The sequence below is a fragment of the Vibrio sp. 10N.222.52.B12 genome (assembly GCF_002875385.1).
GTDB lineage: Bacteria > Pseudomonadota > Gammaproteobacteria > Enterobacterales > Vibrionaceae > Vibrio > Vibrio jasicida.
Genome location: NZ_MDAW01000114.1, coordinates 1 through 57,012, shown reverse-complemented (window position 1 = coordinate 57,012; position 57,012 = coordinate 1). Strand labels below are relative to the sequence as shown.

The window sequence follows — 57,012 nt, the reverse complement described above, 5'->3', positions numbered from 1 at the left end:
CCGGAGAAAAGCTTCTGGTTCCTAGTACCGATTATGTTGTTCGGTATTGTTCTAGCGGGTGGTGTTCTAGAAGGCGGTCCATCCGAAGGTCCAAGCACCATGTGGGGCTATCCAATTGCGCTAGTGGGTACGATTCTGGGTATTAAATCGGGTATTTGTTACGCGCTATACCTCTACACTAGCCGTAAGTCGGGCACACTGAACGCAGGTCGCTACTTCCAGCCACTGATGTGGGTATTCCTTGCTCAGCTTATCCCTGCTGCGATTGTTATGGCGACGACGCACGGTTTCAACATTACCACGGGTGTTCTTGTCGACGGCAAACTGCCACTATCAGCGGCTGATGGTTCGATTGCGGGTGATGCGATTAATATGAGCAACTGGATCTGGATTGTGATCTTAGGTGTTGTTGGTCATGCGGTTGCTTGGGTATTTGTACAAATTGGTTCGGTAAACTTGGACCCAACCGTTGTTGCAGGTCTATTGCTATTAAGCCCAATAACTACCGTTCTTGTTGCACCATTTACAAGTGGTGAGTCGGTGACGCTATTGCAGTCAATCGGTGTGGTGATTGTACTCGTTGCGGTGGCGTATCAGAATGGTCTGCATACTGCCGTGCTAAACAAGTTCAAAGGCGAGCCAGCGAAAGTGGAAGGCTAAGCTTCAGTTCTTATAAACATAATAGAAAGCCCAATATTAACGCCAATATTGGGCTTTTTTAGGTTTTGTGGATTATGAGCTTCGATTGTGTTTGTTTGGCTATGAGGGAGTGATTAGTACTTGAGTGTCAGCAGTGATGAACCGTTGTTTTCTCTAGAATATTGTCTGAACTTTGAGGGCGTAAGATTGTACTTTCGTTTGAATGCATCACAGAAGTAAGCCGAACTACCAAAGCCACAACGATGGCTGATCTCACTGACATTGTAGGAAGTGAACGTCAGCATATTGAGTGCAATGCCCATTCTTACGTCTAACAGCAATTGGCTGAAAGAGACGTCTTCTTTATTCAAGTGTCTTCTTAGCGTGGAAGAGGAGATGAACAGCTTGCTGGCGACTTCCTCAATTTGCCACTTATGAGTCGGATCTTGGCTTATCATCCGAGTGATGACTTCTCGCTTTGATTGGTAATGATCGGATTTGAACATTCGAACAATATCCATTTCATAGTAACTCATTGTTAAGAATATAAAAAATAGAGTCTCCTCAACCAGTAACGTCTTTAAAACGTGGTTACTTAAGGTGTCATGCCCCTCTTTTAATATTTTGAATCTGTCCTTTATCTCGAAGTTGTCACTGATAGCGTAAGAGATATTATTGGCACCAAATGCCCGCTGTGGAACTTTAGCAATCAGAGAGTCGATCGTATGGTTGGAGACAGTCAGTATTTGAACCTCAATGCACTGTGATGGGCTCTCGCTGCGTAAGTCACACCAAACTCGGCTGTATTGAGGAATCATCAAGATAGTTGGAGAGGTAATGGCGATCTTACTGTCATTGATGGACACCAGTCCTTTGGCTTCAGAGAGATATATTATGTAATGATGTTCCACATAAAACTCTCTGAGCGTTATCGTTTTACAGTCAATTACTTTTCTATACTTCATATCTATTATCACGATTGTAAATTTAGCTATTTGATATAGTAGTTTTTCAATTAACTTTGCTATTCGTTTCACATGAATAAAGGATAGGGCTCTATTTCTAAGTAAAATGAATATATTTCTAAATCATAATTAAAAACATATTTTTTATTTTCTGTTTTTATTGACTACGGATTTTTTTATTTGATAATAGCTAAATATTAACTAGCAAGGCTTATTAATGTGAAAGAAGTGTTAACCATTAAGGGATTGTCACTGGGCATTAAAACGGAGTTAGTTAGGGATATTAGCTTTAGTCTAAAAGAGAAAGAGTTCTTAGCGGTTGTTGGTCCTAATGGGTGCGGAAAATCGACCTTTATTCGCACCATTATGGGAACGGTGAATATACTCTCTGGTGAATTGAATTTTCTGGGTAAACCACTTTCGAGTTATAACCATAAAATGCGTTCAAGATATATTGCATTTATGGGGCAGAATAATACCGTCGACCCACAAATGAGAGTGCTTGATTATATTTCACTGGGGCGATTTCCTCATTTTCACTATTCCACACGCCAATACGACAACGAATGCATTACCCGCGTGATCGCCGAGCTTGGACTGGAGACGTTAAGAGAGCAAAAAGTTGGGCAGCTTTCTGGCGGAGAGTTTCAGCGCGTCAACTTAGCACGAGTGTTGGTGCAAGAGCCCAAGTTGCTGCTTTTAGATGAGCCGACGAATCACTTAGACCCTAAAGCGAGAATAGAGCTCCTCAAAATCGTTAAGGATAAGCAGATTACAACGATTGCCGTATTACATGATTTAAACCTTGCCGAATACTTTGCCGACCAAGTGATGATCATTAATCGAGGCAAAATGCAGGTGTGCGATACGGTCGAAAATACGCTCAACGCTCACTGGATAAAAGATACTTTTGATTTGAATACCCTTCATTTCTTACATCCTACAACAGGAAAAGCGATCCGTTTTTTTGAAATAGATTAAGGAGTTACCGTGAAAAAAATATGCTTGATGCCGTTGTTTTTATCTGTCTCTGTTTACGCAAACACCAATGTACCGACGGAACCACATTACCCCGTCAGTGTTGAAAGCTGTGGGGACGTATTGACGTTTGAACAAGCACCAAAACGAGCGGTATTCCAAGATCTCAATATGACGGAAATGGCGTTCGCATTGGGGTTACAACCTAACATGGTGGCGGTAAATGGTATTACAGGTTGGTATCAAGTATCTGATCAGTTCAAGGCAGACTTAGGTGATATTCCCGAAATCTCTGGGCGTTACTTAACGCTAGAACCTTTACTAGAAAAGAATCCGGACTTCCTGTTTGCTGGTTGGAACTACGGTCTAAAATTTGGCTCCGATCTAACGCCACAAAACTTGGCGCACTTTGGTGTAAAGACGCTGGTACTCAGCGAAAGCTGCGCTCACATCACTAAGAAGAAACAAGAAGCTTCTATGGAACTGCTTTACGGCGATGTCCTTAAGCTGGGCAAGGTCTTCGATAAGAGTGATAAAGCACAGAGCTTAGTCGAGAATTGGAAAAAAGACCTCAACGAAATAGAGGCAAAGGTGGCAGCTTATACAACCAAGAAGGTGTTCCTTTACGATTCAGGCATTGATCAGCCCTTTACCAGTGGGCGCTTTGCCATGCCTCACGCGCTGATCAAAGCGGCTGGTGGCGTCAACGTGATGGGCAACGAAAACTTTAGTTGGGGCACCGCGCCATGGGAAAAAGTTGCCATTCATAATCCCGATATGATCATTTTGGTGGATTATGGCAGCTCAGATGATGCAGCGATCAACAGCTCGATAAAAGCGCTGAGTGACAACCCTCTAATGCGTCAAACGAATGCGGTGAAAAATGGTCAATTTTTACGGTTGAAGTACAGTGAGCTGACGCCTGGTCCTAACAATGTGGTTGCCATTAAGAAGATTGCAGCCAAGCTCCATCCCGAGGCTGGTATCGTGATTAATGAGTAACTCGAATGTGAAGTTTTGGCTTGCTATCGTGGCAAGCCTGATGTTGCTATCGGTCATACTGTTCCTTTCGCTCTCTTACGGAACAATAGACATACCCTTTTCCTCGGTTTATCAGTTTTTTACCTTTGACCACGCCTCGCTACCTGCAATGACCAACGTTATTTTGAGTGAGATTCGAATTCCTAGATTTCTGCTTGCGATTTTAGTTGGTGCTGGGCTTGCTATGGTGGGGGCGCTATTGCAGACCGTGACTAAGAACGACTTGGCTGATCCATTCTTATTCGGGTTATCTGCGGGTGCATCGGCTGGCGTTGTTGCGGTTATCAGCCATTTCGATTTGGCGTTAGGTCAATGGTCTTTACCGGTGGCAGCATTTGCTGGGGCAACCTTATCCGCAGCTTCGGTCATCCTGGTGTTCTTTCTACAAAAGTCTCAAGGAGTTGAGCGCCTGATTTTGTCTGGATTGGCGGTTTCGTTCCTGTTCAGTGCCATTACTGGATATTTGATTTATACCGGCGATCAACGTTCGGCGAGTAATATTCTCTTTTGGTCGATGGGGGGCTTAGGGCTGGCAAAATGGGAAAATCTGCCGTTTGCCTCGGTTGGGGTTATTGTGCTCGCACTGTTTACCATGCTGCGCTGGCGTTCGCTCGATGCCATGTTGGTGGATGAGGACACCAGTAACTCACTGGGTGTAAGCGTCAAATTCCTCCGTGTGACCGTGTTTATTTTATCGGCACTCTCTACAGCCATCTTTGTCTCTTTAAGTGGCGTGATTGGCTTTGTTGGGCTCATCGTGCCGCATCTCGCGAAACCATTTTCCGGACCAAGTCATCGTTATCTATTGCCTTTATGTGCTTTTATTGGCGCGATGCTGCTCTCAGCCAGTGATTTAATGAGCCGAGTGCTGATCCCCGGTCAGGAGTTACCCATAGGTCTGATGACTTCAGCAATTGGATCTGTGTTTATTCTGTTTTTCGTACTTAGAAAGAAATAAGGCGAGATAGAATCCCAAGGACATGGAGATAACTCTGCTATATAAGTCGGCCTCACCGTTTAAAGTGGTGAGGCCGACTTTTTTGGTTAAGGGCGTGAGAAAGCTTATTCCTCGTTATCGATTATTTGTTGCTTAGGATGATTCTTTCCGCATCGCCTACCGCTCTGGTTAAGCTTTGGTTGCTGGACAGTTGACCGGAACTTACTGGACCAAGAACATGGGTATATAGTGCTAACTGCTTCTCGAATGGCAGTTTTAGAGTGTTGTAAAGCTCCTGCCTAATTTGAACATGAGACTCTTGTGGGGCTGAAGATAAGCGTAGTAGGGTTTCATGAATAACAGTTTTCATCTGTTGTTTGTCCTTTTGTTTTCTACGTTGTTAGGGCTTAAATAAAGTAGCACCACCGAGCATGTGCATACTCGGTGGTGGTCGTGTGCATCTATATTGGTTTGGGCGAGATTGCTCGCTTTATCCAAGTTTTAGTGAGTGCTTCAAAGTGAAAGCACTTCTTTTGTTATGTTCTAGCTCAAGAGCTTATTAATTCGGTTGATCACCGGTAGGTTCTGGTGCTGTCTGTCTTTTCTAATTTCGTTAACTAAGGTTTTTCTTAGCCTCGCTTTGGTGACTTTTAACGGAGGCATGATCAATGAGCCCTTCACTCTGCATGAGATCGTATCTGGGCAATATATCTCACCTTTGGCAGTATTTCTTAGTAGCCAACGAAAGCAATTTGGACATAACTTATCTGTTTTCTCGTACATGTTTTTTTGGCTTGCTATCCGTTAAATAGATAAAAAATTAACACCATTCGAATATAAGCGGATGTTATACCCATCACTGGCGATAGACTTAAACTTACAAATAAAAACGTTATCGAAATTAAACTTGTATTTATTTGAATTTTCACAGTTGTAGAAGAGTAAGCTTGAGTCTAATTCGACAAAGACGTTATCTTCTGAATCGTAAGAAAATGAGGTGACATCATCAATAGAATTGAGAAAACTTAATATCTTGTTCCAGTATGTGGCATTGAAGGGCTTTAACCTAATCTCAAAGTCCTCAATCGATGAATAGTCAATCCTTTCTAAGTTCATTTTCTACCTCAAAAAAAGCCCTAACCAAAACTGGATAGGGCTAAGTTGTGCAAGAGCGGAATAAAGTTATTTGTGAGTAGGTTACTCAATTCATATGAGCGACTGGACTCTATCAAATAGGAGTTTATATCGACAAGTGGGCATGAAACATTTCTTATTATTTCAAAACATTATGACTTAATTATTTAATTTATAAAATTAAAGGTGGGCCTTTTCCTGTTCTTCTTGGTTTCATTTTATTAATGATATTAGAGATGAAATTTTGAGTAGGAAAAGCTGCATCAAGGCAATGGGAAACTTGAAATGTAAAGCGCGTAAAAATTAAACATAATGCGCGCATGTTGTAATGAATTGCGTCTAAATAATCAGCATAATCTTATAGTTTTACTTACGATGTGATTGTTTGTGAAAGGAGAGGTATGAAAATATTTAGAGGCATATTAATTGATTTAGTCATCCTTGTTGGGGTCCTATCCGGAATGATTACTTTCTCTTTAAATAAAATCGATATATTAGGAACGATTCTGATTATCACCGCTTCTTTGTTGATCTTAGCTCTATTTATCTATGGTTTAAAAGATGGATATAACAGAAGCGGTTAACTCTATTCTATATTAAATTGCAATGAAATATAGCTGATAGCTCTCCTTTCTAGCCTCAATGATGTTCACGTAAGTTAAATACTTTTATCATTAATTAAAGGTAACATTAAAATGACTGGCACCATTATTAAATGCTCTAGAAACACAGAAACTGCACCACTTAACAGCCATTCAACGCAAAGTGTTGCGTTTTCTCACTACAACAATACCTCCGCTCAACTTCCGATTGATCCTCAAACCAACCAGCTTGTTGACGGTGGTATTCAGGAGCAAGCCAAACAATGTCTTTTGAACATTAAAAGAATTGTAGAGAGCATTGATCATGTAATGGATGATGTCGTTAAGATAAATGTCTACTTGACCAACATTCATGACGTTGAAGAAGTAAACAAGGTGTATGCGACTTTCTTTACTAACCTTCTACCAACACGCACAGTGTTGGCGATTGAGGCGGTGCCTTTTGAAGGAGCGTTACTACAAATGGATGCGCTTATTTCTAATGGAGAGGGGACAACACCCCAAAAGCCATGTGACTTGATCAAGGTGTCGCGTGATACTGATCTAGCACCAACCAATTCGATTTCTACACAAACGGTCGCATTCTCGCACTACAACAACATCTCCGCACAGTTGCCGGTAGATGCAGCGACAGGAAACTTGGTCGAAGGTGGTGTAAAAGAACAAACTCATCAATGTCTGCAAAACATCAAGAACATTCTAGAGAGCATTGATGTTCCGCTAGATGACATCGTAAAAACGACCGTTTACCTGCAAGATCTAGCAGATATTGAATCAGTGAACGAAGTGTACCGTACTTTCTTCCCAGATTCGGCGATCGCAAGAGCCGTGGCTTACATGCCTGCTCGCTCGGTTATTCAGGCTTCAGCGCTACCAATGGGCGCAGCAGTACAAATTGATGCCGTGATTTCTCATGGTGACGGTACGCCTCCTCAAGAAGTTGAAGATCGCCATGGCATTGTGATTAAGGCAAACAACACGCTGAATGCACCTCTTGATGCGCTTGCAACGCAAACTGTGGCGTTTTCTCACTATAACCACATTTCCGCGCAACTACCGATGGATGCACTGAACCATGAGCTGGTTCAAGGTGGAGCTAAAGAGCAAGCTGAGCAATGTTTGAAAAACATTAAAGCGATCGTTGAGAGCATCGGTCACGTGATGAATGACGCGGTTAAGGTCAATATTCAAGTGACTGACATCGCTGATATTGATGCAATCAACGAGGTGTACGCCACTTTCTTTGATGGCGATTTGCCAGCAAGAACCGTGATTGCTGTGTCTAACATCGCGCTAGGTGCCAAAGTTCAAATGGATTGTGTTCTGTCAAACGCAGAAGGCACACCGCCACAAGTGTAATCAAAACATAAAGCCATCACTCTGGTTAAGAGTGATGGCTGATGATTGAGTTTATTCGTTGGATTATCTCTACTCTATATTTCTTTCTGGTTGAAAAACGACATCCAAGATCTCAATGGTTTTCTTGTTGCCGTTTGGCAGTATCCAATCGATGCGTTGACCGACAGACAGCCCGATAAGTGCCATGCCAATCGGCGCGAGTATGGAGATGTGAGAGTTATCTTTCACTTGGTTTGGGTAAACGAGCTCTTTCTGAATATGCTCTTCCTCACCAAGGAATTTGAACGTCACCTTAGAGTTCATCGTGACAATATTGTTGTCGATCTCGTGTGCATCGACAATCAATGCGCGGTCAATTTCATCTTCTAATTTAAGCAGCTCGTCGGTGAAATTCGGAATGTTATCCAGTAATCGACAGATGTTGTTGTAGTCATCAGATGTAACGGTGATCGAATTAGACATAATATTTCCCTAAATCTAATTTTTATGACCCAGCCTTTGAGATGGCTTGGGTATATCGTGAAGTTTTCTAGTGCATAAAGCGAAACACCATACTCCTGAAGGACGAGAGAAAACGTTACCTGGACGCAATGATTGGTGATTTAAATGAAAAGCAAAATAGAGTGAGCAGAAAGCGCAAGGCTTTACGCTCGATCCGTCATCCACTAGAGCGTTGTTAGCTCACATCGTCACTTCTTGTGGAGACAAGTGACGCATCACTGGTCTTCTTAGACTGAGCTCGGAACTGTGATGGCGTTAAGTGATATTTTCTCTTGAAGGCATCACAAAAATAAGCGGCGCTACCAAATCCACAGCGGTTGCTGATCTGTGAAACGTTGTAGGAAGTGAACGTTAGCATGTTCAATGCAAGCCCCATTCTTACATCTACCAATAGCTGGCTAAACGACAGATTCTCTTTCTGCAAATGCCTTCTTAATGTTGAGGTAGAGGTAAACAGCTGCTTGGCGACATCTTGAATTTGCCACTTTCTTTGTGGTTCCTTTGTGATCATTCGTGCGATGACTTCACGTTTGCTTTCTTCGTAATTGAACTGAAAGACATTGAAAACATCGATACCAGATTCGCAAAGAGAGAGCAGTATGAAATATAGCGTTTGTTCTAAAAGCATGATTTTCAAAGCATCTCTACTTAATGAGTCATACACTTCTTTGAGTAGTTGAAAGTTATTGTCCACATCCACTGGTGTTGGCAGTTGATGAGCTACGGTATTTTTGATGAACCTACGCTTTTGAGGAAGTTGAAGTAGCAAGCCTTCTAACATGTCATCGGTCACGATTAACAATTGAATCTGTAATGGTGAGAACGACGATTTCTGAGTCAAATTACACGACAAACAGGTAAATTGAGGGATGATTAAGGTTGACGGGCCATCGATGGTGATTTGTTGTTCATTGATGTAAACGGTGCCTTTTGCGAAGGCGATGTTGACAATGTAGTGATACTCTACGTAAAACTCCTCAAGCTTCACTGGTTTGAACATTTCAATATATCTATATTCCACTATTGCTTATCTCATAATTGGGCTTACTACAGGCAGTAAGTTGGGCTAAAAGAAAAGCATCCATGCGACAGTACAACGCACAGTATAACGCTACTCCTTTGTTCTTTTCATAAATTCATCAAAGAAAGTGTCTTATCTCAGTAATTTGAGCTCAAATCTAAATAGGCGCTATTGATTTTTTATTTAACTTATTGAAAGTAATGAATAATGTTTTTGTTTTTATCAATCATGAAAATTAAGATTACGAGTCAGATAGCTGAATTGAGGATCAATAGCACACCTAGTAATAGTGTTCTTTATGCAGAGATGGTGCTTGAAGTATTTTGAACATCTTAGGATGTAGATATGAAGTCACAATGTTCAGATAATTTAGCCTGAATTCTAATTCTAAATTTTATGGGCTGATATCGGAATGGAATGGTGAGGCTTTTATTGTATATTTTGCTTCGAGAGTGGTTAGGAGACATAACCTACCAGTCGAATCATGTAGACATTGTTGATGATAAAAATTGCAAACCTTCGTTATCAATATTTACGGGTTAGTTAGTCAAAAACTTCGCCAATGAGTTTGCCTAATCACTCTCAAACCATTCACAACTCAGTGCCTTATTTAATACTCCAATACTCATTAAAAAAACATCATCTGTTCCTTGATGACTGCCATTAAAAATCATCCTCTTAATTGGTGACTTTCAATAACGTTCGGCTTTTTCATTATTAGCCATTAAATAATTACACATCGAATTTTAACTCCATCCATAATTTGGACAACTCTTATGCAAGAAAACTACAAACAACCTTTGCGAATTGGCGTTGGTGGACCTGTTGGGTCTGGTAAAACGGCATTGCTAGAGGTTCTGTGCAAAACTCTCCGAGATCTTTATCAGATCGCTGTCGTCACTAACGATATCTATACGCAAGAAGATGCAAAGATACTCACTCAGGCAGAAGCCTTAGATGCAGAGCGTATTATTGGGGTCGAGACTGGTGGTTGCCCGCATACCGCGATTAGAGAAGACGCCTCGATGAACCTCGCTGCGGTGGAGGAACTCTCTATGCGGCACAAAAACCTAGACGTGGTATTTATCGAAAGTGGTGGTGACAATCTCAGTGCCACGTTTAGCCCTGAACTGGCTGACTTGATGATCTATGTGATTGATGTATCGGAAGGGGAGAAAATTCCACGCAAAGGCGGACCGGGCATTACACGCTCTGATTTGCTTGTTATCAACAAAATAGACCTTGCGCCTTATGTTGGAGCATCATTAGAGGTCATGGAAGCGGATACCGCTCGAATGCGTCCAGAAAAACCTTATGTGTTTACCAACCTGAAAGAACGGAAGGGGCTGCAGGAAATCATAGACTTCATTGTCGATAAAGGCATGCTTGAAAAGAGATAGCATCGAAGTACGCCAAAGAAACTGCTGCGTATTATGATGCATGAAGAATTATGTTTATTCGCAGTCGTTTCTATGCCTAATACTCACAATAAGTCGATACTGAAAAAAAGCAGCTTTAAATGATTAAAGCTGCAAAGAATCAATAGCAGGAAAAGTAGATGATTACATCTACGGAACCAAAGTGAAACCAAACAATTGTGTAGTAACGTTTGATGAAAGCTATAGTATATGACTCACGTTCTGTTTCAATGTGTCCAGTTGTGGTTGAAGCTGAATCTAAATATCTGGAGCAGATTATTAAATAGTCCCTACTTCAATAGTCTAATAATGTTCTTGGGTCTTCTTATATAGTCATAAAACTCTTTTGCTTTAAGCCTACCGACTGAAAGTTCAATTTTAAGCTCATTGGCAAGTAATCTTAATGTCGATCGATTAACCATATCTTTACGAGCATTCACTTTATCTAGGTATTCATCCAAGATTTTGTCATCATAAACGTAGATATATTCACTCATAATCGTATGTCCTTTTAAATGATAGTTTTAGTTGGCAATAAACCCTGAATTAGAGTTTGGTTTTTATGACGAGGTAAATTGATGTCGTTTTAGACGATGTTCGTTTTGAGTTTGGATTATTAAGGTATAAGAATAAGGCTTCAAGCAGTTTTGCTGTAATTCTTTTATGTTGAAATAATCTAGTCTGATGGTGAAATACAAATCTCACTGTTAGTTCAGTCCCAAAGTGGTTTAAATATTTGCTTAATTCATTTTGATAAATGTTGATTATGGGTGTATTTATATTTATCTGACACAGTGATGACTTTGAGGCTTTACTAATTATCTGATTTTTCTTAATTTATTAAATGAGGATAAGATGAAGAAATCAGTGTTAGCGATTAGCCTTTTATTGAGCTCTGCAGCACATGCTGCGCATTGGGGATACGAAGGCGAGAATGGACCTGAGTTTTGGGGCAAGTTCTCTGAAGATTGCCAGCAAGGTAAGAACCAAAGCCCTGTTAATATTCAATCAGCCGTGTTGGGTATTATGGATGAAATCAACATCAACTATTTAGGTGATGCCGTTTCTGCTATTGATAATGGTCATACTCTGCAAGCCGATGTTGAAGGCAATAACACGCTACTGGTTGACGATAAAAAGTTCACGCTTTCTCAGTTTCACTTCCATACACCATCTGAAAACCACATCAACGGAAAAGAGTACCCGCTAGAGGCACACTTTGTTCATGCCGATAAGGATGGCAATCTAGCGGTTGTGGCAGTCTTCTATAAGCTAGGAGATGAAAACCCAACACTGGAGAAGTTGCTAAACCATGACTTTAAAAAAGGCAAAACAACCAGCTTTGAACCCGTGAGCATCAAGTCTCTTGTTCCTTCTAAGCACAGCTACTACCGATTCAATGGTTCGTTAACGACACCTCCGTGTTCTGAAGGTGTTCGTTGGTTGGTACTAAAAGAGGTTCAAACGGTATCTGCAGCGCAAGTGAAAGCGTTTATGGACATCATGGGCAAGAACAATCGCCCTATCCAGCCGATTAACGCTCGACTCATTATCAACTAACCCATTAATGACGAGTCGAAGTTTGACGCGGTTTGCGTGCTATCTGAGATTAACGGTTGTCTAAACGAAAAAAGGACTCTTAGTGAGTCCTTTTTGATATTAAAAATAAGAGCATACATCAAGTGGAACTCAAGTGTCTGATGGGTACTCCATCCTTGGAGATTTGACACTTAAGCGACATCGAACGCAGTCACACATTGCACTCGGATGTACTAACCGAAACCAATTTAACATTGGACTTGTAAGCAGTACATCAAATGATTTTTGTCGATTGTTGATATCTAACCTACTAAATAATAAGTATTTTGTTTAAGAAGGTTTAGATGGGTATTGCCGATATTGAGCGTAAATTGGAGCGAAGTTGGCGTTTATTAAAATGCTTGTAGATGTGCACTAGCGTCTAGGGTTTTTGAGAGCGTTAGCCTCTCTGAAAGCTCTCCTACTTATTAGATAGCGAATGCTAATCGTCGCAGAAAATGCGCTCTGTATAATCTGCGGTTTCTGCAATAAAAAAGGACTCAATTGAGAGCCCTTTTGGTTTTCGCTGTCTGACGTTGCGACGGAATTACAAGAACGCTTTGTATGGCAGTTCTGGTTCGTTTTTGAAGATGTCGCTAAAGCCACGGAAGTGCTGGTAGTGCATGCGACCTTTATCGGTAGGGAAGGTGTATTTGCCTCCCACTTGCCAGAAGAACGGTGCGAACTTGTATTGCAGACGGTCTTTCTTCATGTTCCACAACACTTCGATTTCGCGTGGGTCGTTTTGGAAGTTCGCCCAAATATCGTGGTGGAATGGCATCACGACATCACAATTCAATGATTCTGCTGCACGTAGGATGTCAGAAGACGTCATCTTGTCAGTCACGCCGCGTGGGTTTTCACCGAATGACAACAGTGCTACGTCGATTTGGTATTCGTTGCCGTGTGCGGCGTAGTAGTTCGAGTAGTGCGAGTCACCAGAGTGGTAAACCGAGCCGCCTGAAGTTTCAATCAGGTAGTTTACCGCACGTTTGTCCATGCCGTCGAGGATTTCTTTATCGTAAGAAGAAGTGCCCTCTGGCAGCGTGACAAGTGCAGTACGGTCGAATGAATCCAGTACGCGGATCTTCATGTCGCCGACTTCAAGCACATCGCCCACTTTCGCGACCACACAACGCTCTTCTGGCACGCCCCAGCCCATCCATAAATCGACACACGCTTGTGGACCGATGAACTTCACGTGGTCACCACAGTTTTGCAGTACCGCTGCCGCAACGTTAACGTCGATATGGTCAGCGTGGTCATGGGATGCCATTACTGCGTCGATCTCTTGGATAGCAAATGGGTCAAGTGGGAAGATAGCAGTACGTAGATTTGGTTGCAGCGCTTCGACACCGCCCATACGCATCATTTGGTGCTGGTTCTTCATGAAAGCGTTCTTTTGCGTCTTTTTGCCCGTACCACACCAGAAGTCGATAGAGATGTTGGTGTTGCCCTCACTCTTCAACCAGATACCTGTACAACCTAGCCACCACATCGAGAATGTATTTGGTTCTACCACCGTATTTTCGATCTCTTCGTTTAACCAGGTACCCCACTCAGGGAATGTATTTAGGATCCAAGATTCACGAGTGATTTCATTTACTTTACTCATAGCAACACCTTTTTGTTTCACAATTTTTATTAAATTTGGGATGTAGGGAGCCGAGCGCCTTAATTTGTGGTTAAGGCACTGAGCTGAATTATTTTTATTTATTTGAGAAAGAGGCTAGGGCGCGTTAGACCAGAATGACCTGTGTCCCTTTTGCTTCTATCGCTTTGATGACTTCTGGGTTGGCGTTTTTGCCAGTGATCAGAATGTCGATTTTCTCGGTAGGACAGAACAACATGCCCGTTCTGTGACCCACTTTGGAGCTGTCTACGACGACGACGAGCTTGTCGATTTGCTCAAGCATTTGCTGCTCAGCCACCGCGGTTAACATGTCGGCTTTGTAGAGTCCGGCTTCGGTTAAACCTTTGCCAGAAGTGAACATCCAATTGCCTGCGTAACTGCCAAGCGAGTTGGGCGCCGGATTTAAGAACAGTTTTTGTGAACGGTTGTATTGACCGCCAATGATGATCACATCGTCATGGTCTTCATTGATCAGGTAGCTTGCCAATGGGAAGTAGTTGGTGACGATCTGTACGTCTTGCCCACACAACTTCTGCCCTAGTAGGAAAGCGGTCGAACCGCAGTTGATGACCACGCTATCGCCAGGCTGACAAAGCTCAGCGGCTTGCATCGCAATCAAGGATTTTTCTTCGTAATGCTCAGTGCTGTTGATGTTCAGCGGTGACCATTTTTTCTTTTCTGCTTCGACGCGTTCTGCGCCGTTGCGTACTTTGCGCAGTTTGCCTAGCTCATCCAGCTTAGAAATATCACGGCGAGCCGTCGCTGGAGAGACGTTAAAGCTCTCAATAATGTGTGAGACGTTAATCGTCTGATTTTCTTCTAATAAAGACAGAATGCCATTGTGTCTTTGTACTTCATTCATACCCATCACCCTATTTGATTCAAATTCACCGAAATGTGTATCTAGTGATTATTTGGTGATTACTTGTGATTTGTTTTGATTCTATTAATCACGCTCTTGATTGTCAAATTCAAGACTGATGAAAATCTGAACTTCATCACAAGAATTTATAAGCTATTGTATTTATTGGTTATTTTGTTTTTGTGTGTGATCCGCTTACCATTTGTAGGGTTTTTTGGAGGGCAAAATTGATAAATATCAAAATAATCACAAATGAGCATTGCGTGATTACTTTTGATTGTTAGAGTTTATTTCGTGAGCAAAAACTGAGTAGATTCTACGACATCAGATGGAATCACTCTGACCTACATACGATTACAAATAAAAAACACTCTAGGGGTAAAGATATGGAGTTCTTGTACGACATCTTCTATATTTTTTACAGCCAAGTTATGACCAAAGCCCCACTACTGCTGGGTTTGGTAACATGCATTGGCTATTGGTTGCTGAGAAGAGACGCCACCACCATCATTAAAGGTTCCATCAAAACGATCGTGGGTTTCATGCTGGTTCAAGTGGGTGCGGGCACCCTAGTTGCTGGCTTCAAACCTGTGATCTCCAAACTTTCCGAATACCACGGGCTAACCGGCTCGGTCATTGACCCTTACACCTCCATGATGTCTACCATGGAAGCGATGGGCGACAACTACTCTTGGGTGGGTTACGCCGTTCTATTAGCATTAGGTATCAACATCCTCTTGGTACTGTTCCGCCGCTACACGGGTATCCGCACCATCATGCTGACTGGTCACATCATGTTCCAGCAAGCAGGTCTGATTGCCGTGTTCTACTTTGTGCTTGGCGCAAGCATGTGGGAAACCATCATTTACTCTGCGGTGTTAATGGCGCTGTACTGGGGCATCTCCTCCAACATCATGTTCAAGCCAACTGAAGAAGTCACCGGCGGGGCGGGCTTCTCTATTGGTCACCAACAACAGGTCGCGTCTTGGATTGCAACAAAAGTAGCGCCAAAACTGGGTGATAAGAACGACAGCGTTGACCACCTAGAATTGCCTAAATGGCTACACATCTTCCATGACAGCATCGCAGCAACAGCGATCGTGATGACGGTGTTCTTCGGCATTATTCTGCTTTCATTCGGTCTTGATAACCTTCAAGAAATGGCGGGCACCACACACTGGACTATCTACATCTTAGAAACGGGTCTGAAATTCGCTGTTGCGATTCAGGTGATTGTTGCCGGTGTACGTATGTTCGTTGCTGAGCTGTCTGAAGCGTTCAAAGGCATCTCTGAGCGCGTGATTCCAAACGCGGTATTGGCGATTGACTGTGCGGCTATCTACGCATTCTCTCCAAACGCAATGGTATTTGGTTTCATGTGGGGTGCGCTTGGTCAATTCGCGGCAGTACTGGCAATGCTGGCATTCGATGCGCCAATCATGATCATCCCTGGCTTCATCCCAATGTTCTTCTCTAACGCGACCATCGGCGTATTTGCTAACCACTTCGGTGGCTGGAAAGCGGTGATGAAGATCTGTTTCGTGATGGGCATCATCGAGGTACTAGGTTCTGCTTGGGCTATCCACCTATTTAGCCAACACGGCACAGAATTCAACGGCTGGATGGGCATGGCTGACTGGGCGCTTGTATTCCCACCAATCATGCAGGGTCTGTCTGCATCGAAAATGTTCTTCTTCGTTCTTGTTGGTCTGTCTCTGGTTTACATGTTCTTCGCTTCTCGCAAGCTACGTGCTGAAGAGGACGCGCAAGGCACAGTAGAAATCAGTGAAGAACCAGAAGTGATTGAAGCGGTAGAGCAAGCAATCAAAGCGAGCGACGGTCTGCGCCCAGTAAGCATCCTAGCGGTATGTGGTAACGGTCAAGGCTCATCGATGATGATGAAAATGAAGATCGGCAAATACCTAGAGAAGAAAGGCATTCCTCATGTGATGGACTCATGCGCAGTGTCGGACTACAAGTCGAAGCTTGCGAGCACGGACATCATCGTATCATCGAAGCACCTGTCTGCGGAGATGGAGCCAGGTGAAGGCAAGTTTGTACTCGGGGTGCAAAACATGCTTAACCCTAACTCCTTCGGGGACGAGCTACTCGACATCATCAATAAAAACTTTGTACCAGCAAAATAAAACAGCATGACCAAATACTTCTCTCAATGAAGAGATAAGAAACCAATAACAAACAGCGGATAACAACAGTGGTGCCGAGCTTCGGACAGCCAAAGTCACGGCACCCAAACTGGAGATAGAACAATGGGATTAAAACAATCACTGATCGACAACAACTCAATCAAACTGCAAGCAAAAGCGTCTAACTGGCGTGAAGCAATCAAGATTGGTACGGACATGTTGATTGCCTCTGGTGCGATTCAGCCTTCTTACCACGATGCCATCATCAGCAGCGTGGAAGAGTTGGGTCCTTACATCTGCATAGCACCTAACTTAGCTCTGCCACACGCACGACCAGAAAACGGCGTGATTCGTACTGCTTTCGCACTGGTTACGCTAGAAGAGCCAATCTACTTTGAAGGCGAAGACGAGCCAGTTGATGTGCTAATCACGCTAGCGGGCAGCTCTTCAGACGAGCACATGGAAGGTCTGATGGAAGTGACCCAAGTGCTGGATGATGAAGACAGCGAAACGGGCGTGGATTTGGACAAGCTTCGCCGTTGCCGCAGCAAAACCGATGTATTCAACGTGATTGATGAAGCTCTGGCTGTCACTGCCTAAGGAGAAATCATGTACAGCGAACTGAAACAACGTGTGCTCGAAGCCAACCTAAAACTGCCGAAATACGGCTTGGTGACCTTCACCTGGGGCAACGTGTCTGAGATTGACCGCGAGCGCGGCGTGATTGCGATTAAACCGTCAGGGGTGGAATACGATGGCATGCGCGCTGAGCACATTGTGGTGGTGGATTTAGACGGCAATGTGGTGGAAGGCAACATGAATCCATCCAGCGATACCGCGACCCACATTGAGATCTACAAAGCGTTCCCACAAGTGGGCGGCGTGGTGCACACCCACTCACGCAGCGCGACGATTTGGGCGCAAGCGGGAATTGATATTCCGGCGTTGGGCACGACTCATGCCGATTACTTCTACGGCGACATTCCGTGTACTCGTAAGCTCTCACAACGTGAAATTGCCGAAGAGTACGAGAAGAACACCGGCTTAGTGATAGTGGAAGAGTTTCGTCAACGCCGCATCGACCCAATGGCTGTGCCAAGCGTTATTGTAGCAGGGCATGCGCCTTTCTCTTGGGGAACTAACGCTGACGATGCCGTGCATAACGCGGTGGTATTGGAAGAGATTTCTGCCATGGCATTAGCAACGCGTTCACTCAACAGCGGCATCAAGATCCAGCCTGAGCTTTCAGACAAACACTACCTGCGTAAGCACGGTGAAAACGCCTACTACGGGCAGAGGTAACGACATGTACAAAGTGCTTGCTTTAGATTTAGACGGAACTGTCCTCACCGATGACCACAGCATTCACCCAGAGGTGAAAAAAGCGATTCAAGAAGCGCAGCAGAAGTGTCACGTGGTGATTGTCACCGGACGCCATCACACCGCGGCACGCCCGTATTACGATGAGTTGGGTCTTACCACGCCTATCATCTGCTGCAACGGCACTTATGTTTATGACTACCACAATGACCGAGTGCTCAAGCACAACTCTATCGATAAGGAAGATGCGCTGACGTTCATCGCCTTGGCGAAGGAGTTTCAGGTCAAGATGGTGATGTACGTAACCGGTGCCATGACGTACTCAAACTACAACCCAATTCACTACATGGAAGCGTTGGAAAAGTGGGCGAAAACCGCGCCTGAGCACCTCCAACCAAAGATCTACAAAATCGACTCGTTCAGCGAAGAAGTGCGCAATACCGAGTTCGTGTGGAAATTCGTGGTGGAAGGCTTACCAAGCTCGGTAGAACGCTTGATTGAAAACCCATGGGTGAAAGAGAAATTTAACGGCGAACGCTCGTGGTCGAATCGCATCGACTTCGCAGCAAAAGGCAACAGCAAAGGCTTAAGACTGGCGGAATACGTTTCTGAGCTGGGTTATCACCCGAATCATGTCATTGCCGTGGGCGATAACCACAATGATATTTCCATGCTCCGTTACGCCGGATTAGGCGTTGCCATGAATAACGCAGACGAGACGGTACGCTCAAGCGCCCGTTTGGTGTGCGAAACCGATAACAATAACGACGGCTTAGCTCGCCTGATACGTGAAAAAATTCAAGGATAAGCATCATGACCAAACCAATGATTCAAATCGCTCTAGACCAAACTAACCTAACTGACGCCGTGGCGGTTGCAAGCAATGTACACAGCTACGTTGATGTGATTGAAGTGGGCACCATTCTCGCGTTTGCAGAAGGGATGAATGCGGTCTCGACGTTACGTAAGAACCATCCAGACCACATTCTGGTGTGTGATATGAAAACCACCGATGGTGGCGCGATTTTGTCTCGCATGGCGTTTGAAGCAGGCGCTGACTGGATTACGGTTTCAGCCGCAGCGCATATTGCGACCATCGAAGCGTGTAAGAAAGTCGCGGATGAGTTTAGCGGCGAAATCCAAATCGAAATCTACGGCAACTGGACGATGGAAGATGCGCAAGCGTGGGTGGATCTCGGTATCACTCAAGCGATTTACCACCGTTCTCGCGATGCAGAGTTGGCAGGGATTGGCTGGACAGATGCTGACATCAACAAGATGCGTCAACTCTCTGAGCTAGGTATCGAGCTCTCTATCACGGGCGGTATCGTGCCAGAAGACATCTACCTGTTCGAAGGCATCAAAGCGAAAACCTTTATCGCAGGTCGTGCATTGGCGGGCGACAAAGGGCAAGAAACCGCAGAAGCATTAAAAGCGCAAATCGACCGTTACTGGAACTAGGGGGCGACATGTATCAGAACCTACAACGTCATCGTGTTGGCTTGTATGAGAAAGCGTTGCCGAACGAGTTGGGCTGGGAAGAAAAGCTCAGCGTGACCAAAGAATTAGGCTTCGACTTTCTTGAGATCTCGGTGGATGAATCAGACGAGCGCCGCAGCCGCTTAGATTGGGATGACGAGACGATTTATGCCCTGCGTCACCAGTGTGAACGCTACGGCATGCCATTGCAGTCAATGTGTTTGAGCGCGCACCGCAAGTTCCCGTTTGGCTCGGCTGATCCGAAGATTCGCGAGCAAGCCTTGCTGCACATGGAAAAGGCGATCGCATTGGCGTACAAACTTGGCGTCCGTACTATTCAATTAGCTGGCTACGATGTGTATTACGAACCAGCAAACCGTGCCACGCATTTGCGTTTTATTGAAGGTATGAAGGAAGCAGCGAAACTGGCTGAGCGCGCAGGCGTGATGCTTGCTGTTGAAATTATGGACACTGATTACCTCAACTCATTGAGTAAGTTTGAGGTGCTCAATCGCGAAGTGAATTCGCCGTATTTCACTGCTTATCCAGACGTGGGCAATATCTCTGGTTGGAACTATGACGTGTGTACTGAGCTGAAATTGAGTAAGCCACACATTACCCAAATCCACCTTAAAGACACGTATCGCGTGACGCCAGAATACAAAGGTCAGTTCCGCGATCTGGTGATTGGTGATGGTGAAGTGAACTTCGATGCCATCTTCCGCACACTCAAAGAGACAGACTGCGTCGTGCCACTGGTGATTGAGATGTGGGCGCAAGATGAACATTGGCGTGCGCACATTCAAACCGCACAGCAGCGCTTAAATCAAGCGTGTGATCATGCGGAATTACCAAGGTTGTTTGCCGCATAATTCTTTCTGGGTCGTATAGACACTTACATGCTCCGGTGCTCGTTATTGGGCACCGTTTTCCCATCGTGGGAACGTGCAGTTTTTAACCCTCGTGAAAACTGCACTCTTTCGTTTCATTGGTTGACTTACCATCAGGGTTGGCGCAAAGTTGCGCTTTGTCGTTATGAAACCCCGTTAATCTGAATGAAATTACTCCATCTGCAACTTTTCTGGTACGAAAAACATCACACCCTATTGGAGATGGAAGACCTGCCAATTCTCACCCCAGCGCAAGAGCAAGAACTGCGTGAGTGGGCGAAGACACGCCGCAAAATCCTCAGCTACGAAGTGCATCAACAACCTTGGGTAAAAGTGAACGTCGACGGTTTCTCATCGATTTTAGAGCTCAAACCAAATGGCACGTTGGTGGAAAAAGACTTGTTCAGTGAGCGTGGTTTACAGGGCTTATGGAAGGTCAGCGACGGCTTCTTGTTCATCAAAGTCATCAGCGGTGAATTCATCGTCGAATACCAAATTGTTGGTCATACAGAAAACAATGTGCACAGTGGTATCGAGTACATCAATGGCAAAATCAGTACCTACAGCAAGTTTGCCAAACTCGCGAATAATTAAGCCGATTCAATTTGATGTAGAGAAAGGAGCCAAAGTGCTCCTTTTTTGTTGTGGATAGAAAATCCCAACTATTCTTACTTCAAGCAATGAAATCAATGCGTTAATATCCAAGTCATTACCTTATTTCAAACAGTAGCAGGAGGCATGAATCGTGTCTGAAAAAATATCGACGTCGGCGCTGGCAAAAATGCGTCAGATAGAAGCCAAGCTGCTGTTTGCTGATCTGAAACGTGCAGGCTACATCGTTCGCCAAGACGAGAAATGGATTTTGACCGAAGAGGGCGCCAAGTTCGGTGGTGATTATGTCGATCACCCTAAATTTGGTCAGTTCATTGTTTGGCCGACCAACTTGCACATCGAGCTTGCTGCTACGTCTGGCAAAACCTACAGCGCAACCCAGTTGGGCGAGAAGCTGAAGCTCAATGCCAAGCGCATGAACCAGCTGTTAAGTGAGTTAGGCTGGATCAGCAAATCCGAAGAAGGTTGGAGCTTAACCGAAGCCGGAATTCGCGCTGGTGGTCAACAGAGAGCCGATAAAGAGTCGCAGAACACCTTTGTGGTGTGGCACGACGTAGTGCTGCGTAACAAGCGTCTTAAGCAGTCTGTGATTGAGTTTTTAGGTCAAGATGCCGAGTCCCATTCCACAGATAAGTCGTTTTCTAGTTTTCGCCAGAAGTTTGAAGCCAAGCACCGCACATTGGACGGACACTACGTTCGTTCTAAAGGGGAGCTTCTGATCGATAACTGGCTGTATTTGGCTGGTGTGGTGCATGCTTACGAGCGCCAACTGCCGATCGACCAAGACGTGACAAGCGATTTCTACCTACCAGGCGGCAAAGTCTATTTGCAGTTTTGGGGCAGCGATTCTGGCGAGATGTTAGAAGCGGAGCGAGAGAAGATTCGTGCGGTTTACGAGCAGCATAACTTCAACCTCATTGAGGTCGAACCGAGTGAGTTAGATAAACTCGATGAGGTATTGCCAAAACGTCTGCGCCAATTTGGTATTCAAGCTTATTAAACGCCTCGCTAACGGTTGTTTAAATTCCTACACCTTCAAACCTGCCAGTCTTTAAAAACGAAAAAACCCGTGATGACTCACGGGTTTTGTGTATTCAGCGTTTATCTTTGGTTGTTACCCGAAGGATTAGAAACCTTTGATGTTTTCCGCTTCTAGCTCAGAGAAGTACTTAACTGTCTTCACTTTAAGCTCTTGTTGTGAAGGCTCATCACAAACGATCACTGCTTTAGGGTGTAGTTGAAGTGCAGAAACCGTCCATAGGTGGTTTACGCTGCCTTCTACTGCTGCTTGTAGAGCAAGTGCTTTGTTGTGACCTGTTACTAGGATCATCACTTCTTGAGCGTCTAGTAGTGTGCCAACACCGATAGTTAGTGCGTACTTAGGAACTTGGTTGATGTCGCCATCGAAGAAACGAGAGTTCGCGATACGAGTGTCTTCAGTTAGTGTCTTGATGCGAGTGCGAGAAGACAGAGAAGATGCTGGCTCGTTGAATGCGATGTGACCGTCGTTACCTACGCCGCCCATGAATAGGTTGATCTTGCCGTAAGACTTGATTTTGTCTTCGTAGCGTTGGCATTCCGCTTCGTGATCTTCCGCGTTACCGTTAAGAAGGTTGATGTTCGCTTCTTGGATGTTTACGTGGTTGAAGAAGTTGGTGTACATGAATGAACGGTATGATTCTGGGTGATCCGCAGGGATACCGATGTATTCGTCCATGTTGAAAGTTACAACGTGTTCGAAGCTCACTTCACCAGCTTGGTAAAGTTCGATCAATGCTTTGTAAGTTGCTAGAGGAGTGCCACCTGTAGGTAGACCCAGAACGAACGGACGCTCAGCAGTTGGTTTGAAGTCGTTGATGCGCTTAGCGATGTGTGCTGCTGCCCACTTGCCTACTTGTGCTGCTTGAGCTAACGGGATAAGTCTCATTTTGTGCCCCTAGTTATTGGAATTTAAGATGTTCTGAAACATTAATTCGCATTATAAAATAAGTAATGTTGAACTGCTATTGTTTTAGGTCAAAAATTTGCTTTTTCTTTAACCAATGTTGCTTTTCTGGGCGATTTTTACGTTTGCTTCGAGTTGAATCTATGCAAAGCCGTGAAGCAAGCCTAGTTGATTAGCATGTAAAATTTATGACTGAAATTAAGTTTTTTGGCTGAACGAGCGAGCCGAATTGAATGGAGTTGCGTAGGAGAAAGGGAAGAAAAATGCCGAAGTTATGATCTCACGCAATCTATGGTGTGGCACGGCGTTTCTTCCTTATCCATACTTTAAGTGTGTTTATTGCTGAGGGAATCGCAATGAAAAACGAATTAGACGCAACCAAAGTGCTCCAAGCATACGAATGTGTGATGAACAACGGCACGCCTACTGAGTTTGGCAAGATGTATGAAGGGATAGAGGCCTATTCTGATTACGATGGCTATAACGTGTTTCTGAGGGGCAATGGTGTGGAGCTTACGGTGGGGTTCCACAACACCTATCATTTGGAATATGACCAAGAGCATCTGAAAGACAGCTTCTTGAAGAAGGTAGCCATGTTGGCGAAATAATCGCTCGCCAAATAGTTGTTCGGAAAAAATGAAAAGCCCTTAGGAATGTCACCTTTGGGCTTTTGGAAAAGAAATGGTTTTGCAACACCACCAAGTTGTATTTTTTGGCGGCTTAGCCAAGCATTATAGCTCGGCTATTCGATTAATCGTCTTCTGCTAGGCTCTCTTCCGCATAATCATCTGTCGCTTCTTGTTTGTTACGTCCATTTAGCGTGTGGAAGCGCTTGCGACCACGAGCTAGCTGTACGTATTTTAGCCAAGTGCGCTCGATCTTAGTTTTCGCTTTGCCTGGGTTTTCGAGAACTTTTACGAAGTGTTTTTCTTCGCTGTTCTCAGGTGTCAACTCGCCTGACTCTAAGCCAAGCATAGTATCCCCATAAATTGTTAGGATTTCCTCTTCTGAAAGAGTAAAATCGCCAGACTTTGCAAAGCCGCGTGGGAATTTTACGTTGTCGTAAAAACGTTTTTTGCCATGACGAAATTCAGTGTCAGACATATCAACAGCCTCTGTAACCGTTATTGATGAATGTGATGAATTACGGCGAAAATTAGGCGCAAAGCTAACAAAAGAAAAACAAAACTTTTTTGTCGTCAAAATTTTAATTAGTTGTTAATCTGGTTTTATATTGACCAGGAGATGGTTTATGGATGTAAAGGTCTTTCGAACATTTTTAGAGCTGGCAAAGGTTCGTCACTTCGGACGAGCTGCTGAGAACTTGTATATTACACAAGCTGCGGTGAGCGCACGCATCAAACAATTGGAAAGTTATTTCGATACGCAGTTGTTTATTCGTGATCGAAATAACATAAAGTTGACCTCCGCAGGTGAGCGTTTAATAGGCTATGCAGAGGTGATGGTTACCACTTTGCAGCAAGCCAAGCTCGAATTATCCCTCGAAGATGGTAAAGCGTTACAGCTGACCATGGGGGGAACGCCAAACATTTGGGATGCTTACTTACAAAACTGTCTAAGTGTTGTTACTGACTCTTTCGGCGGTTATGGCTTTATGGCGGAAGTCATGGGCCGTGAGATGCTAAGCCGCAGCCTGCTTGAGCGCACGCTAGATATGGCGTTTGCTTTCGACCAAATTAAAGCGGATGAGCTGAACTGTAAAAAAGTCGCTGATGTGGTGCTTGTGTTGGTTTCAACTAAGCCAGATTGTTTAGAAACCGTATTTGAGCAGAAATACGTTTACGTAGATTGGGGCACACGCTTTGCGTCTGAGCATGCAGAACGCCACCCTAAAATCCCTGCGCCTTACCTTCGCACTTCTACCGCGCGTATCGCGTTAGACTTCGTTTTGGAGAAGGGCGGCAGTGCTTACCTACCGGTGTCTCTGGTTGAGCCGTTCATTGCAAGCGGGCAGCTTCACAAGGTATCTGGCGTAGAAGATTGGTACCGTCCTATCTATTTGAGCTATCGCAAAGCCAGCACGTCTGTAGAAGCGATTAAGCAGGTTGAAGAAATCGTGAAAGAGATTGACCCGTTAACGGCGTACAGCTTGCAGCAAATTGCGGACATTCCGGCAGACGAGTAATTTCTGCTTTTGCGATCCAGTGCAAATTTAAACGAAAGCCCTTTGGTATAAACCAAGGGGCTTTTTGTATTGGTTTGCGTAAATTTACAGATGTTTATAAATTCAGTGTGATGCTTGAAGCGAGAGTCATGGCAGAATTTAGGCCCATGACGAACCTGCTTTACGCCAGTTTTTGATGAAGTGTGCCATCCAGTGCTGCTTTGCCTGCGCCAGAAAATGCGAGAGAAACGCAAGCTGCCAGTAATGCGAGACCAAATTCGTAACCGTTGTTCGACATGAACAAACCATTCTTGAAATGAACCGAGAAAATCGCAATCACCATGGTGAATGCCAGAGCTACAGCCGCTGGTCGAGTTAGAAGACCAAGCAAGATGAATAAGCCACCAAAGAATTCTGCGCTGCCCGCAAGAAGTGCCATCAACATGCCTGGGCCTAAACCGATCGATGCCATCCACTGACCTGTTGCTTCAAGGCCGTATCCGCCAAACCAGCCGAAAAGTTTTTGTGCACCGTGCGCCATAAATATAATGCCAACCGGAATGCGAAGGGTGAGTGCGCTGTAACCTGCATTTGAAGTCGTGATTTTGTGTAGCAGTGCTTTCATGATTTTATCCTTCCTCGGAAACTCTACTTATTTGGGGTGATCGCCCCTTTGTTGTTGGAGCAAGTTTAGGTAGTGGGTTCAGAAGAAAAAATCGGGACAATTTGATGCTCTCGTTCGAGAAATTTGATGGAACATTTTTAACGTAACAAATACAGGATTTTAGGCTAATTTTAGGATCTTTTTATTGTTCGTTACTATGGTGTTTTTGTTTATGGAAGTCGCAACATTTCGAATAACTTTCCGATCGTGTTTTGTATTTTGAAATAAGAATGTCGTAAATACTGAGCAAAAAAAGAGCACATTTCTGTGCTCTTTTGTTTTTACGATTAACAAGGGAGAAAGGAGTGTTTAAAGATTCATTAAGCTTTCAAGCGAGTCCTCTACGCTATGGTAGTGGTAGGTGCGTATACTCACACCATCCGACGCATTGATTTGAATTTCTGAAATCTCGTTATCAGAGTCGCGCTCAATAATCCCTATAGAGTGCTCGACTGATTTACTGGTAATAACCTTGTGATTTCTAAGTACAATCACGCACGTATGTAAGTCCATGCCAATTCCCTTTAGCCGACGTTGTTGTGTTGTTCTGATTTAACTCTAGTGCACAAATTTACTAATGCCAAAAATTCTCAATATTGAGTTCCGAAAATGGCTAATTTACAGTAACCCTTCGTTCTACAATGAAGTTATACCGTTTGAGTTGTAACCTAACATGCGGCTCTATAGAGCACCCAATGCGAAAGCAAGGACAGCATCATGCTTATCCATCCCCATACATTGTTGACGTTCGAGCAGTGCCAAAAAGCGCGCATGGCACGTGACAGCCGTTTTGACGGTCGTTTCTACGTTGCAGTCAAAACCACTGGGATTTTTTGTCGACCAATTTGTCCAGCCAATCTGCCCAAAGAGGAAAACGTTGAGTACTTCACTGACAAGACGCAGGCACTGAAGGCCGGATACCGCCCTTGCTTACGTTGCCGCCCAGACAGTGCGCCAGGATCATGGGCTTGGAAAGGGGTTGAAACCACATTTCAACGTGCGATCAAAATGATCGATCGTGGTGAGTTGCACCATAGGTCCCTCGCGGATCTCTCCGATCGTCTCGGGATCTCAGATCGTTATTTGCGCATGCTGTTCGAGCAATATTTGGGGATGTCACCTAAGCAATATGCGCAGTATCAGCAGTTGATGTTTGCTAAGCAGCTTCTGCATTCGAGTTCGATGTCAGTCACTGAAGTTGGCTTTGCCGCAGGATTTAACAGCACTCGACGCTTCAATGATGCGTTTCAAAAGATCCTTCAGCTAACGCCTTCTCAAGTGCGCAGAAAGGAGTTTGATGGCGTGGGGACGAATCGAATCGTGCTCCCTTATCGCGGTGCTTTGAACTGGCAACACATGCTCGATTTTTATCGTCTGCGTGCGATTGAGGGGATGGAGCAAGTTACGCAAAACACCTACCAGCGCAATGTTGTGCTGGATGATTGCCATGCACGATTCAAGGCTACTCAAGGGGAGGGCTACCTTGAGATAGAGTTTGATATTGAAGATGTTACTAAGCTGCAAAACCTTGTGTCTGGCGTGCGTCGAATGTTCGATCTCGATGCGGATATTTGCACCGTCGAGCAGCACCTGGAATACATTGCGCCTGGATTGGTGAAAACCCACGGGATTCGGATTCCGGGCGTCTGGAGTGCGTGGGAAGCCGGTGTACGTGCCGTGTTGGGTCAACAAGTGTCGGTCAAAGCCGCAATTGGGCAACTTAACTTGTTAGTGGAAACACTCAGCAGCGATCAGCATGCGCGCCACTTTCCAACGCCAGAAGCGATTGCTAATGCCGATGTTAGCTTCTTGCGTATGCCGCAAAGCCGTAAAGACACGCTCGTGCGATTTGCTCAGTACATGCAGCAAAACCCAGAAGCCGATCCGCAGCAATGGCTGGAATTAAAAGGCATTGGTCCGTGGACGGTGAGCTATGCGCAATTGCGTGGCCAATCTCAGCCCGATTGTTTTTTAGATAAAGACTTGGTGGTGAAGAAAGCCATGCCAAACTATCCGTCATTGAATGCTCATACTGCATCGCCTTGGGGCAGTTACGCGACTTTTCACTTATGGAATCAATCATGAAATCACTTTATACGGTAATGCCAAGTCCGTTAGGCGCTGTGACCATTCAAGCTAACGATCAAGGTTTGCTCGGAATTTGGTTTGAAACGTGTACCACCAAACCAGATGATTTGGGTGAGCGTGATGATCAACATGCAGTGCTCAGTCAGACTGTTACTCAATTGGAAGAATACTTTGCTGGGCTGCGTAACGAATTTGACTTGCCACTTGCAGCGACAGGCACTGATTTCCAAACTCAAGTTTGGCATGCGCTAACGACCATTCCTTATGGTGAAACATGGAGCTACCAAGACTTGGCGAATGCCATCGGCAATCCGAAGGCGGTACGAGCGGTGGGACTGGCGAACGGTAAGAATCCTATTTCGATTGTGGTGCCGTGCCATCGTGTGATTGGAAAAAGTGGCAAGCTCACTGGTTATGCGGGCGGGGTAGAGCGCAAACAGCGATTATTGGCTTTGGAGAAGGGCTCGCCACTTTAAGTGAGGCCATTCTCAGAATCCGGCAAGGTTTACCTTATTTGCTTCGATTTTGTGTAGGGTTGTTGAGCTAAAGAGCAATCCAGAGCAATGAAAAAGGAAAATAAGGATATGTCTTTCAAAACGGATTTTGATGCATTCATAAACCAAAGTTGGCAGCAGCATGAAGCGCAGCCACAACAAACATACACTCAATTAGAACAAGCGCTTAGTGAGGTGGAAGACACTAACCATGCTGAGCGCATCTTACCCTTGATGCTGCACACTTCCATCGGTCATCTGCACGACCCGAAGCAGTTTCTCACCAGTTTAGATAAGCTCGAAAATGGCGTAGCGAGTCAGTGTATGGTGCGTCAGAGAGCCAAAATTGTCGCGCAGTACTTTGTGGATCAAACGACGGACCATATCGTTGACTTGGAAGATGTCGATCAGCGCCGCGTTTTTGCTCAGATTGCCAACGAGCTATCTGCGATGAACGAGCTAGAGCAAGCTAGCACATGGTTAGCAAAAGCAGCCAACGGGATAGATTCAGACCAAACTGCCGAGCCGTTGGCACGTTCAATTGCCATTACGGGCAACAACCTTGCCTGCCAATATGAAGAGCTTGAAACGCGCTCTGAAGCCCAGGTAGAGCGAATGCTAGAGGCTGCAACATTGGCGCTTGAGAATTGGAAGGTTGCTGGTGGTTGGATGCAAGAAGAGCGCGCAGAATATCGTTTAGCCATGAGCCTACTTAAAGAAGGAAACCCACTCCAAGCCAAAGTGCACGCTGATCGCTGTGAGGCAATCTGTCGACAAAATGGAGAAGATGCTTTTGAGCTCTTCTACGCGAATGATTTATTGATGCTGGTGCATTATCACTTAAGCCAACAAAACAAGCTCAAGCTGGCTGAAGGGGACCAACAATACTGTGAGAACTCGCCTCTAGTGTAGTCTTATGTAGCGGACAAGGAAAAGCCCCGAGAATTTGTCTCGGGGCTTTGGTTTTTGTCATGTGTTAGAAGATTATGCCGATTGTGGCGTTGGCTGATATCGCCCTGGTTTGTGGTTCATTGCCAAGATTAAGTTGGTCGCCACCGCGCCAAGTATAGATAGGGCGATCAAGTGAATATCGACGATAAATAGAGACATCACCACGATGGTGCAGTCGAGCGCCATTTGAACTTTGCCTGCACGAATGCCAAAGCGTTCCTGAAGGTAAAGTGCCAGTATGTTGAAACCGCCCAAGCTCATCTTGTGGCGGAAAATTACCAGCATTCCCATACCAATCAGGCCTCCACCGAGGAGGGCGGCGTAAACGGGTTCAATACGAGAAATTTCAATCACATGGTGCAGGTGGTCTACCGCAAAGGACACGATCGAAACCGCAATAAAAGTGTTGATGGTAAAACGCCAACCCATGCGCATCACAGACAAAATGTAGAAAGGTAGGTTCAGTGCAAAGAAGATCTGACCAAAGCTAAAATCACTCACTTTAGTGAGGAAGATAGCAAGACCAGCAGTGCCACCTGTCAGCAGTCCCACTTTGCTAAAAAAGATAACCCCAAGTGACACCAACGCACTACCGAGCGTCAGAGCCAAGAGGTTCTCTCTAAGGCTATGATCTTTATCCATAAAAGTATTTTCCTTGGTTTTAAAACCGTTTTAACTGCAAGCGCACAACCAAAACGGATGCGGTTGGCAAAACGCCAACCAAATAGTGATAAATCGATGAATAAAATGTCGTGAAAAGTGATTGATGTCGAGTTTTTGACCTAGATTGCGCGGATGTTAACTGTTTAACAGACTTTACACATTAAGCTAGATGAACACTGAAGCAACAAGAAAAAGTCATGATTAAACAAGTGGGTAGTACCACAATTCAGCCTTTGCATAAGCTCTCTTGTCATTGCGGAAAAGTACAAATCGAACTGTCGTTACCAAATGGAATCGAGAAGCCTAGACGTTGTGATTGTTCTATGTGCCGACGTCGTGGCGCGATTGTGGCATCAGTACCTTTGAATGGGATTCGCATCATCCAAGGTGAGGAGGCACTCAAGCTGTATCAGTTTAATACCAGCACGGCTAAGCATTTTTTCTGTGGTGAATGCGGTATCTACACGCATCATCAGCGCCGTTCTGACCCGAGTAAATACGGTTATAACGTTGGTTGCTTAGAAGATGTAAATCCTTATGAGCTGGGAGATATTGAGGTGATGGATGGCGTGAACCACCCATCAGACCGGTAAGAATATTCAATATTGATCAAGGTAGGTTAAGTGAACAAACTGCCATTCATCCAAAGGTGCGCCGCAATACTTGCGGCATAACCTAGCGCAATCACCGGTGCCCATTTTAAATGGCCAAAGAAGGTGTATTGTCCCCTTGCTGCCCCCATTAATGCCACGCCAGCCGCTGAACCAATCGAAAGCAAGCTACCACCCACGCCTGCAGTCAGCGTGACTAACAGCCAGTTCCCCATCGACATGGTTGGCTCCATCGTTAATACAGCAAACATCACTGGAATGTTATCCACGATAGCAGAGAGAATCCCCACCATGACGTTAGCCCAGATTGGGCTCCATTCGGTGTACATCACGTTGGAAACTAACCCAAGATAACCGAGCAAACTCAAACCGCCGACACACATGACGACACCATAGAAGAACAGTAAAGTATCCCACTCTGCACGTGATACACGGTGGAATACATCAAACGGCACCACTGAACCTAAACGCTTTAAGGCATAATCATCGCCATTGGCAATCGCTTCGGCCGCTTTTTTAGCAAGTGAATGTTTTAGTGTTCGACGCAGGAAATAACCGAAAAACTGCAGGTACGCCAAGCCCATCATCATTCCGATTACTGGCGGGAAGTGAAGTACCGCGTGGAAAGATACCGCCGTCGCGATAGTGAGAATAAACAAGCCTACAATTCGTCTTGCTCCACGTTTCAATTCAATATGTTCATGGACCGTATCTGGCTTAGTGTTTGGTACAAACAACGACATGATGAACGCAGGAATGACGTAGTTGATCAATGACGGAACAAACAACGGCATAAATTCAGCAAAACTGACGTGTCCTGCCTGCCAAACCATCAGGGTCGTTATATCACCAAATGGACTGAATGCGCCGCCAGCGTTCGCCGCAATGACGATGTTAATACAGGCAAGGTTCACAAACCTTGGATTATCACCAGAAACTTTCATCACCACCGCACACATTAACAGGGCCGTGGTTAAGTTATCCGCGATAGGTGAAATGACAAATGCCAAGCCACCTGTAAGCCAAAATAGCTGTTTGAAATCGAAACCTTTACCGACCATCCATGCTTGCAGAGCATCAAACAGCCTCCGCTCTTCCATTGCATTGATGTAAGTCATCGCTACTAGTAGGAACAATAAAAGTTCGGCGTATTCCAGAAGGTTGTGTTCCAGTGCGGCTTTAGCGACGTCAGCTTGGTTGTGTTGGGCAAAGGTGTACCCAATCAAAATCCAGATTAATCCTGCGGCGAGCAGTACTGGTTTGGATTTTCGCATATGCAGGTATTCTTCCAGCATCACCAGAATGTAAGCAATGGTGAAGAGAATCAGTGCGGCATAGCCGACGGCAGAATTGACGAGGTTGAGGTCACTGGTGGACGCTGCGAAACTGGGGCTTGAAAAGAGTAAGCAGTAGAAAGCGACAATTGGATAGATTGACATAGACATTTCTCCTTGTCTGACTGGAGAAATTTTAGCCACAAATTAATAAGTTAAGTGTGAGAAAGCTCGAATTAACGGTAGGAGTTTTGAATTGATGTAGTTTGCGCCACTACTTTCTGAGTGACGCAATACTTGCAGCGCCAAATAGGAATACTGCAGCGTATAAACCGTAAGTTAGCCAATGGCTAATTTCTAAAAAAGGAACGAGTCCTTGACCTGCCCACATACCGCCTCCGTTTAATGAGCATTTTGTTGATGTCGAATAAATCTAAAGTAAATGAACAATGTTTTTTGTGAGTGAAAGCAAATTACGTAGCATTAGAAGTGATAATGTTGGCGAGTGAGAGAGAGCTCTCATTTTTGAGAGGCTTTCTTTAACCCCAAAGTGTTAGAGCAAGCCATACATAGTGCTGAATGGATTTAGCGCAGCAATAGTTTTTTCAGTGGAGTGGCTTCGATGCCTTTCACAAGCAGCAGAGTGACCACAATCGTTACTGGATAAATAAAGGCGTCTTTAGCTAGGTTTTCTAGCCCCAACATACCTGCGATGTTCATCATGATGATGATCACCAATAGGTGGCTCACGTAGATGCCTAGGATGCTCGGTGACCATTTAAATACCCATGGCATATTGCCGAAGTTTGGGTGAGCAAGAAGCCACATGAATACACCCAACGACCAAATTACGGTACCAAACAAGAAGTCGTGTGAGTTAAATGCGATTTCATAATTCACAAGGTAATAGGCTTCGCCAAAATGCAGTGCCATACCGATCAGTATTAAGCGAATGGTGTTATTGCGCGACCATTGCCACTGATGTTGTCTTGCTAAGTAACCAAGTACCACCAATAAAGTACTGAAGAACGGACCATTACGTGTAAAGAAGGGCGTTGGTAGTTCAGTGAGTGTGACGTAGCTGCCTGCAAACACACCGTAGACGTAAAGTAATACCGCCGCAGGAAGCAACAGTTGTACCATGTTAATGCGAACCAGCAACGCAATAATAGCCACGGCGATGACAAGTGCAGGAATGAACCACAAATGCACCAAGCCACCTTCTAAGAGCGAGTTCACTGGGTTCGACATCAGGTAATCCCAATAACCCTGTCGCTCGACGAGGTAACCTGCTTCTGCAACTACTTGCCAGCGAAACGGCATTAACAGACAAATCAGACTCCAAATCAGCCATATTTTGAGCAGAGGCTTGGCGTAGTTTTTCAGTGTCTCAACGGGATTTGTACTGAGTTTAGGCTGGATTAGATATCCGGAGATGAGAAAAAACAGTGGTACAGCAAAGCGAGCCAATTGGTTAAGCATGTACCCAACCCAAGGTACTTCATCCCATTGCCAATACGTGAGAGCCATCTGACAGTGAAGCCCAATGATCGCAAACATTGCGATGATGCGGGCAAATTCTAAACTGGCAATTTTCTTTGTTGTTGCCATAAGTGCTTACCTAAAAAAGTGAAAAATCGCTGCGAAATTAGCAGTTAACGATTCAGTTCTCGCGGTAAAAAATCAACTCATGTGCAATTGACGGCAACCAGTTTGCGAAATTCAGACCCATCTCTAATTTCTAAAATCAAGATTCATTACTTCTTTCAATGTATTGAGATCGAGGCTGTGTCTGATCATGATGGTTGGTTTGACCAGTAAACTTAATATTGCAAAAAAGTACGGTCGTGCTAAAAATGCAGTTATGAAAAAAGGAAAAGTAACCAAAGAACTTATTCTGCAACGTGCATTCCAACTGGCGAGCGAAAATGGATTGGAAAGTCTTACCATTGGTGAGTTAGCGAAGCAGTGCGGGATGTCGAAAAGTGGTTTATTTGCTCACTTTAACTCGAAGTTAAATCTTCAGCTGTCAGTATTGGAACACGCCAATCTAGTATTTGCTGAGCGTGTGATTGCGCCTGCACGTGAGTTAGGTGACAGCAATATTGAACGTAAAGTACGTGGCTTACTAGACACTTGGATGACGTGGAACCACTCTTTTCAAGGCAGTTGCATGTTCCTTGATGCTTGGAACGACACCGCAGAAGAAGGTTGTGCATTGCAAGCGGCATTGCGTAAGTCGATTGATACTTGGTTGAATTATCTCGAAATTCAGATCAAGAAAGGCAAAGAAAACCAAGAGTTTGTTGTGGATTTAGACACGCGACAAGCGACCTTTGATTTATACGGACAGTACTTAAGTGCACACGTGTTTTATTCGATCAAAGGGGAAGAAGAAAGCCAGAGACTGTTTTGGCAAGGCATCGATAACTTGTTTACTCGATGGAAGCGCTAACCCCGCGGTAACGGGTATAGTAAAAGATTCAAAATGAAGAGCGACAACGAGCGCTCTTTCTTATCAGCATAAAAAGCACGACCGTTCTATTTTGTGCAAGGCTGATAGTTAAGGAAACGATCATGAGTGAGAAAATTTACTTCAACACTTCGCAGAAATTCAGTGTAAAGCGCAGTTTAATCAACATCAGCACGCGTTTGCACCATACGCTCGCGCCCTCACACGCAAAAAATACCGCGCGTAAATTGCTGCTTACTCCTGCGCGTACTCAGCCAAAAAACGCTGAGCCACAGGGACTGATCAAAAGTGAAATCCAAGGTCATGCTGGGGCAATTAAAATCTATCAGCTTGGAAGCGGTCCGGTATGGATTCTTACTCACGGTTGGTCTGGAACTGCCAGTCAGTTCTATCCGTTGATGAAGCACATTGCGGCATCTGGTTACACCGCATTAGCATACGACCATCCTGCACATGGTGAGAGTGATGGTCAGTACGGACACATCCCTGCGTTTGTTCGTGGCCTAGAGGATGTATTGGATTCGGTGGAAGACGTAGCAGGTTTAGTTGGGCACAGCATGGGCACTGCGTCGGCGCTGGAATGTCGCCACAGTAAACTAGAGAACAAACCTCTATTGTTGATAGCTCCGGTTCTGAATTATGTAGAAAACCTGTTTGGTAGCATTGCACGCTCAGGATACTCCATGAAGTTATTCAAAGCGGTGGTGTCTGAGGTTGAGGACCAGTTTGGCTATCCACTGCAGTCGATTGACCCAGAAAAGCGTCTAGCAGAGCGCGAAGCAAAAACCATCATTGTTCATGATGAGCAAGACAAGTTCACTAAGCACAGTGTCTCTGCGCAAGCAGCGAGTGAGATGGCACGGGTTGAATTAGTGACGACTCAAGGCCAAGGTCACGGTCGCGTGATGAAGTGTGAAGAGGTGTTCCAGAGTTTCGACCGTTTAATTGAAGCTAGCTGATTATTGAAAAGCACTTAATAGATTCTGTTAGAACAACAAAGGACAGCCGAAGCTGTCCTTTTCTTTTATAACTCTATTGAAAGCGAGTGATGTTGAATCACAACGCTTTTATCAGTGCTTAGTTACAGTTAGCTGGGCCAACTTCTTTCCAAACACCCCATTCGCCAGACTTACTAGGATCTTGTCCTTGTGTCCACCACTTCGCTTCCCAAGTCTTACCTGCGTAAGTCACTTGGTCACCGCCAGTGTAAACAGCTGTTGCATCCCATGCGTTAGTACAAGTGCCACCACCTGTGCTGTGCTTAGATACAACAACGGTTGCACTTGCTGAAGATGCTGCTTGGCCATCGCTTACGCTTACAGTGAAGCTTAGGCTAGTGTCTTGCGGGTATTCTGCTGCTGTGAACGTCACTTTCGCACCGTTAACTGTTGCGTTTAGACCTTGAGGTAGCGTCCAATCGAACGTGAGTGTGTCGTTGTCAGCATCGCTAGAAGCGGAAGCGTCAATTACAACCATGTCACCAGCTTTCGCACTTGCAGGTGCAGAGACCTGCGCAACAGGTGCTGTATTTGGTGGATCAATCACGCCAGCAGGCTTAACCGTTACCACAACAAGATCAGAAGCGCTTGCGCCGTCATTGTCTGTCACGGTTAGCTTGAACGTTAGCTGTTCTTCTGCAGTCACTTCTGCTGCATCAAAGCTTGCTGTTGCAGTGTTTGCGCCAGATAGAGCCACTGCTGTACCTGATACTTGCTCCCAAGCATAGCTTGCGATTGTACCATCAGAGTCTGTTGAGTTGCTGCCATCAAGCACAACACTTGCAGGGCCTGTTACTGCTTGGTCCGCACCTGCTGCTGCCGTTGGTTTACGGTTTGGTGGAACAACGACACCGCCCGCCATACCTTCGTGCATTGCATTCAGGATGTCGCCGTTATCTGCGTCAATTTCCCAAGAGAACAGACCTGCAAGACCTAGCGACTTCGCGTAGTTACCTTTCGCAAGAATAGAGCGGTGGTCATCAAATGTGATCAGCTCACCTGTTGAACGGTTCCACACCCATGGAGCTTCTGCTTGTGCATCGTAGCCGTATTCAAAGCCGTTGATACCAGTATTGTTTGCACCAAGCATGAATGACTTAATGCCTTTGTAGTCAATCACGCCATCTTCCCAGACGCCTTGAGTCGTGCTGCCTTTCAGTTTGCCTGTTGCAGTACCTGTCATTGGGTCATTTGGATCGGTTAGCGTATCAGGTGTTACGCCTTCCCAGCCACGGCCATACATTGCTGTACCTAGTACAAGTTTGTTCGCAGGAACACCTTGAGCTAGAAGAAGTTGGATACCGTTGTCGGCTGTATATGCAGGACCTTTGTACGCTTCACCGTTCTCATCTACACCGCTGCCGTCACACTGACCTGGGCGCATAAATGAACCACAGTAAAGTGCCGTTTGGTGACCAGGTACGTTGTTCCAACCGCCGTAGAAGTCGTAAGTCATTGCGAAGATGTAGTCCATGTACTGAACAGCGTCAGCGTAATCAACATCTTCAATTTTATCGTAACCTACACCGATTGCAGACGTTAGCTCGTAAGTACGGCCTGTTTCTGCTTCTAGCTCATCCAACATTGCACGTAGTTCACGCATCAATGCGATGTAAGCAGGGCCATCGTTTACTGGGTCACCTTTATCTGCTGCGGCACCGCCACCACCAGGGAATTCCCAGTCGATATCAACACCGTCGTAGAATTTCCATGTTTTTAGGAATTTCTTCACAGATGCGACAAACGTGTCACGGTTGGTCTTATCAACGAAATCGAAGAATGGGTCAGACAGTGTCCAACCACCGATCGATGGGATGATTTTTAGATCAGGGTTACGTTGCTTCAATGCCATTAACATCGCGTAGTTACCCTTGATCGGCGTGCTGTATTCGTGACCAGCTTGCGCGAAACTCTTTTGATAAGCTGCCCATGGGTCATGGATAACCACTTCGTAGTCGTTCACACCACGACAAGCGGTTTGCAGTGCGTTGAAGCTATTGCCACCAACCGATTTCACTGATTCATTTGGACCACAAATTGGGATGAAGCCGTAAAGGATGTGAGTCAGGTTGTCGACCGGCATATTATCAACCGTGTAGTCACGGCCATAGATGCCCCACTCAACAAAGTAAGTACCCATGACAACACTTGGGTCGGTGTTGTAGGTTTTGTTGTTCGGGTCAACGTTCATAGTTAGCGGCGGTAAATGAGAACCGTCTGTATCCGCAATCGTAATCTCTACTGGTGCGCTTTTCGCACAGCCTGTTGCGTCACACGCTTCGATTTCCATTTGGTACAAACCACCTTGGCCGTATTCAAACGACGCAGTAGTTTGGCTACCAGTGATAGGGCCTGTAGCGACTTGAACTCCATCAAAGTAGATGTTGTAAGTGTCACCAGAAGTACCACTCCACTGGTTAAATTTCACGTTGATCTTAGCTAGCTCATGGTACTTAACCATGTCGTTGTAGCCAGATGTGGTTTCCATTGCCAGTTCAATTTTAGAAAATTGCAGGTTATTAGAACCATACATGTCGATACTTGGTGCTGTTGGAGCCGCATTTGCAGCGCCAGAAAGAGCTAGGGCAACCCCAGCTGCACATAGGTTAAATCGAATCATAACTTCTCTCTCAATCCTTGATTTTATGTTCATTCACGAACACAAGCTGCTCTTGCGACAGAAAAGACAACCGATTCACACACTGTGCAAAAGCATCACATTCAGCATTTCAGAAGCTTTTTTTTTTTCAAAAAAAAATAAATCAAGATTCGACTCTGTTACACAAATCTCACTACAAGAAACATTGTTTTGCATAGAAAATACAATATTGAGCCAATAATTTATAAATATTTTGCATGCGTTTAATTAATTATCTACTCAGTCTGGCAATGTTATTTTGCGAGTGAAATTAAATTTTTATTATGTAACAGAGCAAGTTACGTTAGAAATTGCCAGTAACGGCCCTGTTGAATTTGGGGAAAGATACGTATGATTGATGGGGTCGATAACAAGATTACTTGCGATTGAAGTGCTCGCTCAATGCGGCTCGACGTTTGGACGCGGCACCAATTTCTGAACCTTGTACGGTGTGCTCGAATCCTTTAAGCACAAAGCGTTGGTCAGGTAGCTTTGGTTCTACGCGACGTATTTGGGGAGAGAGGTGAGAACCAGACAATTGGTAGGCTGTTTTACCTAGTCCGGTGTTTAGGGTGACAACTTTGCCATCGAACTCAAACTGGGTAGCGACGAGGCGATGGTTGCGAAAGACCCCGTCGGGAGTAAAGGAAAGTTGTTCGGTCTGATAAGGCGGCGCACCAATTTCAATCCATTCGCCATACACTTTATCTGGATCGATATAGTCGAGATAAGAAGCGTAAAGTTGGTAGCCGAGAAAGCTCAACAGCGCGCAGCCAAACGTCGCAAATCCTCCTTTGATGATTCTGAACTGATGACGAGCCCAAAATGAAGGTTGCGGTTCTGGTTTCTTCTGGCGTTTTCGGCGCGGTGTGGTCGTCATGATCCCTGCTTGTTTTCCTTTTTTAATATGGTGAGAAGCTTACGCTGCAAAAACAAACAATCTCGCCTTTGCGACACCTAAACTATGATCTGATGTCCACTTTTACATTCCGAAACACAGTTATTGAGTATTCGATAGCTCAAAAAAGGTCAATTTAGAGACTTGAGTCGTAAACCGAAACAGGGTAAAAAAGAGCTGATTTTTGATAAGGAAACCAAAGAATGAGTATTAAGGAAAACAGTTATTTTGCTGGTGGCGTAAAGTCACTGGGTTTTAGCCAACAAGGACAGGATGTCAGTGTCGGTGTGATGTTGCCAGGTGAATACACGTTTGGTACACAAGCTCCTGAACGTATGAGTGTCGTCAAAGGTGCACTGATCGTAAAGAAAGCTGGAGAGGTTGATTGGGTGACTTACAACAGCGGTGAGTTTTTTGAAGTCGAAGGTAACTCATCATTTGAGCTTCAAGTTAAAGACGCAACGGCTTACCTATGTGAGTACTTATAAGCACAGCGCCATCTCTGACAAGTGATTGAAGACTGATTTATATAGAAGCTACCTGCGGGTGGCTTTTTTATGCATGTTATTCAGATGCAACGGTTTTTGGCAATAAAGTGTTAATTATGTATATACTTAAAACAGGTGCACCCATCGACCAAGGAGGATGAGATGGCAGTACAACCTAAACATTCCGATCTTCCTCCTCGCTATGAGGCAGCGGATTTTACTAATGAGCAACGTCACCGCTTTACTAAGGTGGCCAACGCGGCTCAAAAACGACGTGCTTTCTATAAGCGAGCGATTGAGAAAAGCCTTGTCGGCAAAATGAAAGAGCGAGCGCTCAAACCTGTTCTTGTCCCACGAGATGATAAACCAAGCAAAATCGGCCAAGTGATCTGGCTTGTCACGTTTTTACTTGTTGGCTTATGGGCCATGTATATGTACGCCTAACTTAGGCTCTGCAGTTTGGTTTATAAGCTGGCGTCACGCTGCAATGAAGTCACATTTCCCATTGCGCCAACCAACGAGTGTCTTTGATGACGCAACTCTTCTGCATGTGAGCAATGCTCGTAATATGCGTACTGGTTTTTGCCAGTGTGCTTCGCAGCGTACATAGCTTTGTCTGCGCATCGAGTCAGTTCAGATAAATCTGTTGCATCTTGGCCGTAAATGGCCGCTCCTACACTCATGGTTAACTCATTGATGTTGTCGTCCGTTTGATAGCCTTTTTGGAACAGGTTGACGATACGCTCCAAAATATTGTCTAGGTCTTTCTTACCGCGCACGTCGTAAAGCATTAAGATAAACTCGTCACCAGCAAAGCGAGCAATCGAGTAGTCATGCTTGTCCGTTTTTCTGTCTTTATTACGAATGTTGTTTTTTAAGCGAGTCGCAAAGTGTTTTAACACACGGTCGCCGACATCGTGTCCGTAGTTGTCGTTAATGTGCTTGAAGTTATCGATATCTAAAAAGACTAAAGCCGTGACACTTTTGGTCTCAACTTGTTCCAACTCTTCTAACTTGGCACGTGCCCAAGTTTCAAAACTCCAACGGTTGGCTAATCCTGTTAACTGGTCAAGGTAAGCCAGTTCTTCGATGCCTTCGCGATACAGGGTTTGAATGTAGTTCACGACTTTAGAGTAATAGTAAGAAAAGGTATGACAAACAAAGCAGATAGCCACCAGCGTAAACATAAATCGGCGCTCGGTCATGTCACTGGCGGTGGGTACACTCTCTAAAAAGGTTAAACCGAAAAAGATGATGAGGGAGTACGTCACGCTAAACAGCAGACCAACTTTGAATTCGTTGATCAAGATAATGGCGGCCACTATCGGGTAGAGCCAAAGCAGTCGACCTGAAGGGGCGTCGTTATAAAGCAGTAGCAACAGTCCATCAAACATCAATACGCTTGTGAGTAGAAGATCGGCGTATTGGTGGTGACCACGGACTTTGATCAGATAGCTGATGGTTAAGCATGCCAAAGCACATAAACCAATGAGTAAACTGAGCCCCCAATTTCCTTCAAGGTAGTGTAGGACAGAGCCATAGGTTAGAAATGCAGTGGCGATGCTAGAACAGAGAAAAACTATCTTCTTTTTTCTTGTCGATCGGATATCCGCCATTTCTTCTAGGCGTGCTCCGGCCAATTTCGACATTGTGTATCCCTACTTTAGACTTATTTAATGCCTATTCTAGGTCGTAATTAAGTAGTACATGGAATAGCAAAGCCCTTAATTGTGATATGAAGCATGTTTGTTATTTACGTGACTTGTTGAATTTGTAAGAAATTTACGAAGTATGAAATGTTTCATGATTATGAAATGTTTCATGTCATCATGAGTGGATTGCTCTTATTTTGCACAAATTAACGTGATAGAAATTAAACAATCCTGTGAAATGAAAGCGATTTCAAAATGTAAAATCTAACAAGCACTATTTTAACTGTCTGATTTTACGCGCTAATAAATATTGTGAGTTTCACGCGTTGTTTCATGTCATTTTGAACACGATGGCCATGTGAAGCCGTAGCGGCTTTTCAAACGTTTCATTCCTTAAGATCCCTATTGAAATAATTACACCTACTAAAAACTTAGGGAAATCACATGAAAAACTTAAAGGTTTTACCTCTCGCGCTTGCAGTGGCCGCTTCGCTCGCTTCTCTCTCTACTTTTGCTGCCGATTCTGATGTAGAAGCTCTGGAAAAACGCATTCAAGAACTGGAGAATCGCATCGATCCTAATTATGTTGATGATCAACAACCGGCTGTACTGACTCCGGATATTGAGATTCCTTATGGTGTTGTCTTCTCCGGCTATGCTCGCTACGGCGCACATTATCAAGCTGGCGACCAGAAATATGTGATGGTTGATGGTTCATTTAATGGGTCATCAGCAATTGGTCGATTAGGTAACGAAGGCAACGGCGGTGAATTCCAGTTAGCGAAAGCGTTCAAGAATGACAGCGGTGCGATCTGGGATGTGGTTGTGATGTTCGATCACTGGGGCGATGAAGTGAACCTGAAAAAGGCTTACGCAGGTGTAACGAATGTTTTCGAAAGCCAGCCGAATGCTTACATTTGGGCGGGTCGTGATTTCCATCAACGTCCACAACAAGGCATCAATGACTACTTTTGGATGATGCATGATGGTCAAGGTGGTGGTATCAATAACCTTGAGCTTGGCTCTGTGAAACTGGATTTCGGTGTGGTTGCAGCGGTAGAAAATTGTAGCCCAGAAATTGTCGATCCGGGTTCAAACCCTTCTATCTCATGTACGGGTGGTGCAGGAACGGGTGACAGCGGCGCATACGCTTTCACTTCTAAATTGCATGGTATCGACATGGGTTTTGCAGATCTAGAGTTGTACGCAAACTACGGCTTTGATTCCGAAGCGATTGATAGCTCTGAGCACATAGACGCGTACCAATTGGGTGCGGTGATTTCTCGTGCACACGATAGTGGTTCAAACCGTTTAGTATTGCGTTATTCAGACAATGCCGATAACGGCGTATTCTGGAAAACAGAAGACCTCACTACGATTTATGCAAGTTTCGAAGGTAATGCCGATCTCGGTGAAAAAGCCGCGATTGAATACCTATTGGCTTACCACGATTATTCCGTTGATGGTTCAAGTGCGGTGGAAGATGAGCGCACCAACTACAGTGCTATCGTACGTCCGATGTACTTTTGGAACGATGCACACTCTACGTGGTTAGAAGCAGGCTACCAGATGGTCGACTACGCACGTGCTGACGATGACAATACAGGTTGGAAAGTCACCCTATCACAAAACATCTCGTTTGATTGGGGCGCTGGTGCTCGACCAATGCTGCGCTTCTACGCAACAGTCGGTGAGGTGGACAACAAAGCGACTGGCATCAACGATCCTAAGCAAGATACGCTTAGCCTAGGTGCGATGTGGGAAGCTTGGTGGTAAGCCATCTCAAACTACACTCTTAACTCTCTCTATTTTGTCATGGCGCTCATTGCAGCCAGTTGAGTGCCAAACTGTCCATTCTTAACCCTATTTTGAGCCGCATTTGCGGCTCTTTTTTTGTTTCTTACTCGCCGTTTTTGATTCATGGATCGATATTAAAGAGTTGTGAAATCAATGCCTTTGCTTGGTTTTATTTGAGCGTGAAATAACCATTTCATGAAACGGTTTCATGAGATGAAAGCAAACTGCCACGCGCCTCATTCTTTCAAACATTGCCCGAATTTAAAGGGATTTCGGTGTGATTTCTCTCACGATAACACCTCAGTGAATCCGAAATACTAGCTGCCATGAAAGCGGTTTCGAGGAGCTTATCTCGAAGCAAGATTGAATCTTGAGGTTCAAGTGGAAGAGGTTTCTTGTGGCGACGATTAAAGATGTATCTGAATACGCTGGTGTTTCTCAGGCTACGGTTTCTCGTGTGATCAACGGCACCAGCCGAGTGAGTCATGATAAAAAGCTGAAAGTCGAAAAAGCGATTCAAACACTTGGCTATCGTCCTAATTCTATTGCGCAGGCATTGGCATCAAGCCGCACGGGCAGCATTGGCATCATAGTGCCGGAGCTTGGTGGTCCATTTTACTCTGGCATCTTACACAGCATGGAAGAGCGTCTACGTCGTTTTGGCTACCACGTGATTGTTACAGCGGGTTCTAACTCAGAACAAAGTCAGCGTGAATCGGTGGAGTTCCTGCTTGGTCGACGCGTTGATGCCATGATTTTGCACGCACAAAACCTAACAGATGATTATTTAATCGATCTTAAAGAAAAGGGTATGCCGGTGGTGTTAGTTAACCGCTTCATCCCTGAAATGGCACAAAGCTGTATTGAGATCGACAACGAATTTGGTGGCCAGTTGGCGACCGAATACTTGTTGCGTATGGGGCATCGCAACATAGCGTGTATCACCGGCCCTCTGGACAAGTCCGATGCTCGGGGGCGTCTACAAGGTTACCGCAAGGCTCTTGAAGAAGCGGGAATGGAGTATGACGAAGCATTGGTCTCAGAGGCCGGTTTTACCGAAGAGTCTGGGGAAAGCGCAATGCGCAAGTTATTGAAGCGCGATTGTCATTTTACTGCCGTATTTGCTTGTAATGATCACATGGCCTTTGGTGCTTATGAAGTGCTTAAAGCCCATGGCGTTGATGTTCCTGAGCAAGTATCTCTGGTCGGATTTGATGACATTTTGTTTGCGCGCTACCTCACGCCAGCCCTTACCACAGTTAACTTCCCTATTGAGCAAATGAGTGCTGAAGCTGTCCAGCTCGTGATTCAAATCCTCAATAAAAACAAACGAGATGTGAACTTCAAATTATCACCGGCCTTAGTGCCAAGAAGTTCGGTCAAGGAACTGCATACCCTATAAAACGATAATTAAGGACAACAACATGAAACTGAAAACTTTGACGCTTGCGATGACCGCTGCATTGGGTGTGGCTGCGACGGTAAACGCAGCTGATGAATCCAAAATTCGCTTTGATGGCTTCCCAGATTTCGACAGCAGTTTGAAAGTGCTGCTACCGGATTTCGAGAAAGAAACAGGGATTAAGGTTGATTACCTGATGAATAACCACGGTGATCACCATACAAAGCTAACAACCAACCTAGCAACGGGCTCTGGTGCGGGTGATGTGATTGTTGTTGATGTAGAAAAAATAGGCCCATTTGTGGCATCGGGTGGTTTGGTTAACCTGTCTGAAAAATACGGCGCTGATAAATATGCAGAGAGCTTCGCACCTTATGCATGGGCGCAAGGTAAAGGCGCAGACGGTGATGTGTACGGTATGCCTGTCGACCTTGGTCCGGGTGTGATGTATTACCGCACTGACATTTTTGAAAAAGCGGGTATTGATATCAACGAAGCGATCAAAGATTGGGATTCTTACATCGCGGCGGGTGAAAAACTTAAACAACAGAATGTTCAGTTGATTGCCTCTGCAGCAGATGTGGCGCAAGCGATCATCTTCACCACAGTACCCGAGGGAGAAGGTCTTTACTTTGATAAAGACGGCAACCCAGTAGTGACGTCAGAGCGCTTTGTTCACGCTTTTGAAGTAGCGAAAGAGATCCGTGATAAAGGCTTGGACGGTCGCATTCTTGCGTGGTCAAACGAATGGTACGAAGGCTTCCGTAACGGCACATTTGCAACACAGCTTTCTGGTGCTTGGCTACTTGGTCACCTAAACAACTGGATTGCGCCAGAAACAGCAGGCAGCTGGGGCGTATCTAACCTTCCTGATGGTATTTACGGAAGCTGGGGCGGCTCATTCCTATCGATTCCTACGCAATCTAAGCACCAAGATGACGCTTGGAAGCTGATCGAATACATGACAACTAAGCGTGAGATTCAACTTAAACACTTCGACACTATTGCAGCGTTCCCTGCAAACACCACAACTTACGACGACCCAATGTTTGAAGAGAAAATTGAATTCTTAGGTGGTCAGCAGGCGCGCTTACTGTTTGCAGAAGTGGCACAAAACATCAAACCAGTGGCACCAGCAAAAGGCGACCACGTTGCTCGCTCTATCATCTTAGAAAATGCACTGATGGAAGTGTTGGATGAAGGTAAAGACATTGAAACGGTATTGAAAGATGCAGAGCGCATGATCAAGCGCCGTACTCGCAACATGTAAGCAATTTGCTAATTGGTAAGCAAGGAGGGCACCACGCCCTCCTGATGAGAGGTCGTTACTATGAATCAGGCAGCGAGCAAGGTAATGGAAACATCAGAGCGTGAGAGTATTTTTTCTCGTCTAAATTTGAAAGCGCTTACACCGTATGGATTCCTACTGCCGTTTTTGATTATTTTTTCCGTGTTTGGGATTTTCCCGTTACTGTTTTCTATTTTTCTTTCCTTCCATGAATGGAACCCTGTTGAAGGTTTGGGGGCGATGGATTATGTGGGTTTTGAGAATTACCACATTGCACTGACCGACCCATGGCTTTGGCGTTCATTAAAGAACACACTCTGGCTAGCGATTACATCGGGCGTGGCGCAGCACTTGGTTGCTCTACCTGTGGCGTACATTTTGGTGTCTTTGGGTGACCGTTTCCGCCATTGGTTAACGTCGGCTTACTTCCTACCGTTCATCACATCTACGGTGGCAGCGTCGCTTATCTTCTTCAACATGTACTCACCAAACTCAGGGATCATCAACCAAAGCTTAATGGCACTGGCGGACAGCACGCTCTTTGGTTGGGCATTCTCTTGGGTTAACGATTTCCAACCAATCCGTTGGTTAGATGATGCAACTATGGTGAAGCCTTCTATCGCCATCATGGTGTTCTGGAAATACACCGGTTTCAACATCGTGCTTTACACCACGGGCTTGATGACGATTCCTAAAGACATCCTAGAAGCGGCACGCATGGACGGTGCAAACGCATGGCGTCGTTTCTGGAGCATTTCGCTGCCAATGATTCGTCCATTCATCTTCTTTGCGGTCACAATGACCATCATCGGTAACTTGCAGCTGTTCGAAGAACCTTTCGTCCTAACGCGCGGTACGGGTGGTACAGGCCAGTCTGGTTTAACCATCTCTATGTACCTCTACAAAGTGGGCTGGGAGTGGTTAGAGATGGGGACTGCGTCAGCGATTTCATGGTTACTGTTTACCTTGATTGCAGGCTGTACGGCGATTCAATTCTTCTTCTTCGGTAAGAAAGGTCTAGGGGAGCAATAAGATGACTACAACTACCTTACCTACGGCGCAGCGTTGGCGTCCAAGCGACCGCAGCATCGAGATCTTTACCAAGATACTGATGGTGATTCTCGGCACTGTGTTGGTGGTGTCTGCCATCATGACCGTATTCCCGTTCATTTGGTCGGCGTTGCTATCGACGCGTGACCGTACTGAAATCTTCGGCACAGGCATCAGCTTTGCGATTGGTGACAGCCTCGCGGTGAACTACGCAAAGCTACTGGAAATCATGCCGTTTTGGCAGGCGATGTTTAACTCCATCTACATTGCTTTCTTAGGCACCACGATTTCACTGCTGTTTTGTAGCATGGGCGGTTACGCGTTTGCGGTGTACAAGTTTAAGGGCAAAAACTTGCTGTTTGGCATGTTAGTTGGCTCGATGATGATTCCACCTGTACTGAGCTTGATCCCGTACTTCATGATCGTGAAATTCCTTGGCTTGCTCGATAACCACCTTGCCGTTTGGTTACCGTTCACGACAACGCCATTTGGCATCTTCTTGATGCGCCAACACGTGGTGGCATCGATTCCGAAAGAGCTGTTAGAAGCGGCGAAGTTAGATGGCGCAGGTGAATTCCGTACTTACTGGAGCGTGGTATTGCCACTGATGAAACCGGCTCTCGCAACCCTAGCAATCGTGCAGTTTGTCTTCTTCTGGAACATGTTTATGCAGCCACTTGTGGTACTGACAACGCCAGAAAATTACGTGATTACGCAGGCACTGCGAAGTGTGCAGGGCATTCCGAATACGCCTTGGGGAGCGGTGATGCTCGGAACCACCATCTCCATTTTACCGTTAGTGATTACTTACTTATTTGCCTCTAAACAGATGATCAGCGGTTTGACCTCTGGTGCCGTCAAGGGCTAAGCGAAATAAAAGGTTTTATAACAATGAATAAATTCCAATTACCACAAGATTCTAAACTACGCAGCCCAGAGTTCTTATTCGGTGTCGCAACGTCTTCTTATCAAATTGAAGGTGGCGCACAACTGGGTGGGCGTACGCCTTCAATCTGGGACACCTTTTGCGATAAGCCAGGTGCTGTCGATAACGCAGATAATGGCGACGTGGCGTGTGACCATTTCCATCTTTGGAAGCAAGACATCGAGATGATCCAAGGTTTGGGTGTGGGCGCTTACCGTCTATCGATGGCGTGGCCTCGCATCATTCCTGAAGATGGTAAGGTGAATGAAGAAGGCTTGAAGTTCTATGAGCAAATCATCGATGAGTGCCACGCTCGCGGTTTGAAGGTTTTCGTGACGCTTTACCACTGGGATCTACCGCAATACCTTGAAGACAAAGGCGGCTGGCTAAACCGAGAAACAGCCTACAAGTTTGAGGAATACGCAAAAGTAGTTAGTGCTTACTTCGGCGACAAAATTGATTCGTACGCAACATTAAACGAACCGTTCTGCTCTGCTTATTTAGGTTACCGCTGGGGTGAACATGCTCCGGGTCTTAAGGGGGAACGTGAAGGTTTCTTGTCTGCGCACCACTTGATGTTGGCCCATGGTCTTGCGATTCCACACATGCGTAAGAATGCACCCAATGCGATGCACGGTTGTGTCTTCAATGCGACGCCAGCTTACCCATACAGTGACGCAGACATTGGTGCGGCAGAATACAGTGATGCAGAAGGCTACCATTGGTTTATGGACCCAGTACTGAAGGGGGAATACCCTCAAATTGTGTTGGATCGCCAGGCGCATAACCTACCTATGATTCTGGAAGGTGACCTCGATATTATTCAAACTGACTTGGACTTTATTGGCATTAACTTCTACACCCGTTGTGTGGTGCGCTACAACGAACATGGCGATATTGAAACAGTACCTCAACCGGAGCAAGAGCACACATTCATTGGTTGGGAAATTCACCCACAAGCGCTGACGGATTTACTCCTGCGTTTGAATGACCGTTACCCGAACCTACCACCACTTTACATCACTGAAAACGGCGCGGCTGGCGATGACCATTGCATTGACGGCGAAGTGAATGATGAGCAACGTGTGCGTTACTTCCAGCAGCACCTAGAAGCGCTAGATGCAGCTATTAAGGCTGGTGTGAAGGTCGATGGTTACTTCGCTTGGAGCCTAATGGATAACTTTGAGTGGGCTTATGGTTATAAGCAGCGCTTTGGCATTGTTCACGTGGATTACCAAACACAAAAACGCACCTTAAAAGCGAGCGCAATTGCTTATCGCAACATGCTGCTAGATCGAGCAGAGGAGAACCAGTAATGGCAAAAGTCGAATTCAAAAACATCAAGAAATCCTACGATGATGTTGAGGTTGTGAAACACTTCGACTTTACGGTTCAAGATGGCGAGTTTGTGGTTTTTCTCGGTCCTTCGGGCTGTGGTAAGTCGACTACACTACGTATGCTTGCGGGGTTGGAAAGCATCACTGGTGGTGAGATTTACGTCGGTGACAAGTTGATGAACAAAGTCGATGCCAAAGACCGTGACCTTGCGATGGTGTTCCAAAGTTATGCACTGTACCCACATATGACGGTTTACGAGAACATCGCTTTTGCCCTTAAGCTAAAAGGGATGCCAAAAGACCAAATCGATGTCGAAGTACGCAAAGCTGCGAAAATGCTTGAGCTTGACGCGTTATTAGAACGTAAGCCAAAAGAGCTGTCTGGTGGTCAACGTCAACGCGTGGCAATGGGTCGTGCAATGGTACGTACGCCAAAAGTATTCCTGTTTGATGAGCCGTTGTCGAACCTAGATGCCAAGTTACGTGGCGTCATGCGTGAAGAGATCAAACACCTTCACCGTGAACTGAAGACCACTACCATTTACGTGACACATGATCAGATTGAAGCCATGACATTGGCGGATCGCATCGTGATTCTAAAAGATGGTTATGTGGCTCAGGTCGGTACACCAACAGAAGTGTTCCAACGCCCGGCAAACAAATTTGTGGCTCAGTTTATTGGTAACCCATCAATGAACATGCTGGATGCGAAACTAGTGGGTGAGGAAGGCAACTGGGAAGTGGAATTGGGCGAGGTTCGTATTCCGTTGCCAGAACGTTTTAAAGCGCATGCGTCTAAGAACTTAGCTTTGCACTTTGGTGTTCGTCCAACGGATATCCATCTGCGTGCAGAACAGGTCGATCACGATCGCGTACTGCCGTTCCCTGTCAAAATTAAAGACAAGGAGCTACTGGGCGCCAGCATTCTATTGAAGACTGAAATCGCGGGCCAGCCTTTGATGGTGGAAACTCAAGCCGCAGAAGTGGATGTGGACACACTCACACTTTACTTAGATTTGGATGCTATTCATCTATTTGATGCGCTGAGTGAAAACTCGCTCGCAACATTCTAAACCCCCGATATGAAAGCCAGTGCGCGTTTGCGCACTGGCGACTTATCTAGTTCTCATTTCCCTTATCAAAACGTTGTCGCGCTCCCCGTCGCAACTTATATTTTTATTATTAGCTTGCTGGGAAAATTCCTACAATGAAAAAAAATAAAAAAGCGACATCCATTTATGATGTGGCAAAGTTGGCGGGGGTTTCCCCGAGTACCGTTTCACGTTTCCTCAATCGCACGACGTATGTCTCTGACGAGAAAAGTCAGAATATTGAAAAGGCGATCAAATCACTCGGTTACAAACCGAACTATCAAATGGGACAGGGCACCAATACGCGTTCAATGACGATAGGTGTGCTGATCCAGCATCCTGAAAGTCCACATTCCAGTCGTATCTTGAATGACATGGAAAAGGGGCTCAATGCACAGGGGTATTCACTTGTGATTGCTACAGGGCATTGGCAGCGTTCACTGGAATCTCATGCTTTGGAGTATTTGGCAAAGAGTAATGTAGACGGTGTAATCATCGTGACGGGCAGTTTAACGGAAGAGCAGATTCTCGATTATGCCCAGCGAATTCCCGTCGTTGCTGTTGGATATGACGTGATAGGTGACAAGGTTCGATCGATAAATATAGATAATGTATTGGGCGGATACATGGCGACGCTGCATCTAATGCAACAGGGCCATGTGAATATCGCCCATATCAAAGGGTTGTTGAATCAACCGGATGCGGTGGCTCGTTTTGTGGGATACAAAAATGCCCTGCAAGAAGCAGGTATTAAAGTGTTGCCAAAATTGGTCAAGCAAGGCGATTTCAGCAGTGAAACCGGTTATGAAAAAACCGTTGAGTTGATTGAATCGAAAGTGCACTTTTCAGCACTGTTTGCCGCCAATGACCAAACGGCCTATGGGGCGATAAAGGCATTGCATGATCATGGTATTCGTGTGCCTCAAGATGTCTCTGTGATTGGTTTTGATGACTTGCCAACTTCGCAATATTTCACACCTGCGCTTACCACAATGCGTCAACCGATTGAAGAAGTTGGTGCAGTTTGTGCTGAGTCCATTCTCAATTTGTTGAGCGGAGATAGGCACGAAGTTCGCCTGCCACCGATTGATCTGATTGTCCGTCAATCGACCGTGTCTAAGTTTCGTTCTCCGAGTTAAAGTGCGTCTCTAATCCATTAGAAAATATTTTGCGAAACAGGCGAAATATCGCTGTATTTGTGACCAAAGTCCGTCTAGAATTCGCGCCTGCATTTTGTTGATTAAATACACAACCAACAAACATAGCCAAATTCTAAGAAATCTAATTTTTTTGAACTGCCTCACAGTTTTCTGTGGGGCAGTTTTAGTTGTAGGAAAGGTCCCAAACACATGCCTAAAAGCCAGAATATCAACCAACGTATGTCCATCGTGGCATTGGCTTGGCCGATACTTGTCGAAATTTTGCTACGGACGGCTTTAGGAACCAGTGACGTATTCATGTTGAGTGGTTACTCAGACAAAGCCGTGTCTGCGGTCGGTGTTATCACTCAATTAACGTTTTTCCTGATCATCGTATCCACCTTTGTCAGCAGTGGCACGGGCATTTTGATTGCGCAATATAACGGTGCAGGGCGTGAAAGAGAGTCGGTCGATGTCGGTGTCGCCAGTGTTGCGTTATCGGTCATTGTTGGTGCGTTCTTAAGTGTACTCGCCGTGATTGGCGCGGTTTTCTTCTTACCGTATTACGGCTTAGAAGCTCAGGTTGAGCAATATGCGCGCGAGTACCTGCTGATCAGCGGTGCGATGACGTTCAACGTCACCATCGGTATCGTCTTTACCACGATTCTGCGTAGCCACGGTTATTCACGCTCACCAATGGTAGTGAACCTGATTTCTGGTGTGTTCAACATCATCGGTAACTACATTGCACTTTATCAGCCATTTGGCTTGCCTGTTTATGGAGTAGAGGGCGTAGCGGTTGCAACGGTAGTTAGCCAAGTCATTGGTACGTTATTGTTGGGCGTGATTTTGAAACGCAGCAGCATTGAACTGCCTATGTCCAAGGTAAAACAAGTGCCGAAAGACGTGTTCAAAAAGATCTTAAAAATCGGTGGCATGAACGCGGGTGAGGTGCTGTCTTACAACATGGCGCAGATCTGTATCGTGTATTTTGTAGTGCAAATGGGGACGTCATCACTTGCGGCGTTTACTTATGCGCAAAACATCGCGCGTTTCTCGTTCGCCTTTGCGTTGGCCATTGGACAGGCGGCTCAAATTCAGACTGGCTATTACATAGGTAAAGGTTGGGTAACCAGTATTCTGAAACGCGTGCAGATTTATTTCTTAGTTGGCTTTGCTGCATCAACGGCGGCAACGTGTTTGATCTACCTGTTCCACGAAGAGATTTTGAGTGTATTTACCGATCAGCCTGAAATCTTGGCATTGGCAGGCGCATTGGTGATGGGCTCAATCGTGCTAGAAGCGGGCCGCGTGTTTAACCTTATCTTCATCTCGGCACTGAAAGGCGCTGGAGATATCAAGTTCCCAGTACAGATGGGTATTCTGAGCATGTGGGGCTTGGGTGTGGTGTTTTCTTACCTCTTCGGTATTCATTTGGGTTACGGCGTGATTGGTGCTTGGATGGCGATTGCTCTGGATGAATGGGTACGCGGTATCATCATGGCAAGACGCTGGCGCTCTCAAGTGTGGACGAAGTTTAAGGTGAGTTAACCTTATCTCGCTCTAAACGTAAAAAAGGCACTGAAATTCAGTGCCTTTTTGCTATCTATTCTGCATTGATAAGTCGTTTTAAAACTCACACTCTGCTTGGAAACACATACGCTCTTTGCTGTATGGATGGTCTAACTCCAACATCTCAGCGTGCAAATGCAGGCGGTTGGCTTTTTCGCCATACAAGCCGTCACCAACCATTGCCATGCTCAATCCCATGTGGTGGGCGCTATGTACACGCAGTTGGTGGGTTCGCCCTGTTTTCGGGTACATGTACACCTTGCTGCGTCCGTCCTTGACTTCAATCAGCTGCCAGTAAGTTTCTGCAGGTTTACCGTGTTCAAAGCACACCAGTTGACGTGGACGGTCATCTGGGTCGCCACGCATCGGTAGCGAGATTTCACCTTCAGGTTCGGTTAACACGCCTTCTAACAGCGCCATATAACGCTTTTGTACGCCACGTGTGATGAATTGCTTTTGCAGGCTCTTGTTGGCGCGTTTGGTTAAAGCAAACACTAAAATCCCCGATGTCGCCATATCTAGGCGGTGAATGACGAACGGCCCTTCGACATCTGGGAACATCGCTTGCAGGCGTGTGTACGCCGAATCCTTGATGGTTTTCCCCGGAACGGAAAGCAGACCCGAAGGCTTGTTGACGATCACCATGGCTTCATCTTGGAAGAGAATTTCCAGCTCTTTATCTTCTGCCCAGTTTTCTGCTAATGGGTTTGGTTCCACATCCAAGCCTTGCAGCATGTGCCCCAAAATCGGTTGGCATTTGCTGTTGCAAGATGGGTAGAACTTCTTGTGCTGGCGCACTTCCGACTTCGGTGAAACGCCCCACCAAAACTCCGCCAAGGCAAGTGGCTGATAACCATGTTTGTATGCGAACTGAAGCAGTTTCGGTGCCGCACATTCACCTGCACCTGCTGGTGGTATTGGATTGGTGGTAGGAGAAAAAATATCCACCAAATCGCGCTCTGCGCTGTGGTTATCCAAGAAGCGGTATTGCTTATGCAGTTTGTGCTGTAGCGCATTAGACAAGTCTTTGCGCTGCTCTTTGAGTTCTGCCAGTTTTTGTTCTAGTTCGGTTAAGCGCGCTTCTTTGATTGCGAGCTTTTCGTCCCAAGCTTGTTTGAGGTACTTGAGCACATTCTTCTCAGCCACACTTTGTTTACCCAAATCATCCAGTAGCACTTTCAATTCTGCTGGGTTCAGTGTTTGTTCGCCTTGTTTGCGCTGCTGTTTACGTTCTGCGCGGCCGGCAATCATAACTTGGCGATGGGCATTTTCTTCTTGCTGATACGCTTCACGGTCGGCTTTGATTTCTGCTTTCAGTTGTGCCAGTTCAGGGTTGGCAGCAAAGGCTTTGTATTCCGCGTTCGCAGCATTGATGGCATCTGTCTCACCTCGGAAGAAACCTTCTTCTGTCAGCATGTCGAATACGGGTGGAACAAAACCTGGAAGCAAGTTTTGTTCGGCAATCTTGCCAGAGAAAGCGCTGAAATAACCAAGCTCACCTTGCGGGTTACGTACTAGCAAAACACCGAACATCTTGCCGCGTCCGTTTTGCTCATCCTCAAGACCGAAATCGTGTTCGAAGTCAGTTTGTGTCATTAGGTGCTGCTGCAATTGCCCGGCAGCCAACACACACAATGGGTGAGGCGTGTAGTAGAACGGAAACGTAAACTGCGCCGGCAAGTCGTAGCCAGAAATGTTCGCAGTAAATCGAGTAAAGCATTGTTCAGGCGAGTGCATGAGAGTGAGTCCGCGCGAAATAAAAATCGAGCACGGATTGTACCTGTTTTGGCTGTGATTGCTATTCGAAGGCGCTCCTGAGCTAGCTGTGTCGGCTTGCCTTTATTTCCTATCTCAATGATTTTCATCGCTTAGAGCGCAGAAATTAGGATTGCGTTTGAAATGATTAATTTGAGTGATGTACTGTCTTGATTGATTAATAAAGGCGTAGTTCTCAAATGACTCATTAGATGCAAAAGGAAAAGCATGTCTAAACTGGTGTTGGCATTGATACGATTTTATCAACGCTTTTTATCCCCACACAAAGGCTTCCGCTGCGCTCATGCGGTGTATTACGGCACGGATTCTTGTTCTGCTGCCATCAGCAAAATGATTCAACGCAAAGGCGTGTTTTCTAGCTATATCAGTGTTCAAGAGCAGTTTGCACGCTGTCGACATGCTCATCAGCGTCTTCAAACTAAGGAACCTTCCCGTAATCGCAAGCGGCGTAAGAACAAAGACTCATCTTGTGTAACGGACATGGGATGCAGCTCTTTGGATTGCGTTCCGAGTGACGCTTGTAGCGGTAGCAGCGACTCATCTTGCCATTGTTGGTAATGGACTCAACTCTAAAAATGAAAGGAAATTGATGACGACAGATCAGCTCAAAACACTGTTTGAAAATGACTTAAGGCACAAGCTCGAACCGCTTGAAGCTTTACGTTTAGAAGCACTGCGTCGACGCAAGTTTCTAGGTTTGGCCGTTCTGGGTTTCTTTGGCACCGTCGTGTTTGACCTTGCCACCTCTGCGACGGTGTTTGTTCTTTTGGCATTGATGCTCGGCGGTTGGGCGTACTTCAATCAAAAGCACAATCAGTTTCGCACGACCTACAAGCAGCACATCATGCAGAGTTTGTTAGCGCACATTGAGCCCTCACTCACTTGGGACCCAAATCGCAAGTTATCCAAAGAGACCTTCGAGCGCAGCGGCTTGTATTTAGACCGTTGTGATGGCTTTGTGAGTGACGATTATATTTCAGGCACCATCGGTGATGCGAAGGTGGTGATGTCTGAGATAGAAGCGTCAAAGCTCATCAATTCAGGAAGCGACAGCTCGAGTAAGCATCACGTATTTTTTGCGGGGCTGTTTTGTGAAATAGACGTTCCGATGAATGACGACGTTTGCACCTTTGTTTTGAGTGACCGCGATGATGGGCCAACGCTTCGTGAAAAGCTGTGGGACCGCTTCTTCAAGATTCAGATAGGTAAAAGAGTGCGAATGGGTCACCCAGAGTTTGACCAACAGTATGAGGTGTACAGCGACGATTTAGACACCGCAAAGCAACTGCTGACGGATGAATTGATCGAGCGTGTGCTGACTTTTCATCGTGAGAGCGAGTTTTCTCGCTTGTCGTTTTCTCAAGTGAACGGAAAGCTCTATATTGCCATTTCGCATTGGAAAGAACTGTTTGAGCCAAAATTGGATGAGCCAGCGGGGGAGTTTGAAGCCGTTGCTGAGATTTATCGCGAACTCGATTTCTTGATTGGCACCATTCACAGTCTGGGGCTGGCCAAACCAATGGTTCAGCCCATGGCGGAATCTAGTACCTTGGCTACCGCCTAATTTCCTCATTATCTCAAGCTGATTCCTGAATGATACCCTATCATTTCGGCTTGAGATTCACCCAATATCCTGTACCTTACCAAGACTATTTTTTGCAGCCTGCTTTCATTCGATGAGTGACCTGCGCTGCTTTATTTGAGTTTAAGTTCATGTCACAAGCTAGCATCAAATTTATTGCCACCGATATGGATGGCACCTTACTTGACCAATACGGTCGTTTAGACCCTGAGTTCTTTGATCTGTTTTTGCAGCTAGAAGAGAAGGGCATTCTATTCTCGGCGGCATCGGGGCGTCAGTACTACAGTTTGCGCGATACGTTTGCACCGATTCAAGACCGTATGATTTATGTGGCGGAAAACGGCACCTTGGTGATGTACCAAGATAAAGAGCTATATAGCTGCACCATTCCAAAAACAGAAATTGATGCGATCATCCAAGCGGCTCGTGAAATTGAAGGCACGCACCTAGTGCTGTGTGGTAAGCGTTCGGCTTACATTGAAACCAAAGATCCTAAAGCGTTGGAAGAGTTCCAGAAGTACTACCATCGCTGTGAATACGTGCCAGATCTATTGGCCGTTGACGATGAGTTTATCAAGGTAGCGATTTGTCACTTTGGTGGTTCTGAAGAGTTGGTTTTCCCAACCATGAGTGCGAAGTTTGGTCACAGTCATCAAGTTGTGGTGAGCGCGAAGATTTGGCTAGACGTGATGAATGCAGAAGCATCAAAAGGCGCGGCGATCAAACACCTTCAAGATACCATGGGGTTTGGTCCAGAAGAGACCATGACGTTTGGTGATTACCTGAATGACCTAGAGATGCTGCAAGTGAGCGAGCATTCCTACGCGATGGAAAACGCGCACGAAGCGGTGAAGAAAATCGCACGTTTCTCCGCACCAAGCAATCGTGACTCGGGCGTAATGAAAGTGATCAAAGAGAAAGTACTTTAATCTCTGCCTCGCCAGTTTCGAACATAAAAATGTATGGTCCGCCCCG

The 57,012-nt window shown here is 45.4% G+C and carries 56 protein-coding genes (1 of these 56 only partly in view); 38 read left to right on the top strand and 18 right to left on the bottom strand.

Annotated features, from left to right (window positions below):
* A protein-coding gene (locus BCT11_RS10930; protein WP_038869830.1) for a DMT family transporter crosses the window boundary here: on the top strand, positions 1–660 show its 3' portion. The gene continues 393 nt to the left of window position 1, outside the view; 660 of the gene's 1,053 nt are visible here — the last part of the coding sequence; the start codon falls outside the window, past its left edge; it ends in the stop codon at positions 658–660.
* Positions 661–773: 113 nt separating this feature from the next.
* Here BCT11_RS10930 and BCT11_RS10925 read toward each other — a convergent pair whose 3' ends face one another.
* Positions 774–1,550 carry a helix-turn-helix domain-containing protein gene (locus BCT11_RS10925; RefSeq protein WP_234331523.1) on the bottom strand — a complete coding sequence of 259 codons (777 nt, stop codon included), beginning with the start codon at positions 1,548–1,550 and terminating at the stop codon, positions 774–776.
* A 273-nt stretch (positions 1,551–1,823) separates the two neighbouring features.
* Between BCT11_RS10925 and BCT11_RS10920 the strand changes: the two genes are divergently transcribed.
* Genes BCT11_RS10920 through BCT11_RS10910 form a run of 3 tightly spaced genes read left to right on the top strand, consistent with a single transcriptional unit; the run spans position 1,824 to position 4,581 of the window.
* Entirely contained in the window at positions 1,824–2,585 is a 762-nt protein-coding gene (locus BCT11_RS10920) for an ABC transporter ATP-binding protein (protein ID WP_042604978.1), read from the top strand.
* 9 nt (positions 2,586–2,594) lie between these two features.
* Positions 2,595–3,584, top strand: coding sequence for an ABC transporter substrate-binding protein (locus BCT11_RS10915; protein ID WP_102388313.1), 990 nt, complete (start codon positions 2,595–2,597; stop codon positions 3,582–3,584).
* Positions 3,577–4,581 carry an iron ABC transporter permease gene (locus BCT11_RS10910; RefSeq protein ID WP_102388312.1) on the top strand — a complete coding sequence of 335 codons (1,005 nt, stop codon included), beginning with the start codon at positions 3,577–3,579 and terminating at the stop codon, positions 4,579–4,581. The genes BCT11_RS10915 and BCT11_RS10910 overlap by 8 nt, the downstream gene beginning before the upstream one ends.
* A 121-nt stretch (positions 4,582–4,702) precedes the next feature.
* Here the strand turns inward: BCT11_RS10910 and BCT11_RS10905 are convergent, their stop codons facing one another.
* A complete protein-coding gene (locus BCT11_RS10905) occupies positions 4,703–4,930 on the bottom strand; it encodes a PAS factor family protein (RefSeq protein WP_038869823.1) in 228 nt (75 codons plus the stop codon).
* A gap of 1,165 nt (positions 4,931–6,095) precedes the next feature.
* Between BCT11_RS10905 and BCT11_RS10895 the strand changes: the two genes are divergently transcribed.
* The gene (locus tag BCT11_RS10895) at positions 6,096–6,278 is read left to right on the top strand and encodes a hypothetical protein (RefSeq protein WP_038869821.1); all 183 of its coding nucleotides are present in this window, start codon (positions 6,096–6,098) and stop codon (positions 6,276–6,278) included.
* Between the two features lie 111 nt (positions 6,279–6,389).
* Positions 6,390–7,655, top strand: coding sequence for a Rid family hydrolase (locus tag BCT11_RS10890; RefSeq protein ID WP_102388310.1), 1,266 nt, complete (start codon positions 6,390–6,392; stop codon positions 7,653–7,655).
* Between the two features lie 69 nt (positions 7,656–7,724).
* Here the strand turns inward: BCT11_RS10890 and rnk are convergent, their stop codons facing one another.
* Both rnk and BCT11_RS10880 read right to left on the bottom strand, forming a co-directional pair.
* Entirely contained in the window at positions 7,725–8,117 is a 393-nt protein-coding gene (rnk, locus tag BCT11_RS10885) for a nucleoside diphosphate kinase regulator (protein WP_038869817.1), read from the bottom strand.
* 214 nt (positions 8,118–8,331) lie between these two features.
* On the bottom strand, positions 8,332–9,177 hold the full coding sequence (locus tag BCT11_RS10880) for a helix-turn-helix domain-containing protein (protein WP_038869815.1): 846 nt from the start codon (positions 9,175–9,177) through the stop codon (positions 8,332–8,334).
* A gap of 776 nt (positions 9,178–9,953) precedes the next feature.
* On the opposite strand from BCT11_RS10880, the gene ureG reads away from it, so the two are divergent.
* Positions 9,954–10,577: an urease accessory protein UreG gene (gene ureG / locus BCT11_RS10875; RefSeq protein ID WP_102388309.1), complete on the top strand. Its 624-nt coding sequence runs from the start codon at positions 9,954–9,956 to the stop codon at positions 10,575–10,577.
* A gap of 308 nt (positions 10,578–10,885) precedes the next feature.
* Here the strand turns inward: ureG and BCT11_RS10870 are convergent, their stop codons facing one another.
* The gene (locus tag BCT11_RS10870) at positions 10,886–11,092 is read right to left on the bottom strand and encodes a hypothetical protein (protein ID WP_038880130.1); all 207 of its coding nucleotides are present in this window, start codon (positions 11,090–11,092) and stop codon (positions 10,886–10,888) included.
* 358 nt (positions 11,093–11,450) lie between these two features.
* Here BCT11_RS10870 and BCT11_RS10865 point away from each other — a divergent pair, with 358 nt between their 5' ends.
* On the top strand, positions 11,451–12,155 hold the full coding sequence (locus BCT11_RS10865; protein ID WP_102388308.1) for a carbonic anhydrase family protein: 705 nt from the start codon (positions 11,451–11,453) through the stop codon (positions 12,153–12,155).
* Between the two features lie 565 nt (positions 12,156–12,720).
* Here the strand turns inward: BCT11_RS10865 and ulaG are convergent.
* Both ulaG and ulaR read right to left on the bottom strand, forming a co-directional pair.
* Positions 12,721–13,788: an L-ascorbate 6-phosphate lactonase gene (gene ulaG, locus BCT11_RS10860; RefSeq protein ID WP_045422910.1), complete on the bottom strand. Its 1,068-nt coding sequence runs from the start codon at positions 13,786–13,788 to the stop codon at positions 12,721–12,723.
* Positions 13,789–13,912: 124 nt separating this feature from the next.
* Positions 13,913–14,668, bottom strand: coding sequence for an HTH-type transcriptional regulator UlaR (gene ulaR, locus BCT11_RS10855; protein WP_005448893.1), 756 nt, complete (start codon positions 14,666–14,668; stop codon positions 13,913–13,915).
* A gap of 386 nt (positions 14,669–15,054) precedes the next feature.
* On the opposite strand from ulaR, the gene BCT11_RS10850 reads away from it, so the two are divergent.
* The 8 genes from BCT11_RS10850 (at position 15,055) to BCT11_RS10815 (ending at position 22,116) form a co-directional block, all read left to right on the top strand.
* Positions 15,055–16,815, top strand: coding sequence for a PTS ascorbate-specific subunit IIBC (locus tag BCT11_RS10850; RefSeq protein ID WP_005434683.1), 1,761 nt, complete (start codon positions 15,055–15,057; stop codon positions 16,813–16,815).
* A 123-nt stretch (positions 16,816–16,938) separates the two neighbouring features.
* Complete coding sequence (locus BCT11_RS10845; RefSeq protein ID WP_009702554.1) at positions 16,939–17,415, top strand: PTS sugar transporter subunit IIA; 477 nt, start codon at positions 16,939–16,941, stop codon at positions 17,413–17,415.
* A 9-nt stretch (positions 17,416–17,424) separates the two neighbouring features.
* Positions 17,425–18,117, top strand: a complete 693-nt coding sequence (locus tag BCT11_RS10840; protein ID WP_009696581.1) for an L-ribulose-5-phosphate 4-epimerase — start codon at positions 17,425–17,427, stop codon at positions 18,115–18,117.
* Positions 18,118–18,121: 4 nt separating this feature from the next.
* The gene (locus BCT11_RS10835) at positions 18,122–18,943 is read left to right on the top strand and encodes a Cof-type HAD-IIB family hydrolase (RefSeq protein WP_102388307.1); all 822 of its coding nucleotides are present in this window, start codon (positions 18,122–18,124) and stop codon (positions 18,941–18,943) included.
* Between the two features lie 5 nt (positions 18,944–18,948).
* Positions 18,949–19,596 (top strand): 3-keto-L-gulonate-6-phosphate decarboxylase UlaD, encoded by a 648-nt coding sequence (locus BCT11_RS10830; protein WP_038880142.1) that lies wholly within the window; start codon positions 18,949–18,951, stop codon positions 19,594–19,596.
* A gap of 8 nt (positions 19,597–19,604) precedes the next feature.
* Positions 19,605–20,486 (top strand): L-ribulose-5-phosphate 3-epimerase, encoded by an 882-nt coding sequence (locus BCT11_RS10825; RefSeq protein WP_102388306.1) that lies wholly within the window; start codon positions 19,605–19,607, stop codon positions 20,484–20,486.
* A gap of 183 nt (positions 20,487–20,669) precedes the next feature.
* Positions 20,670–21,098, top strand: coding sequence for a hypothetical protein (locus BCT11_RS10820; RefSeq protein ID WP_005434695.1), 429 nt, complete (start codon positions 20,670–20,672; stop codon positions 21,096–21,098).
* Positions 21,099–21,249: 151 nt separating this feature from the next.
* A complete protein-coding gene (locus BCT11_RS10815) occupies positions 21,250–22,116 on the top strand; it encodes a glycerol kinase (RefSeq protein ID WP_042600332.1) in 867 nt (288 codons plus the stop codon).
* 126 nt (positions 22,117–22,242) lie between these two features.
* Here BCT11_RS10815 and nagB read toward each other — a convergent pair whose 3' ends face one another.
* On the bottom strand, positions 22,243–23,043 hold the full coding sequence (gene nagB / locus BCT11_RS10805) for a glucosamine-6-phosphate deaminase (protein ID WP_038869802.1): 801 nt from the start codon (positions 23,041–23,043) through the stop codon (positions 22,243–22,245).
* 374 nt (positions 23,044–23,417) lie between these two features.
* Here nagB and BCT11_RS10800 point away from each other — a divergent pair, with 374 nt between their 5' ends.
* Entirely contained in the window at positions 23,418–23,669 is a 252-nt protein-coding gene (locus BCT11_RS10800; RefSeq protein ID WP_038880154.1) for a DUF3081 domain-containing protein, read from the top strand.
* Positions 23,670–23,811: 142 nt separating this feature from the next.
* Here BCT11_RS10800 and BCT11_RS10795 read toward each other — a convergent pair whose 3' ends face one another.
* Entirely contained in the window at positions 23,812–24,165 is a 354-nt protein-coding gene (locus tag BCT11_RS10795) for a DUF413 domain-containing protein (RefSeq protein ID WP_038869800.1), read from the bottom strand.
* A 148-nt stretch (positions 24,166–24,313) separates the two neighbouring features.
* Here BCT11_RS10795 and BCT11_RS10790 point away from each other — a divergent pair, with 148 nt between their 5' ends.
* Complete coding sequence (locus BCT11_RS10790; RefSeq protein ID WP_038869799.1) at positions 24,314–25,207, top strand: LysR family transcriptional regulator; 894 nt, start codon at positions 24,314–24,316, stop codon at positions 25,205–25,207.
* Between the two features lie 160 nt (positions 25,208–25,367).
* On the opposite strand, the gene BCT11_RS10785 is transcribed toward BCT11_RS10790, so the two are convergent.
* Together BCT11_RS10785 and BCT11_RS10780 are read right to left on the bottom strand one after the other, a co-directional pair.
* Entirely contained in the window at positions 25,368–25,811 is a 444-nt protein-coding gene (locus BCT11_RS10785; protein ID WP_039973804.1) for a DoxX family protein, read from the bottom strand.
* Between the two features lie 348 nt (positions 25,812–26,159).
* Positions 26,160–26,363, bottom strand: a complete 204-nt coding sequence (locus BCT11_RS10780; protein ID WP_038869796.1) for a hypothetical protein — start codon at positions 26,361–26,363, stop codon at positions 26,160–26,162.
* 204 nt (positions 26,364–26,567) lie between these two features.
* Between BCT11_RS10780 and BCT11_RS10775 the strand changes: the two genes are divergently transcribed.
* From BCT11_RS10775 to BCT11_RS10765, 3 genes are all read left to right on the top strand, one after another.
* Positions 26,568–27,935 (top strand): AlkA N-terminal domain-containing protein, encoded by a 1,368-nt coding sequence (locus BCT11_RS10775; protein WP_038869794.1) that lies wholly within the window; start codon positions 26,568–26,570, stop codon positions 27,933–27,935.
* Positions 27,932–28,414 (top strand): methylated-DNA--[protein]-cysteine S-methyltransferase, encoded by a 483-nt coding sequence (locus BCT11_RS10770; protein WP_005434707.1) that lies wholly within the window; start codon positions 27,932–27,934, stop codon positions 28,412–28,414. Before BCT11_RS10775 ends, BCT11_RS10770 begins: the two co-directional genes overlap by 4 nt.
* A gap of 108 nt (positions 28,415–28,522) precedes the next feature.
* Positions 28,523–29,344 carry a hypothetical protein gene (locus tag BCT11_RS10765; RefSeq protein ID WP_042605945.1) on the top strand — a complete coding sequence of 274 codons (822 nt, stop codon included), beginning with the start codon at positions 28,523–28,525 and terminating at the stop codon, positions 29,342–29,344.
* A 72-nt stretch (positions 29,345–29,416) separates the two neighbouring features.
* On the opposite strand, the gene BCT11_RS10760 is transcribed toward BCT11_RS10765, so the two are convergent.
* Positions 29,417–30,025 carry a YitT family protein gene (locus BCT11_RS10760; protein ID WP_038880163.1) on the bottom strand — a complete coding sequence of 203 codons (609 nt, stop codon included), beginning with the start codon at positions 30,023–30,025 and terminating at the stop codon, positions 29,417–29,419.
* Between the two features lie 218 nt (positions 30,026–30,243).
* Between BCT11_RS10760 and BCT11_RS10755 the strand changes: the two genes are divergently transcribed.
* On the top strand, positions 30,244–30,639 hold the full coding sequence (locus BCT11_RS10755; RefSeq protein ID WP_102388305.1) for a GFA family protein: 396 nt from the start codon (positions 30,244–30,246) through the stop codon (positions 30,637–30,639).
* A 26-nt stretch (positions 30,640–30,665) separates the two neighbouring features.
* On the opposite strand, the gene nhaD is transcribed toward BCT11_RS10755, so the two are convergent.
* On the bottom strand, positions 30,666–32,096 hold the full coding sequence (nhaD, locus tag BCT11_RS10750; RefSeq protein WP_102388304.1) for a sodium:proton antiporter NhaD: 1,431 nt from the start codon (positions 32,094–32,096) through the stop codon (positions 30,666–30,668).
* Between the two features lie 420 nt (positions 32,097–32,516).
* A complete protein-coding gene (locus tag BCT11_RS10745) occupies positions 32,517–33,542 on the bottom strand; it encodes an acyltransferase family protein (protein WP_042605943.1) in 1,026 nt (341 codons plus the stop codon).
* 253 nt (positions 33,543–33,795) lie between these two features.
* Here BCT11_RS10745 and BCT11_RS10740 point away from each other — a divergent pair, with 253 nt between their 5' ends.
* Positions 33,796–34,386, top strand: a complete 591-nt coding sequence (locus BCT11_RS10740; protein ID WP_038869909.1) for a TetR/AcrR family transcriptional regulator — start codon at positions 33,796–33,798, stop codon at positions 34,384–34,386.
* 122 nt (positions 34,387–34,508) lie between these two features.
* Positions 34,509–35,363, top strand: a complete 855-nt coding sequence (locus tag BCT11_RS10735) for an alpha/beta hydrolase (protein WP_039973789.1) — start codon at positions 34,509–34,511, stop codon at positions 35,361–35,363.
* 118 nt (positions 35,364–35,481) lie between these two features.
* Here the strand turns inward: BCT11_RS10735 and BCT11_RS10730 are convergent, their stop codons facing one another.
* The gene (locus BCT11_RS10730; protein WP_042605942.1) at positions 35,482–38,022 is read right to left on the bottom strand and encodes a glycosyl hydrolase family 18 protein; all 2,541 of its coding nucleotides are present in this window, start codon (positions 38,020–38,022) and stop codon (positions 35,482–35,484) included.
* Between the two features lie 394 nt (positions 38,023–38,416).
* Complete coding sequence (locus BCT11_RS10725; RefSeq protein ID WP_039975230.1) at positions 38,417–38,920, bottom strand: DUF2850 domain-containing protein; 504 nt, start codon at positions 38,918–38,920, stop codon at positions 38,417–38,419.
* A 221-nt stretch (positions 38,921–39,141) separates the two neighbouring features.
* Here BCT11_RS10725 and BCT11_RS10720 point away from each other — a divergent pair, with 221 nt between their 5' ends.
* Complete coding sequence (locus tag BCT11_RS10720; protein ID WP_005448986.1) at positions 39,142–39,426, top strand: pyrimidine/purine nucleoside phosphorylase; 285 nt, start codon at positions 39,142–39,144, stop codon at positions 39,424–39,426.
* 162 nt (positions 39,427–39,588) lie between these two features.
* Positions 39,589–39,870: a hypothetical protein gene (locus BCT11_RS10715; protein ID WP_102388303.1), complete on the top strand. Its 282-nt coding sequence runs from the start codon at positions 39,589–39,591 to the stop codon at positions 39,868–39,870.
* A 20-nt stretch (positions 39,871–39,890) separates the two neighbouring features.
* Here BCT11_RS10715 and BCT11_RS10710 read toward each other — a convergent pair whose 3' ends face one another.
* Positions 39,891–41,075, bottom strand: a complete 1,185-nt coding sequence (locus BCT11_RS10710; RefSeq protein ID WP_102388302.1) for a GGDEF domain-containing protein — start codon at positions 41,073–41,075, stop codon at positions 39,891–39,893.
* A 447-nt stretch (positions 41,076–41,522) separates the two neighbouring features.
* Here BCT11_RS10710 and BCT11_RS10705 point away from each other — a divergent pair, with 447 nt between their 5' ends.
* The 9 genes from BCT11_RS10705 (at position 41,523) to BCT11_RS10665 (ending at position 52,658) form a co-directional block, all read left to right on the top strand.
* Positions 41,523–42,854 carry a carbohydrate porin gene (locus BCT11_RS10705; protein ID WP_042600344.1) on the top strand — a complete coding sequence of 444 codons (1,332 nt, stop codon included), beginning with the start codon at positions 41,523–41,525 and terminating at the stop codon, positions 42,852–42,854.
* 418 nt (positions 42,855–43,272) lie between these two features.
* A complete protein-coding gene (locus BCT11_RS10700; protein WP_045424808.1) occupies positions 43,273–44,277 on the top strand; it encodes a LacI family DNA-binding transcriptional regulator in 1,005 nt (334 codons plus the stop codon).
* Between the two features lie 22 nt (positions 44,278–44,299).
* Positions 44,300–45,547, top strand: coding sequence for an extracellular solute-binding protein (locus BCT11_RS10695; protein WP_102388301.1), 1,248 nt, complete (start codon positions 44,300–44,302; stop codon positions 45,545–45,547).
* Positions 45,548–45,607: 60 nt separating this feature from the next.
* Positions 45,608–46,597 (top strand): sugar ABC transporter permease, encoded by a 990-nt coding sequence (locus BCT11_RS10690; protein WP_039975226.1) that lies wholly within the window; start codon positions 45,608–45,610, stop codon positions 46,595–46,597.
* 1 nt (position 46,598) lies between these two features.
* Positions 46,599–47,483: a carbohydrate ABC transporter permease gene (locus BCT11_RS10685; RefSeq protein ID WP_102388300.1), complete on the top strand. Its 885-nt coding sequence runs from the start codon at positions 46,599–46,601 to the stop codon at positions 47,481–47,483.
* Positions 47,484–47,506: 23 nt separating this feature from the next.
* Positions 47,507–48,856 (top strand): GH1 family beta-glucosidase, encoded by a 1,350-nt coding sequence (locus BCT11_RS10680; RefSeq protein ID WP_042600346.1) that lies wholly within the window; start codon positions 47,507–47,509, stop codon positions 48,854–48,856.
* Positions 48,856–49,950 carry a sn-glycerol-3-phosphate ABC transporter ATP-binding protein UgpC gene (ugpC, locus tag BCT11_RS10675; RefSeq protein WP_038869766.1) on the top strand — a complete coding sequence of 365 codons (1,095 nt, stop codon included), beginning with the start codon at positions 48,856–48,858 and terminating at the stop codon, positions 49,948–49,950. Before BCT11_RS10680 ends, ugpC begins: the two co-directional genes overlap by 1 nt.
* 134 nt (positions 49,951–50,084) lie before the next feature.
* Complete coding sequence (locus tag BCT11_RS10670; protein WP_102388299.1) at positions 50,085–51,107, top strand: substrate-binding domain-containing protein; 1,023 nt, start codon at positions 50,085–50,087, stop codon at positions 51,105–51,107.
* Between the two features lie 210 nt (positions 51,108–51,317).
* Positions 51,318–52,658, top strand: a complete 1,341-nt coding sequence (locus BCT11_RS10665) for an MATE family efflux transporter (protein WP_039978473.1) — start codon at positions 51,318–51,320, stop codon at positions 52,656–52,658.
* Positions 52,659–52,736: 78 nt separating this feature from the next.
* Here the strand turns inward: BCT11_RS10665 and BCT11_RS10660 are convergent, their stop codons facing one another.
* Positions 52,737–54,416, bottom strand: coding sequence for an RluA family pseudouridine synthase (locus BCT11_RS10660; RefSeq protein ID WP_102388298.1), 1,680 nt, complete (start codon positions 54,414–54,416; stop codon positions 52,737–52,739).
* A gap of 246 nt (positions 54,417–54,662) precedes the next feature.
* Between BCT11_RS10660 and yidD the strand changes: the two genes are divergently transcribed.
* The 3 genes from yidD (at position 54,663) to BCT11_RS10645 (ending at position 56,966) form a co-directional block, all read left to right on the top strand.
* A complete protein-coding gene (gene yidD / locus BCT11_RS10655; protein ID WP_102388297.1) occupies positions 54,663–55,013 on the top strand; it encodes a membrane protein insertion efficiency factor YidD in 351 nt (116 codons plus the stop codon).
* A gap of 31 nt (positions 55,014–55,044) precedes the next feature.
* Entirely contained in the window at positions 55,045–56,019 is a 975-nt protein-coding gene (locus BCT11_RS10650; protein ID WP_042605937.1) for a DUF3137 domain-containing protein, read from the top strand.
* Between the two features lie 149 nt (positions 56,020–56,168).
* Positions 56,169–56,966, top strand: coding sequence for a Cof-type HAD-IIB family hydrolase (locus BCT11_RS10645; protein ID WP_038869755.1), 798 nt, complete (start codon positions 56,169–56,171; stop codon positions 56,964–56,966).
* Positions 56,967–57,012 lie beyond the last annotated feature (46 nt).

Bases quoted from the DNA above. Each gene is read 5' to 3' on its own strand.
- BCT11_RS10910 (WP_102388312.1), top strand. From the start codon at position 3,577: ATGAGTAACTCGAATGTGAAGTTTTGGCTTGCTATCGTGGCAAGCCTG.
- BCT11_RS10905 (WP_038869823.1), bottom strand. From the start codon at position 4,930: ATGAAAACTGTTATTCATGAAACCCTACTACGCTTATCTTCAGCCCCA.
- BCT11_RS10895 (WP_038869821.1), top strand. From the start codon at position 6,096: ATGAAAATATTTAGAGGCATATTAATTGATTTAGTCATCCTTGTTGGG.
- BCT11_RS10890 (WP_102388310.1), top strand. From the start codon at position 6,390: ATGACTGGCACCATTATTAAATGCTCTAGAAACACAGAAACTGCACCA.
- rnk (WP_038869817.1), bottom strand. From the start codon at position 8,117: ATGTCTAATTCGATCACCGTTACATCTGATGACTACAACAACATCTGT.
- ureG (WP_102388309.1), top strand. From the start codon at position 9,954: ATGCAAGAAAACTACAAACAACCTTTGCGAATTGGCGTTGGTGGACCT.
- BCT11_RS10870 (WP_038880130.1), bottom strand. From the start codon at position 11,092: ATGAGTGAATATATCTACGTTTATGATGACAAAATCTTGGATGAATAC.
- BCT11_RS10865 (WP_102388308.1), top strand. From the start codon at position 11,451: ATGAAGAAATCAGTGTTAGCGATTAGCCTTTTATTGAGCTCTGCAGCA.
- ulaG (WP_045422910.1), bottom strand. From the start codon at position 13,788: ATGAGTAAAGTAAATGAAATCACTCGTGAATCTTGGATCCTAAATACA.
- ulaR (WP_005448893.1), bottom strand. From the start codon at position 14,668: ATGAATGAAGTACAAAGACACAATGGCATTCTGTCTTTATTAGAAGAA.
- BCT11_RS10850 (WP_005434683.1), top strand. From the start codon at position 15,055: ATGGAGTTCTTGTACGACATCTTCTATATTTTTTACAGCCAAGTTATG.
- BCT11_RS10845 (WP_009702554.1), top strand. From the start codon at position 16,939: ATGGGATTAAAACAATCACTGATCGACAACAACTCAATCAAACTGCAA.
- BCT11_RS10840 (WP_009696581.1), top strand. From the start codon at position 17,425: ATGTACAGCGAACTGAAACAACGTGTGCTCGAAGCCAACCTAAAACTG.
- BCT11_RS10835 (WP_102388307.1), top strand. From the start codon at position 18,122: ATGTACAAAGTGCTTGCTTTAGATTTAGACGGAACTGTCCTCACCGAT.
- BCT11_RS10830 (WP_038880142.1), top strand. From the start codon at position 18,949: ATGACCAAACCAATGATTCAAATCGCTCTAGACCAAACTAACCTAACT.
- BCT11_RS10825 (WP_102388306.1), top strand. From the start codon at position 19,605: ATGTATCAGAACCTACAACGTCATCGTGTTGGCTTGTATGAGAAAGCG.
- BCT11_RS10820 (WP_005434695.1), top strand. From the start codon at position 20,670: ATGAAATTACTCCATCTGCAACTTTTCTGGTACGAAAAACATCACACC.
- nagB (WP_038869802.1), bottom strand. From the start codon at position 23,043: ATGAGACTTATCCCGTTAGCTCAAGCAGCACAAGTAGGCAAGTGGGCA.
- BCT11_RS10800 (WP_038880154.1), top strand. From the start codon at position 23,418: ATGAAAAACGAATTAGACGCAACCAAAGTGCTCCAAGCATACGAATGT.
- BCT11_RS10795 (WP_038869800.1), bottom strand. From the start codon at position 24,165: ATGTCTGACACTGAATTTCGTCATGGCAAAAAACGTTTTTACGACAAC.
- BCT11_RS10790 (WP_038869799.1), top strand. From the start codon at position 24,314: ATGGATGTAAAGGTCTTTCGAACATTTTTAGAGCTGGCAAAGGTTCGT.
- BCT11_RS10785 (WP_039973804.1), bottom strand. From the start codon at position 25,811: ATGAAAGCACTGCTACACAAAATCACGACTTCAAATGCAGGTTACAGC.
- BCT11_RS10780 (WP_038869796.1), bottom strand. From the start codon at position 26,363: ATGGACTTACATACGTGCGTGATTGTACTTAGAAATCACAAGGTTATT.
- BCT11_RS10775 (WP_038869794.1), top strand. From the start codon at position 26,568: ATGCTTATCCATCCCCATACATTGTTGACGTTCGAGCAGTGCCAAAAA.
- BCT11_RS10770 (WP_005434707.1), top strand. From the start codon at position 27,932: ATGAAATCACTTTATACGGTAATGCCAAGTCCGTTAGGCGCTGTGACC.
- BCT11_RS10765 (WP_042605945.1), top strand. From the start codon at position 28,523: ATGTCTTTCAAAACGGATTTTGATGCATTCATAAACCAAAGTTGGCAG.
- BCT11_RS10760 (WP_038880163.1), bottom strand. From the start codon at position 30,025: ATGGATAAAGATCATAGCCTTAGAGAGAACCTCTTGGCTCTGACGCTC.
- BCT11_RS10755 (WP_102388305.1), top strand. From the start codon at position 30,244: ATGATTAAACAAGTGGGTAGTACCACAATTCAGCCTTTGCATAAGCTC.
- nhaD (WP_102388304.1), bottom strand. From the start codon at position 32,096: ATGTCAATCTATCCAATTGTCGCTTTCTACTGCTTACTCTTTTCAAGC.
- BCT11_RS10745 (WP_042605943.1), bottom strand. From the start codon at position 33,542: ATGGCAACAACAAAGAAAATTGCCAGTTTAGAATTTGCCCGCATCATC.
- BCT11_RS10740 (WP_038869909.1), top strand. From the start codon at position 33,796: ATGAAAAAAGGAAAAGTAACCAAAGAACTTATTCTGCAACGTGCATTC.
- BCT11_RS10735 (WP_039973789.1), top strand. From the start codon at position 34,509: ATGAGTGAGAAAATTTACTTCAACACTTCGCAGAAATTCAGTGTAAAG.
- BCT11_RS10730 (WP_042605942.1), bottom strand. From the start codon at position 38,022: ATGATTCGATTTAACCTATGTGCAGCTGGGGTTGCCCTAGCTCTTTCT.
- BCT11_RS10725 (WP_039975230.1), bottom strand. From the start codon at position 38,920: ATGACGACCACACCGCGCCGAAAACGCCAGAAGAAACCAGAACCGCAA.
- BCT11_RS10720 (WP_005448986.1), top strand. From the start codon at position 39,142: ATGAGTATTAAGGAAAACAGTTATTTTGCTGGTGGCGTAAAGTCACTG.
- BCT11_RS10715 (WP_102388303.1), top strand. From the start codon at position 39,589: ATGGCAGTACAACCTAAACATTCCGATCTTCCTCCTCGCTATGAGGCA.
- BCT11_RS10710 (WP_102388302.1), bottom strand. From the start codon at position 41,075: ATGTCGAAATTGGCCGGAGCACGCCTAGAAGAAATGGCGGATATCCGA.
- BCT11_RS10705 (WP_042600344.1), top strand. From the start codon at position 41,523: ATGAAAAACTTAAAGGTTTTACCTCTCGCGCTTGCAGTGGCCGCTTCG.
- BCT11_RS10695 (WP_102388301.1), top strand. From the start codon at position 44,300: ATGAAACTGAAAACTTTGACGCTTGCGATGACCGCTGCATTGGGTGTG.
- BCT11_RS10690 (WP_039975226.1), top strand. From the start codon at position 45,608: ATGAATCAGGCAGCGAGCAAGGTAATGGAAACATCAGAGCGTGAGAGT.
- BCT11_RS10685 (WP_102388300.1), top strand. From the start codon at position 46,599: ATGACTACAACTACCTTACCTACGGCGCAGCGTTGGCGTCCAAGCGAC.
- BCT11_RS10680 (WP_042600346.1), top strand. From the start codon at position 47,507: ATGAATAAATTCCAATTACCACAAGATTCTAAACTACGCAGCCCAGAG.
- ugpC (WP_038869766.1), top strand. From the start codon at position 48,856: ATGGCAAAAGTCGAATTCAAAAACATCAAGAAATCCTACGATGATGTT.
- BCT11_RS10670 (WP_102388299.1), top strand. From the start codon at position 50,085: ATGAAAAAAAATAAAAAAGCGACATCCATTTATGATGTGGCAAAGTTG.
- BCT11_RS10665 (WP_039978473.1), top strand. From the start codon at position 51,318: ATGCCTAAAAGCCAGAATATCAACCAACGTATGTCCATCGTGGCATTG.
- BCT11_RS10660 (WP_102388298.1), bottom strand. From the start codon at position 54,416: ATGCACTCGCCTGAACAATGCTTTACTCGATTTACTGCGAACATTTCT.
- yidD (WP_102388297.1), top strand. From the start codon at position 54,663: ATGTCTAAACTGGTGTTGGCATTGATACGATTTTATCAACGCTTTTTA.
- BCT11_RS10650 (WP_042605937.1), top strand. From the start codon at position 55,045: ATGACGACAGATCAGCTCAAAACACTGTTTGAAAATGACTTAAGGCAC.
- BCT11_RS10645 (WP_038869755.1), top strand. From the start codon at position 56,169: ATGTCACAAGCTAGCATCAAATTTATTGCCACCGATATGGATGGCACC.